Annotated in this window: 47 protein-coding genes and 1 pseudogene (1 of these 48 cut by a window edge); 16 read left to right on the top strand and 32 right to left on the bottom strand. The window is 59.5% G+C overall.

From position 1 onward, the window contains the following. The 5 genes and pseudogenes from ACFY9W_RS14980 to ACFY9W_RS14960 form a co-directional block, all read right to left on the bottom strand. Positions 1–120 carry the beginning of a hypothetical protein gene (locus ACFY9W_RS14980; protein WP_391131504.1) on the bottom strand. 618 nt of this gene lie to the left of the window's left edge, so the window shows 120 of its 738 coding nt (coding positions 1–120); the start codon lies at positions 118–120; the stop codon falls past the left edge of the window. Further along, positions 104–1,246 carry a hypothetical protein gene (locus tag ACFY9W_RS14975; protein ID WP_391131502.1) on the bottom strand — a complete coding sequence of 381 codons (1,143 nt, stop codon included), beginning with the start codon at positions 1,244–1,246 and terminating at the stop codon, positions 104–106. Before ACFY9W_RS14975 ends, ACFY9W_RS14980 begins: the two co-directional genes overlap by 17 nt. Further along, positions 1,233–3,527, bottom strand: coding sequence for an ATP-binding protein (locus tag ACFY9W_RS14970; protein ID WP_391131500.1), 2,295 nt, complete (start codon positions 3,525–3,527; stop codon positions 1,233–1,235). The genes ACFY9W_RS14975 and ACFY9W_RS14970 overlap by 14 nt, the downstream gene beginning before the upstream one ends. A gap of 13 nt (positions 3,528–3,540) precedes the next feature. Further along, on the bottom strand, positions 3,541–5,238 hold the full coding sequence (locus ACFY9W_RS14965; RefSeq protein ID WP_391131498.1) for an Eco57I restriction-modification methylase domain-containing protein: 1,698 nt from the start codon (positions 5,236–5,238) through the stop codon (positions 3,541–3,543). A gap of 437 nt (positions 5,239–5,675) precedes the next feature. Beyond that, positions 5,676–5,968 (bottom strand): annotated as a pseudogene (locus ACFY9W_RS14960) (integrase); the annotation flags it as partial. Between the two features lie 1,133 nt (positions 5,969–7,101). On the opposite strand from ACFY9W_RS14960, the gene ACFY9W_RS14955 reads away from it, so the two are divergent. Next, entirely contained in the window at positions 7,102–7,908 is an 807-nt protein-coding gene (locus ACFY9W_RS14955) for an HNH endonuclease (RefSeq protein WP_391131496.1), read from the top strand. A 180-nt stretch (positions 7,909–8,088) separates the two neighbouring features. Here ACFY9W_RS14955 and ACFY9W_RS14950 read toward each other — a convergent pair whose 3' ends face one another. Together ACFY9W_RS14950 and ACFY9W_RS14945 are read right to left on the bottom strand one after the other, a co-directional pair. Continuing rightward, the gene (locus tag ACFY9W_RS14950; RefSeq protein WP_003250694.1) at positions 8,089–8,352 is read right to left on the bottom strand and encodes a DUF3077 domain-containing protein; all 264 of its coding nucleotides are present in this window, start codon (positions 8,350–8,352) and stop codon (positions 8,089–8,091) included. Positions 8,353–8,514: 162 nt separating this feature from the next. Next, complete coding sequence (locus ACFY9W_RS14945) at positions 8,515–8,757, bottom strand: hypothetical protein (protein ID WP_391131494.1); 243 nt, start codon at positions 8,755–8,757, stop codon at positions 8,515–8,517. 485 nt (positions 8,758–9,242) lie between these two features. Between ACFY9W_RS14945 and ACFY9W_RS14940 the strand changes: the two genes are divergently transcribed. After that, positions 9,243–9,959, top strand: coding sequence for a hypothetical protein (locus ACFY9W_RS14940; protein WP_391131492.1), 717 nt, complete (start codon positions 9,243–9,245; stop codon positions 9,957–9,959). A gap of 31 nt (positions 9,960–9,990) precedes the next feature. Here the strand turns inward: ACFY9W_RS14940 and ACFY9W_RS14935 are convergent, their stop codons facing one another. Beyond that, positions 9,991–10,197 (bottom strand): hypothetical protein, encoded by a 207-nt coding sequence (locus ACFY9W_RS14935; RefSeq protein WP_391131490.1) that lies wholly within the window; start codon positions 10,195–10,197, stop codon positions 9,991–9,993. Positions 10,198–10,498: 301 nt separating this feature from the next. Between ACFY9W_RS14935 and ACFY9W_RS14930 the strand changes: the two genes are divergently transcribed. Continuing rightward, positions 10,499–11,212 (top strand): DUF4225 domain-containing protein, encoded by a 714-nt coding sequence (locus ACFY9W_RS14930; RefSeq protein WP_391131488.1) that lies wholly within the window; start codon positions 10,499–10,501, stop codon positions 11,210–11,212. Positions 11,213–11,530: 318 nt separating this feature from the next. On the opposite strand, the gene ACFY9W_RS14925 is transcribed toward ACFY9W_RS14930, so the two are convergent. Next, positions 11,531–12,358 (bottom strand): LuxR C-terminal-related transcriptional regulator, encoded by an 828-nt coding sequence (locus ACFY9W_RS14925; protein ID WP_391131485.1) that lies wholly within the window; start codon positions 12,356–12,358, stop codon positions 11,531–11,533. Between the two features lie 603 nt (positions 12,359–12,961). On the opposite strand from ACFY9W_RS14925, the gene ACFY9W_RS14920 reads away from it, so the two are divergent. Beyond that, positions 12,962–13,159 (top strand): DUF1737 domain-containing protein, encoded by a 198-nt coding sequence (locus ACFY9W_RS14920; RefSeq protein ID WP_391131483.1) that lies wholly within the window; start codon positions 12,962–12,964, stop codon positions 13,157–13,159. 245 nt (positions 13,160–13,404) lie between these two features. On the opposite strand, the gene ACFY9W_RS14915 is transcribed toward ACFY9W_RS14920, so the two are convergent. Then, positions 13,405–13,548, bottom strand: a complete 144-nt coding sequence (locus ACFY9W_RS14915; RefSeq protein WP_391131481.1) for a hypothetical protein — start codon at positions 13,546–13,548, stop codon at positions 13,405–13,407. 172 nt (positions 13,549–13,720) lie between these two features. Here ACFY9W_RS14915 and ACFY9W_RS14910 point away from each other — a divergent pair, with 172 nt between their 5' ends. Continuing rightward, complete coding sequence (locus tag ACFY9W_RS14910; RefSeq protein ID WP_391131479.1) at positions 13,721–13,936, top strand: hypothetical protein; 216 nt, start codon at positions 13,721–13,723, stop codon at positions 13,934–13,936. A 169-nt stretch (positions 13,937–14,105) separates the two neighbouring features. Here the strand turns inward: ACFY9W_RS14910 and ACFY9W_RS14905 are convergent, their stop codons facing one another. Further along, positions 14,106–17,129, bottom strand: a complete 3,024-nt coding sequence (locus ACFY9W_RS14905) for an autotransporter domain-containing protein (protein ID WP_391131640.1) — start codon at positions 17,127–17,129, stop codon at positions 14,106–14,108. A 362-nt stretch (positions 17,130–17,491) separates the two neighbouring features. Between ACFY9W_RS14905 and glsB the strand changes: the two genes are divergently transcribed. The 3 genes from glsB (at position 17,492) to ACFY9W_RS14890 (ending at position 19,722) form a co-directional block, all read left to right on the top strand. After that, positions 17,492–18,400: a glutaminase B gene (gene glsB / locus ACFY9W_RS14900; RefSeq protein WP_391131477.1), complete on the top strand. Its 909-nt coding sequence runs from the start codon at positions 17,492–17,494 to the stop codon at positions 18,398–18,400. Positions 18,401–18,610: 210 nt separating this feature from the next. After that, a complete protein-coding gene (locus tag ACFY9W_RS14895; RefSeq protein WP_391131474.1) occupies positions 18,611–19,069 on the top strand; it encodes a hypothetical protein in 459 nt (152 codons plus the stop codon). Positions 19,070–19,209: 140 nt separating this feature from the next. Beyond that, a complete protein-coding gene (locus ACFY9W_RS14890; RefSeq protein WP_391131472.1) occupies positions 19,210–19,722 on the top strand; it encodes a GNAT family N-acetyltransferase in 513 nt (170 codons plus the stop codon). Between the two features lie 206 nt (positions 19,723–19,928). Here ACFY9W_RS14890 and ACFY9W_RS14885 read toward each other — a convergent pair whose 3' ends face one another. The 5 genes from ACFY9W_RS14885 to ACFY9W_RS14865 all read right to left on the bottom strand — a co-directional run bounded on the left by ACFY9W_RS14885 (position 19,929) and on the right by ACFY9W_RS14865 (position 27,481). After that, positions 19,929–20,735 carry a DUF6708 domain-containing protein gene (locus ACFY9W_RS14885; protein WP_391131470.1) on the bottom strand — a complete coding sequence of 269 codons (807 nt, stop codon included), beginning with the start codon at positions 20,733–20,735 and terminating at the stop codon, positions 19,929–19,931. An 8-nt stretch (positions 20,736–20,743) separates the two neighbouring features. Next, positions 20,744–23,992, bottom strand: a complete 3,249-nt coding sequence (locus tag ACFY9W_RS14880) for a T6SS effector BTH_I2691 family protein (protein WP_391131468.1) — start codon at positions 23,990–23,992, stop codon at positions 20,744–20,746. 184 nt (positions 23,993–24,176) lie between these two features. Next, a complete protein-coding gene (locus tag ACFY9W_RS14875) occupies positions 24,177–25,523 on the bottom strand; it encodes an MFS transporter (RefSeq protein WP_391131466.1) in 1,347 nt (448 codons plus the stop codon). Between the two features lie 63 nt (positions 25,524–25,586). Further along, entirely contained in the window at positions 25,587–25,769 is a 183-nt protein-coding gene (locus ACFY9W_RS14870; protein ID WP_391131464.1) for a DUF2783 domain-containing protein, read from the bottom strand. An 11-nt stretch (positions 25,770–25,780) separates the two neighbouring features. Continuing rightward, positions 25,781–27,481, bottom strand: a complete 1,701-nt coding sequence (locus ACFY9W_RS14865) for an FAD-dependent monooxygenase (protein WP_391131462.1) — start codon at positions 27,479–27,481, stop codon at positions 25,781–25,783. 235 nt (positions 27,482–27,716) lie between these two features. On the opposite strand from ACFY9W_RS14865, the gene ACFY9W_RS14860 reads away from it, so the two are divergent. After that, on the top strand, positions 27,717–27,968 hold the full coding sequence (locus ACFY9W_RS14860) for a helix-turn-helix domain-containing protein (protein ID WP_391131459.1): 252 nt from the start codon (positions 27,717–27,719) through the stop codon (positions 27,966–27,968). A gap of 196 nt (positions 27,969–28,164) precedes the next feature. Here the strand turns inward: ACFY9W_RS14860 and ACFY9W_RS14855 are convergent, their stop codons facing one another. Beyond that, a complete protein-coding gene (locus ACFY9W_RS14855) occupies positions 28,165–28,623 on the bottom strand; it encodes a GNAT family N-acetyltransferase (protein WP_391131457.1) in 459 nt (152 codons plus the stop codon). Positions 28,624–28,858: 235 nt separating this feature from the next. Continuing rightward, on the bottom strand, positions 28,859–29,629 hold the full coding sequence (locus tag ACFY9W_RS14850; RefSeq protein ID WP_391131455.1) for a hypothetical protein: 771 nt from the start codon (positions 29,627–29,629) through the stop codon (positions 28,859–28,861). 180 nt (positions 29,630–29,809) lie between these two features. On the opposite strand from ACFY9W_RS14850, the gene ACFY9W_RS14845 reads away from it, so the two are divergent. Then, on the top strand, positions 29,810–29,974 hold the full coding sequence (locus ACFY9W_RS14845; RefSeq protein ID WP_391131453.1) for a hypothetical protein: 165 nt from the start codon (positions 29,810–29,812) through the stop codon (positions 29,972–29,974). A gap of 79 nt (positions 29,975–30,053) precedes the next feature. Here ACFY9W_RS14845 and ACFY9W_RS14840 read toward each other — a convergent pair whose 3' ends face one another. Then, positions 30,054–31,025, bottom strand: a complete 972-nt coding sequence (locus ACFY9W_RS14840; RefSeq protein WP_391131450.1) for a helix-turn-helix domain-containing protein — start codon at positions 31,023–31,025, stop codon at positions 30,054–30,056. Between the two features lie 130 nt (positions 31,026–31,155). Between ACFY9W_RS14840 and ACFY9W_RS14835 the strand changes: the two genes are divergently transcribed. After that, the gene (locus ACFY9W_RS14835) at positions 31,156–31,797 is read left to right on the top strand and encodes an HD domain-containing protein (protein WP_391131448.1); all 642 of its coding nucleotides are present in this window, start codon (positions 31,156–31,158) and stop codon (positions 31,795–31,797) included. 181 nt (positions 31,798–31,978) lie between these two features. On the opposite strand, the gene ACFY9W_RS14830 is transcribed toward ACFY9W_RS14835, so the two are convergent. Next, the gene (locus tag ACFY9W_RS14830) at positions 31,979–32,749 is read right to left on the bottom strand and encodes an SDR family NAD(P)-dependent oxidoreductase (protein WP_391131638.1); all 771 of its coding nucleotides are present in this window, start codon (positions 32,747–32,749) and stop codon (positions 31,979–31,981) included. 117 nt (positions 32,750–32,866) lie between these two features. Between ACFY9W_RS14830 and ACFY9W_RS14825 the strand changes: the two genes are divergently transcribed. Together ACFY9W_RS14825 and ACFY9W_RS14820 are read left to right on the top strand one after the other, a co-directional pair. After that, on the top strand, positions 32,867–33,352 hold the full coding sequence (locus ACFY9W_RS14825) for a type VI secretion system tube protein TssD (RefSeq protein WP_391131446.1): 486 nt from the start codon (positions 32,867–32,869) through the stop codon (positions 33,350–33,352). Continuing rightward, the gene (locus tag ACFY9W_RS14820; RefSeq protein ID WP_391131444.1) at positions 33,349–34,065 is read left to right on the top strand and encodes a DUF4225 domain-containing protein; all 717 of its coding nucleotides are present in this window, start codon (positions 33,349–33,351) and stop codon (positions 34,063–34,065) included. The genes ACFY9W_RS14825 and ACFY9W_RS14820 overlap by 4 nt, the downstream gene beginning before the upstream one ends. Before the next feature lie 421 nt (positions 34,066–34,486). On the opposite strand, the gene ACFY9W_RS14815 is transcribed toward ACFY9W_RS14820, so the two are convergent. The 6 genes from ACFY9W_RS14815 to ACFY9W_RS14790 form a co-directional block, all read right to left on the bottom strand. After that, positions 34,487–36,877, bottom strand: coding sequence for a TonB-dependent receptor domain-containing protein (locus ACFY9W_RS14815; RefSeq protein WP_391131636.1), 2,391 nt, complete (start codon positions 36,875–36,877; stop codon positions 34,487–34,489). 154 nt (positions 36,878–37,031) lie between these two features. Next, on the bottom strand, positions 37,032–37,529 hold the full coding sequence (locus tag ACFY9W_RS14810; RefSeq protein WP_391131442.1) for a Rid family hydrolase: 498 nt from the start codon (positions 37,527–37,529) through the stop codon (positions 37,032–37,034). Positions 37,530–37,545: 16 nt separating this feature from the next. After that, positions 37,546–39,126, bottom strand: a complete 1,581-nt coding sequence (locus tag ACFY9W_RS14805; RefSeq protein WP_391131440.1) for an FAD-dependent oxidoreductase — start codon at positions 39,124–39,126, stop codon at positions 37,546–37,548. Between the two features lie 46 nt (positions 39,127–39,172). After that, positions 39,173–41,332, bottom strand: a complete 2,160-nt coding sequence (locus ACFY9W_RS14800; RefSeq protein ID WP_391131438.1) for a TonB-dependent receptor domain-containing protein — start codon at positions 41,330–41,332, stop codon at positions 39,173–39,175. A gap of 320 nt (positions 41,333–41,652) precedes the next feature. After that, positions 41,653–43,065: a cytosine permease gene (locus ACFY9W_RS14795; protein ID WP_391131436.1), complete on the bottom strand. Its 1,413-nt coding sequence runs from the start codon at positions 43,063–43,065 to the stop codon at positions 41,653–41,655. A 410-nt stretch (positions 43,066–43,475) separates the two neighbouring features. After that, the gene (locus ACFY9W_RS14790) at positions 43,476–43,928 is read right to left on the bottom strand and encodes an Lrp/AsnC family transcriptional regulator (protein WP_012271902.1); all 453 of its coding nucleotides are present in this window, start codon (positions 43,926–43,928) and stop codon (positions 43,476–43,478) included. Positions 43,929–44,039: 111 nt separating this feature from the next. Between ACFY9W_RS14790 and ACFY9W_RS14785 the strand changes: the two genes are divergently transcribed. Continuing rightward, entirely contained in the window at positions 44,040–44,654 is a 615-nt protein-coding gene (locus ACFY9W_RS14785; protein WP_391131434.1) for a LysE family transporter, read from the top strand. Positions 44,655–44,721: 67 nt separating this feature from the next. After that, complete coding sequence (locus ACFY9W_RS14780) at positions 44,722–45,354, top strand: LysE family transporter (RefSeq protein ID WP_391131432.1); 633 nt, start codon at positions 44,722–44,724, stop codon at positions 45,352–45,354. Between the two features lie 22 nt (positions 45,355–45,376). On the opposite strand, the gene ACFY9W_RS14775 is transcribed toward ACFY9W_RS14780, so the two are convergent. From ACFY9W_RS14775 to ACFY9W_RS14750, 6 genes are all read right to left on the bottom strand, one after another. Beyond that, positions 45,377–47,560: an ATP-binding protein gene (locus ACFY9W_RS14775; RefSeq protein WP_391131430.1), complete on the bottom strand. Its 2,184-nt coding sequence runs from the start codon at positions 47,558–47,560 to the stop codon at positions 45,377–45,379. 107 nt (positions 47,561–47,667) lie between these two features. Beyond that, complete coding sequence (locus ACFY9W_RS14770; protein ID WP_391131428.1) at positions 47,668–50,244, bottom strand: TonB-dependent receptor plug domain-containing protein; 2,577 nt, start codon at positions 50,242–50,244, stop codon at positions 47,668–47,670. Between the two features lie 207 nt (positions 50,245–50,451). Further along, positions 50,452–52,005 carry an ABC transporter substrate-binding protein gene (locus ACFY9W_RS14765; protein ID WP_391131426.1) on the bottom strand — a complete coding sequence of 518 codons (1,554 nt, stop codon included), beginning with the start codon at positions 52,003–52,005 and terminating at the stop codon, positions 50,452–50,454. A 4-nt stretch (positions 52,006–52,009) separates the two neighbouring features. Then, a complete protein-coding gene (locus ACFY9W_RS14760) occupies positions 52,010–53,209 on the bottom strand; it encodes an LLM class flavin-dependent oxidoreductase (protein WP_391131424.1) in 1,200 nt (399 codons plus the stop codon). A gap of 12 nt (positions 53,210–53,221) precedes the next feature. After that, entirely contained in the window at positions 53,222–54,445 is a 1,224-nt protein-coding gene (locus tag ACFY9W_RS14755; protein WP_391131422.1) for a lipase family protein, read from the bottom strand. An 11-nt stretch (positions 54,446–54,456) separates the two neighbouring features. Continuing rightward, positions 54,457–55,530 (bottom strand): ABC transporter substrate-binding protein, encoded by a 1,074-nt coding sequence (locus ACFY9W_RS14750; RefSeq protein ID WP_391131420.1) that lies wholly within the window; start codon positions 55,528–55,530, stop codon positions 54,457–54,459. A 294-nt stretch (positions 55,531–55,824) separates the two neighbouring features. Between ACFY9W_RS14750 and ACFY9W_RS14745 the strand changes: the two genes are divergently transcribed. Then, the gene (locus tag ACFY9W_RS14745; protein ID WP_391131418.1) at positions 55,825–56,883 is read left to right on the top strand and encodes a sigma 54-interacting transcriptional regulator; all 1,059 of its coding nucleotides are present in this window, start codon (positions 55,825–55,827) and stop codon (positions 56,881–56,883) included. Positions 56,884–57,442 lie beyond the last annotated feature (559 nt).

Genomic DNA, 57,442 nt, shown 5'->3' with positions numbered 1-57,442 from the left:
AGTTATGGGGCCTGTGTCAAAGCAAACGTCGCTTACGTTGCGATTAAGAACAATGCCTAGTTGCCGAAGCTCAGATGCAATTTGTTTACGAAAGGAGTCAGGTTTAATCTTTTTTGACATTTTTTAGCCTTTCCGTAAGCTGTTTAAAACGCTCCACTTCCAGTGGGTCGAGAATCCATTCGCTTTTTTTAATCCTATTAAGTACGGCGTGAGCTGACACATACTTACTATCTTGCCATGCATCTTGTCGGGAATTATAGACTTTGAAGCCATCAACTGGGTCGAGCGCTTTTTCAGTGGCGACACACACAGTAGAATATCTTAAGCTATAATTTTCCTGAATCGGGTTTGCGGACACCAATGTTAGCCCAAGCCTTTCATTGATAGTGGCTACGCGCTCTGGGGCCGTAAATTTTCGCAAAGATCCTTTGTAAGAGGCAAGCTCTGACCACCAGTTCTCTATACGATGTACCCACCATCTTGGCCAAGCTTGACGGAACACGCCAGAATATCTGCAGTTCATCAGGCTTTCTAGCAAGTTGCTCCAGCTATCACCAGATTTGTCGATATCAATCCCCAAGCGCGCTGCAAGCATCGCTGGGCTGGCTAATACACCCTCTGATCGAAGCAGCGTGTTTAAAACTTTGCCCGCTATCTCAAATGCTACATTGCCCTTTAGATAAGAGAGGAGGCGTGGGTCTAAACTATCCCGATCTCCTTCAATAAGTCCGATCACATGTTCTAGAGAGTAGCTCGAATGACGTTCATAGATTCCAGAAAGCTCGCGATAACCAGCAGCAAGCCAATAAATTTCGGAGGCTACGTTATCACCGAGTGGATGCTTCCCATCGTCTTTTGCATAAACTGCATCAAATAAGTCATGTGATGAGCTGTCTGGTGCATAAGAATGTACGATATTATCGTTCATTGACCAAAGGATGATAGGGAAATTTGGAAGCTCCTTCTCCGCCATCCGCGTACGTAGCTCTTGTGCGAGCGTTGGGCCGCGATAATAAACTTTATTGCCTTCTGCATCTGCGTCCTGGTCAAGACGAAGGTCAACCAGTAAGCCAAAATAATCCTCTTCACTAGCTAAGCTGTGGATTTTTTCAAACTGACTTGCAAACTCTTCGGGGTGCATTCCTTTGAATTGTAGATTTTGATTGTGAGTGCTTAGCTGGTCTAGCAGTGGCTCAATATATTCTTCTGGCTGATCGTCAATGCACAAGTATTTAACGCAGATCATCTGGTATCTCCTCATCTTCGGCTCTTGGGAACTCAATTCGGATGCACGTTGAGTAGCCTTCAGGTGGTTCAGATATATAAATTTCACCACCCCCGTTCTCAATGATATCCCGAATTATCTTCAGGCCCAGGCCAGACCCAGTAATGTGAACCTCGTCATCTGCCAATGCATCCGCGGGAGTGCTTGTGGTGAAGAATGCATCAAATACTTTCGATTTGTTCTCTTCGGCAATCCCATCACCGTTATCCGAAAACTCGATAAATAGTTTGGTCTCATCAACCTCGCCAGCAACTATCCTTATGTCCCCAATAACCTTGGCACGATTGATTGCTTTTAAAGAGTTGGTGAATAGATTGAAAAATATTGAAGCCCACTCTGATTTATGACTTGGCTTTACAAAAAGCTCATATCCGCTTATGTCTACAGTCAAACTGACGAACTGACGTTTTATGGCTGACTCAACAACCTGCTGGAAGTCACCGATCAAATCTCGAAGCTCGTGTACCTCGAGATTCCTTTGCGAGTTCTGAGTCACTGCCTTGTCAAAATATCTCATGTAAGCTTGTAGTGATTCTATATTGGCTTGCAATGTCCTGATTTTTTCTGCTTCGGGATGAGATTTAGTTAATCGAAAAATGCCCGCTGACAATGCTGACAATACGTGTCTTGTTTCGTGCGTGAATTCACCGATTGTAAGGCCCAGACTTGCCAGGACGCGCAACATCCCGAGTTCTTCGAGTAAAATCTTGGTGTCCTGCTCTAAAAGCTCAATGTTTTCAAAAATTTCTGTGACATCATCATCAAGTTTGGCTTGTTCGGCTGCAGGGCGAGGTAATCCATTATTGCTACTATTGTTGTTGATTTTTTCAACGTATGTAGAAATTTTTGATGTGATTTCGTCTACACGTTCAATAGTGGTTTTCTTGGCGCTTGGATCAGTGGCGAAGATCTTTTTCCCACGCGCATGGGCTATTTTTATAATCCCGTGCATCAGCGACTTATAAATATAGTCTTGAAGCTGTGAGAACGACTGATTTTCAATGAGGCCTTCTCGGCTTGCTGTCTCTTCGAAATGCTCACCAGCTAGATCTGTAAGTTGAACAAAACCTATGAAGTTTGAATTCGCGTGTGGTGGCAGCAATTGTCTGAGTGCCGAAGAGCGCTGTAGGCCCAGCCAGTCATCTTGAGGTTCACCATACGGTAAGACACGGAAGCCATTTCGATAAATCCGGACGCCACTATTCTTTCGAAGGACGTTTCGTACTATGTTTCTTGACCCTGGGGGAAGATCATCTTCGATGAAATAGAACGCTTGAAAACTGACACCCGCTAGGTGGGAGTAATCCTTTATCTCAGCTTCGAAAACTGTTTTGACTCTAGCGTCGGAAATGAGCTTTTCAGGACCGTCGTCAATCTTGTATCGCTTCGAATGGATGGAGAAATATGGTACTCCATCGTCGTCGACGTAACCTGAGATCAATGCGTGTGCATTGTTAAGAATATTCTGGCGTTCACTTGCGATAAGGATTTCTTGTCCGTCAACTTCTTCAAAAAACTCAACAGTAAAACCAGGATCGCCTTCCCCCCTTTTAGGAGCGAATTGAAGCGGGGTTGGTTGTAGGAGGTCAGAAATGAAGCGGTACGCACGTTGGATTTGTGCATTGCTCCATGAGTCTTTCAGTTTGCTGATTCGGAGAGTTGTACCGATTTCAGCTGTGGGGTCGTTAGTGATATCGTTGGAGACAAGAATGAGGTCGCCAACTTCCTCAAACTTGTTCCAATCTATGTCAATGCAAATGCCGTGGGGATCTTCTGATCTTCTAGTTGTCAGTTGCAGACGCATTCCGAGTCGCTGAGCTGAAAATCTACCGATACCTTTACGGCCAGCTCTTTGGCGGGTGTACTTTGGAGAGCGGGGATTTTGACTCTTGCTACGGGTTGATATTCGCATGAAGCCATTTATGAGTTCATCGCGACTCATTCCCAACCCGTTGTCGGTTATTTTTAACTCGCCGCCAGCTTTAGAAGTTTGCTTGAAGACCGCTTTGACATACTCAGCGTCGGCGTCGTAAGCATTTTTTATCAGCTCTGCCACCGCAGTCTCTTGCTTAGAAACTAGTTCGTGCCCTAGCCTAGAAATATGGCTTGCATCGACCGAGAATCGCACGCTTTCAGTGTCATGCTTCGAGATCTCGTTGGCGAGGCTGAGAATCTTTTTGAAATCAACATCGTTCTCGCTTAGCGCTAACGCTAAGCTCTTTTTCAAATCAACGATATCCATTAACCAGCTCCATCTAAGCTACATTTCCCTTACGATGCTCTCGGGCGGAATGCAATGCGCCCTCAAGCTCCATTAACTGGCGTCTAAAGTCCTCCCCAAGCATACCTGCAAGGGCATCATCAGCTATCTTACGCGCGGCTTCTTCATTGGGTGGGTTCTTGGACAATTCTTTATGAGCCGCTTTAAAGGATGTCTCTACTAAATTACTGTCGATAACCTCTGGGTACAAGATTCTTAGCTTCAGCGAGTCTTTGGGTTCCAGCTTTAGAGCACCAGACCCACACGGCCTACCAATAATTTCAGCATGTATCTGTGTAAATGTAGACAAAAAAGAAAGAGTAATGAATTTTTTTCGGTTTGCGCTTGTACGCTCTTTCAAAAATATCCGATACACTGAATTAGTGCAGTTGGCTTTAGCGCTGTTTATAAGTAGTCTTGGGCCGTTGTGTGTTAGAAAGGTAAGAAAGCCGTCAGGGGTCTTATGGTCGTTAGGCTGATGCCAAACCGGCCGCTTCTTATATGTTGCCAAGTCTAATTTTTCAGTGGGGTAGCTACTGAGATAGGCCAAAGCCTGAGGCGAAAGCAGTTTTGTCTTAGTGTTTAGAATTAGGCAGCGAGCATCGGAGTCGATCAAGGTTTGTACTTGGCTATTGGTTAGGTTTATCCCGTTAATGTCTTTAATCTTAGGTACAATAAACTCGTAGTGCTCTCTGTCGATTCCGAGGTTTTTCCAGGCGCTTAATTGTTTGATGAAAAATTTAGTGTCGCCTGTCACGATGCCGATATTAATTCTTGCGATACTTTCTAGTTCGATGTTGGTGGTGCTCTTCGAAAGTTCAGTGAATTTCTGCTGAGCGTTTCTTTCTAGAAAAGAGCCTGCGCCTACGCTTTCAAAGTCGTGGAGTTCGCTTTTGTTCTTCATCCATTTGACAAACAGCTCAGGCAGCTTTGAAAGCGTAGCTGTGTGCGCTATTTTTACTGTGCCTGGATTTTGGCTTGAGTGTTTAAATCCATCGGCAAGCAAAATTACGGTTCGCTCCTCAGCGCCTTCAGATATGAAAATTCTTTCCGCAATAGGCGCTATTAGGCAATTATCGAATTTGTCGCGGAGCAGAGAATGTATTTTCTTCGAGTAATCTGCGGACAGAAAACTTCCTGGAAGGACGAAGGCTAGTCGTCCTCCATCTTTAAGGAAATTTAATGAATGGATCAAAAAATAAACCCATAGGCTCGATCTTGCGTCAATGGTTAAGCCGTAGGTGGTTTTCCATTTTTCCACGGATTGTCGCTGCGAGGATCCTATTTGGGAGTGCCCGATATAGGGAGGATTCCCAATGACAATGTCTGCCTTTCCGCTGCAGAAATTATCATCGTCAAGTAATAAGAAATCTTTCTTGATAAAGTTTTCTTTAAATTTCCCTATGTTTAATGTGTCAAGTTTCAAGAAGGCGTTAGTGTCAATGTCGCATCCAAAAACATTTTGTAAAGGTGTGCTTGACCCCAAATGAGAAAAGCGGGACGCGATTTCCTCAAGGAATGTGCAGCCCCCAAAGCTCGGCTCTAGTACGACTTCATCTTTGCATTCAATTGCCCAGAGGCATAATAGTTTACTTAGAAAGCTTGGGGTGTAAAATGCGCCGAGACTTCGTCGCCGCTCTTCATGCGTCAAAGTGCATATTTCTTCAAGTTGAAGAGTTTCTTCGACTAGCACAGATATCACCCAGTAACAAATAAATGCGCGGGATTATACCACTGGATCGAAAGCTAGTAAATATGGATAAATCTTTGTTTGTTGTGGTTCTTTTGAGGGTTGTAATTTTTGCACTTGGCGTCTTTGTGTTGAGGGCGCGTCTAGTGGATTTTTGTGCAGTCTCCGGTTAACGCGTTTGAAGGTGGATATCTGTTAATTCTTCGTCATATCATTTTGGAGTCAGGTAATATTGTTATCTTGTAGTGGGGTGCTTTAGAGGTGATGTGTCAAGAGCCAGTGGTGTTGCTATTGATAAGCCCGCGAATTTCTTCTGTGCCAGTGTTGGCTAATAGAGGTCTACATTAACTGAATCTGTTTCATATGGCTTTTTCGGGTGGTCTTTGATTAACTAAGCACGCCAGTTATAGAAAGCGTAATATCAAAGGGTTCTCTCATTATCAACCTTCGATGTAGGCAGAGACCACATCAAAGCTGAAGTGCCCGAGTTCGATGCTAATTTTCTGGCGGGCTTGCTGAGCGAGATGGCCGTCAATGCCATAGCCCCTGCCGGCATGCACTGGTGCCGCTTGACAAGTGAGTTGCTCGTAGCGTTCGCAGGTATAGACCGCTCGCAACTCATGAAAACCTTTCATCCCGTGTTCATGCAAAACTTCGCAGGAAGGAGGCCCGGTCTGATCAAGAAAACAGCGTAGCTTTCGCCTCGGGCCAGCAGGTTGCGGCTGCCGGCCGGAAGGTCCGGCCGTCGAGGTGGATATTGGCGTGCCCCTGGCTCGCCAGTGTTTGCGGTTGCCTGAACGGATTGCGCGGCCCTAGGGCAGGGCACGCTGATCACGCCGGCTATGCGTTTCACGGTAGGCTCCATTAGATCGCCCTGCGCCGCGATCGGCTAGGGTAAGGGCGTAATCTGTCTAGTAACGTACGTGGTCCGCAGTTGCGTAGCCTTCCTCCAAAAGTAACCGATCTCTCCCTCACGTCATCTCGACAAGAATGCTGAGTGTTATCAGGGGTCAAGGCCCCTGCGAGCTGCAAGGATGTCCACTGACGCGGGACTGACGGCTCATTGCGACCAGGAGCGAAGGCATCTCGTGATCTGACCTCCTGAGCACCGTTACCGGTGGGCGGGTGGATGCAGCACTGGCTAACGAGCCCAGTACCGCGAGATCCTGAGTCGGGTCCAATTAGCACTGCGATGGCACGGGCATGCTTGACTGTTAGTCAGGTGCATTCCATTCCCTGGCCTGCAGCACCATCATTTACCGCGCCGTTGCTGGTGACGTCGGCGTTTGTTACGCCAATTGTCACGAGGGGAATTGCTGCAAAGCCATTTGTGATGAGGGCTGCAGCAACGGTAGGAGCGTCAGTCTCATTTCTGGAAAAAGAGAGGGGCGAACGGTTGGCGGCGAACGTTGAACAAGCAGGTTCGTTCCTGCAGGGCTAATAGGGTTGTGGGCTGCCGCACTAGGCGGATTGTTTAGAGGGCGTCCATCATTCTGGCGAATGACCGTGCGATGCTTCGGGCGCGAATCGCACTGTGGGATGAACCATCGGGTTAGCGGCATGAGCTTGAAGGCTCTGCTCATCCGGGGTGCTACCAAAGACACCGCTTTGAGCCTTCGTTCTATCGGCCGCTGCGGCATGGGTTAATTGGTGAAGGGCACATGGAAATGCGCCAGATTCATCCTCGTCAGAAGGCACGAGATGTGGAGGCGACATCCGCTGAGTGCACCGACTTACCGAAATCACCCATCGTCACTAAGGCCATAGCGAGCAACTTAACGTTTGGGAATTCAGCTCATTCTCACAATGCCGTAGGAAACTTCCTCTTTTTTGGTAGGCTTCTGTAACCATGAGAGAGGAACTCAAATGCCCGTCGTCATCGTTGAAAACGACACATCGCAATGGGAAGACGAGACAGGCGCTGTCTATCACTTTCCCAAACGCTACAAAACCTGGCTCGTCCAGGGAACGGAAGTGATCTACTACAAAGGGCGTATCAAGGACAAAACCTTCACTCCCTCGCGCCTTAGCGATGCGCCACATTATTTTGGCAAGGCACGCATCGGCAAGGTTTACGCCGACCCAAAGAGCGGCAAGGGTGATCTATTCGCGTTCATCGAGAATTTCACTCCGTTTGAAAGCGCCATTCTGTCCAAAAATGACGGAGCGTACCTGGAGACTATCCCTGCAAACCGCGCAAAGAACTATTGGCGTGACGGGGTGCGACCCATCTCCCAGACCGATTACGATGCCATCTTGAGCTGTGCGAAACTCCTGGCTTCGCAAGCTGAGGCAGTCGTGTCGAATACGGAAGACAATGCTTTCGACCTTGAGTCGTTCAGTGAAGGCAACAAGACAAGCTTCTTCGGTACCCGCTACGAGCGCCGCAAAGATCTGAGGATGAAGGCGATCGCCTTTCATGGGCTTGACTGCAAGGCATGTGGATTTGATTTCGAGCAGGCTTACGGTGAGCACGCGAAGGGTTTCATTCACGTTCACCACGTAGTACCCATCTCGAAATTTGGTGGAGAGCAGGCTGTGAACCCTGAGACGGATCTAGTGACCTTGTGCGCCAATTGTCATGCGGTAGTCCACCGCAAGCGCGACGAGACTCTGAGCGTTGATGAACTGAAAGGCATGTTACGTGGGCGATGGGTTAACGATTGTGCGTAGGCACCTAAGCGCACCCTGACGATGTAGTCGAATCAGTTTTTGCAGAGCTTGGTGCCTGCCGTTGACGTCTTTGGGGTAGGCCTTCGGTACGAGATTGGGTGAGCCTGCCACGTAGACAGATCGCCTTCAAAACCGGAATTGGAATTTAGTCTTGAAGGCATCCGATGAGTAATTGGGAATTCAGCGCATCATGCCAAGCTCAGCATCATCCATAAGCGCCTTGGCCAAAGCGCAGAGGTAGTGCGAAGCCCAGATCAGCTGCGGCTTGTCTTCCATCAATCCGTCCAACGTCATATCCCGCGCATAACCCATCAGCTCTGAGGCTTGTTCGCGGGCGCTCTGGCAAGGAATGCCGGCTTCGATGCGGAAGAGGGGATGGGTCTGGTTTTCACCTTGGTAGAAGGTGGTTTTGCCAACGGTGAATTTGGTTTCTTCTGTAGACATTGTTCAATCTCCCCGAAATCTCTAGGACCTGGGCTGGCGTTATCGCTAGCAATCCCCCACAACTGCTGCACAAGTGCCAAGATCTGCGGCGTTGCACAGAGCGTTGTGAGGGCCTGGCTTGCCAGTGAAACGCCGAGCCCAGGCGACACAGTCAGTTAGGCTTCAGTGCGATGTGCTGGGCTCACTGGGCGTCTGTAGCTGAACCAGCGCGGTTTCAAGCAAAACTCGCAGCGTTTCGAGTTCATGCATCGAGGTCATCATCAGGATCGACGCAGGCGATTTGGGCTGCAGAAGCATTGCCTGATGCACGACGGTCGCTGCGCATAGCGCATAGTCCGTGGCTTGGATCAGGGTGTCTTCAAGGCAGAGAGTCTTGTGGGGTGGATCTGGGACGATCTTTAGCATCGTGTAACTCCAACGTAAGAAAGTGGAGCTACCTCGCCCTTGCTGTCAAACAAGAAGGTGGCAGCTGTACGCGGGTTGACAGACCGAGACGTTGGCACTCGGCGCACCAGAAGGTGCCCGCACGTACAGCCGCCATGAAAGCGAGCACATGAGGACAACGTCAGCGGTCTGTCAAAACCGGTCGCTGAATTGGCAGCGACCAGCCGAGACTAGAACCCACGTTGGCCATGCGCAACGGAAATCAGGCGCAGGGAGTATCTTTGGGAAATGCCCTACAAGGAAGCTCTTTTTTCTGATTCCTTCCCCGCGTTTGCCCTCAAATTCTGCAGCGCTCGCCGCTCAGCCAACGATCCAAATCTCTCAAAAAGCTAACCACCCACCCATCCCTGTATCCAGCCATGACCCGATGATGTCAAACAGTCACCATGGACTTCCGCCCCCCAGCCCCCGAAACTGCCCCAATCGCACCCAGACCAAGGCAGGTCATGATCAACCTAAAACGCGCCACCGCCCTCCTGCTCCTGCTGGCCACAGCTTCACTAACCGCCTGTCTCCCCTGGAAACGCGAACGCGCCGCCTACGCGGACCTCTGCGATTCCGAATTCCAGTTCAAAGTCCCAGGCCCAAAAGGCGAAACCACCCTCTACCTGGAAACCTACCTCTACGACCACGCCGCCCAATGGGGCGAAAAGCGCTACGAGCAAGGTCTGCACGTGCAATACCCGGGCGAGAAATACCCACGACCAGAATTCTTCGTGCAGATGATCGCCTACAACAAGGACCGCCAGCGCCCGTCGACCGATTCCAAACGTGGCGAACCGCCGATCCCGGTGCTCTACGACAGCCGCCAGGCCTACATCACCTTTGAAGACGGCTCGCGCCTGAATGCCCGGCCCGAGGTGTACGTGGGCCTCAACGATATCTACGACTTTCCGTCTGTGAATGAGCGGGCTGCCAGGCCATCGCCGTACGATATCAACAGCGATGAAGTGCACCGCCACATTCCCAAGCTCACCAACAACAAACGCTACAGCTCGGCTTATGTAATCTTCCAGACAGACAAGCTGAACGCCGATTCCAAGTGGACCATTCACCTGGGCAGCCTGCAAGTAGAGGGGCGGAAGGTGGAGATTCCGCCGTTGCAGTTGTGTTATCACCCGGTGAAGAAGTGGATCGGCATCGAGCCTCTGATGCGGCCGTGATCGCATTACTTGGAAGGCAGCGAGTACCTTCTCAGTTCTGCTGCGGCAGCCCGGCCCACCCATCCCGCATGCCCGCGAACACGTTCAAGCTTGGGCATACCAGGCGCACCATGCGGTCCGCTTTGCGGCGGTATTGCACGCTTGGTGGCAAACTCAAGCCGTTGCCATTGCTCAGGCACATCATCACCAGGTTCGCGAGGTCGCTGCCGCGAACATCGAGTCGTTCATCTGCGGCCAAGTAGATGGCGTCATGGTTTTCCAGGAAGGCCGCTCCAGCATTGAGGCCAGCCTGAGCTCACCTGGCGCTCAAGTCAGTGATGGCAGCCGGTCAACCACGTTTATCTACCCCGGACATGCCGGGCTGATGAAACATCCCCCAACGATTTGAAGCGTGTTTTTAGGAACGGTCCTACATACAAAAATTTTTATTGCTCATAGCTTTCTGGCCTTCACCTACAGGGAGTTGGCGGAATGACTTACCACGGTCTGCACCATTTGATGGCTAGCAAAAGCCCTCATAAAAGCTGGAGCGCCCATCTATGAAGGATGATGACAAAAAAACCGGTATGGACTTCGAATTTTGGGAGGTGAGCAGCCTGGCCGCTCAGCTTACCCAGTATGCCTGCGAGGTTGGCGCGCGGCATTTGGAAGATGATGTCCTCAGAGCTCAATTCGTTCAGGAAATAGCCTACGTTGGGCGAGCGATCGTTGATGATGTACGCGAGGGAAACATCACTGCTGATGAAGGGCGGGAAGCACTTGAGCATGAGTATCGTGAGCTCCTTTCCCAAGTATGGGAGTACACCAAGCTTGTAGCGGGTGTGACAGCGGGTGTTTTGCAAATAAGCACGGGTGTTGCGGTCTGCAAATTGTCTTTCGGCGCTGGTTGCATGATTGGCGGCTTGCCATTGATTTTGCACGGTGCTAACAACGTCTACGAAAATGGCGCGAACCTCATCGGGCGGCGAACTGGCACCGTGGGGCCAGTGCGCAAGGTTTACCAGAGGGCTGCCATAGCGGCAGGTGGGGTAGCGTCTCACGGAAATGTAGCCTATGGCGTTTCAGATCTGGGGCTGTCGGCATTCAGTCTTGGGCGGATGGCGTTAAAGCCTGGAGTGTGGCGGTTGTTCCGTTACATTGAAGCGGATAAAACTCGGGCGATAAAGACCATGAGTACTCATTCGATAGCATTCGAGGTGGGTATTGACATGTTGACCGGTGATCAGGTCAGGGTTGAGCTGAGGGACGAGTAATGGCTTGGTTTTTCGTCTTGTTCGTAGTGCTTGGCGTTTGTTTTGCGTTCATCTTGCGTGCCAAGTGTTCAGGGCCGCGTCTGGGTTACGGGCTGTTCTGCCTTTGCTTGATCTTCAATCTTTTCTTTATTACCACCTATATGAGAATTCTGGAGTTTGACAAGATTATATTTTTCGGGTATCAGCCGGAATTTATCAGGAGGAATATCATAGTGGGTTGGGCAGCCTTGGTCGGCGTGCTCCTGCACTGTGGTGCGATACCCGTGCGAACCAGTGAGTAGCAAGTAGGCGGTGCACAGTCCTTGTTCCCAGCAACCATCAGTGCACCTGCCCCGACCCCTTACGCTGCGTAGCCAACGCCAACAACTCCCGCTGCCCAGAAACCCCCAGCTTGCGATACAGCCGCTTGATATACGTAGCCGCACTCGAAAGCTGAATACCCATGCTCACGCTAATACCCTCCACCTCACACCCGCCCAGCATCAATTGCAGCAGTTCCTGGTCACGCCGGGTAAGTTCAGGGTACAGGCTGACCACCCGTTCACTCAGCAGTGCGGGCATTTCATTGGCTTCGAGATAGGCCCGGTAATGCAGGCGCGAGATTTGTACGATCAGCGGGGCAACTGTTTCGATGACGTTAATCTCGTTAGGTGAGAAGCGGCCATGTTCACGCCCCCGGTAGAAATTCACCGACAGCCAGCGGTTGCCCTCGCACTGGGCCAGCAGTGCAACGCGTTCGGAGATTTGCGGCAGCTCGTAGCAGATGCGCCGGTAGTCGCGGTGGGTGATGTCTTCGATGCCTTGGCGTTGCACCATGATGCGGCCGGTGGTGGATGGGGCAGGGCGTGTGGTCATCGCCTGTTGGTTGCCGTCCATGCTGTAGAAGCGTTCGGCGTAGTTGCTGGAGATTCGGGGCAGCTCGAGCATGCGGGCGCGGTCGGCGAAGGAGATGACTTGCGGGCTGCGGTTGGGGCTGTAGGCGAAGAGGGTGCATTGGGCCAGCGGCATCTGGGCGCTGACCAGTTTCAGCATGTCGGCGGCCAGCAGCTTGCCGTGGCTTTCGGTGGTGCGGGAGAGCAGGGTGGCGGTTTGCTCGATGCTCAGGGGCAAGTCGGTGGTGGAGGGGCGTAATGGCCAGAATTCCATACGGTTACTCCCGGGGGGCAAGGCAGGATTTATTGTTGTTGGCGGCCGCTGGGGCTGGGCTTTTGGGCAGGATAACCAATTTGGGGGTGGCTGGCTTGCATCCGCAGTGGATGGCACCGGCTTTGCCGGTGTTCGCGGGTGAACCCGCTCCCACAGGTGGACTGTGCAGGCTTCGGGTTTGCGGTGGACTTGTAAGGGCGGCCACGGTTGTGAACACCGGCGCAGCCGGTGCCACGCACCGAGTCGCCTGCTTCGCGGGCATGCCCGCTCCCACAGGGGTACTGTGCAGGCTTCGGGTTTGCGGTGTGATTGTGAGGGCGGCTACTGCTGCGAACACCGGCGCAGCCGGTGCCATGCATCGAGTCGCCTGCTTCGCGGGTATGCCCGCTCCCACAGGGGTACTGTGCAGGCATCGGGTTTGCGGTGTGATTGTGAGGGCGGCTATTGCTGTGTACACCGGCGCAGCCGGTGCCATGCACCGAGTCGCCTGCTTCGCGGGCATGCCCGCTCCCACATGGAATTGCGGCGCTCCGGCGGCTGGCTGTGGCTTGGTCGTTCAGAGTACCCTTGGCGCTCTCACCGCCTTGTGCCAGGACCAAACAGATGACGCTACCACCGGATGGGCTACCGATTTACCGGGTGCTGACGGGCCCCGATGATGCTTCCTTTTGCCATAGGGTCAGTGAAACCTTGAAGCTGGGGTATCAACTCCATGGCGGCCCTGCGCTTACGTTCAATGGCAAGGATGTGATCGTGGCGCAAGCTGTTACCTGGCCTGGAGCGCAGGTAGCTTCGTCTTGATGCAGGTGTGGTCAACTGCCCGCATTGCATCAAGGGCACATCGCGCGCAAAAGAAAGCCCGCCGAGGCGGGCAAGGTCTATCACGTAGGGATGGTTGTAGCGTGCCTGAACGCATGTGAAAACTACGTGAAGAAACCCTCGCCGCGCGCACGGCAACGTTCACCTGAAGCTTTTCGACCAAACCCAGGTCATGCCGCTGAACCGCCCGCGCCCTTTGCGCGGGCGTTTTGCATCTGCGCCAAGGCTCAGCCGTCAGACTGTTCTTCCGGCGGCACCTGGCCGTCTGGCCGATCAGGTGCTTCCTGCTCCGGCTCGGGCTTGGGCACCGGTTCGCCAGGGTTGTGGGGTATCTCGTCAACGTAGGGGTCGGGGTGGTTGGGGTCGATCATGGTCTGGCTCCTCGCAAGTGGGCTCCAAACCATTAGGCCGTGCGGGCTGTTCAATTCGGTTGCTATCGCGGGGGTAACCCGGCCTGCCTGTTTCAGATTTTTCGAACCATGGCGCTTGAGGGTGTTCTATGCAGAAGGACTAATACTTAGGTACTGCGGGAGAGAAGCAACCATGCAGCGACGCTTTGTTGTGGTTCCGGCGCTTCCCATCGATAAAGAAATCTTCCCACGTCGCGTTGGCATCCTTTGCGCTAGTGGCTCTGGCTTCGACCTTTACGACACGCATGACAAGACCCGCTTGGTGCTCAACATTTCGACGCGCGCCGAGGCGGAGTGCGAATGCGCCTATCGCAACCACCTGCATGGTCCGGCGCTCGAATCAACCTAGATGAGTCCTCGGCAGCGGCTGCCTGAGGTAGCGATGGGGGTGGGCTGCATGCCTGCGGCCCAGGTGAGAGCAACTGTCTTATTCAATATTCCTAAGCTCGCGCAATCTCTGTGGGAGCGGCGGTCCGGTTTACCCGCGAACAACGGCGTAGCTGGTGCCATACCGCAGCTTAGAACCGAACCGTCACCCCCGCATTCACCGAATGGAACCGGGCATCCGAACCAAACTGCCCCTGATACGACAGCCCCACCTCGGTCTGGCGGTTCAGTTGCACTTTCGCGCCCACTTCAGTCATGGCCACGTTGCGCGTCTGGGCAATGCCCTGCACCGCAAAGTCCGGGCCACCGGCAAAGGCCTGGGTGCTGCGCGGGTCCAGGTCGCCGTAGGCGCGGCGCCAGCCCAGCGAGCCGTACAGCTCGGTAGCATGGTCGGCCACGCGGGTCTGGGTGGAGGCGCGCATGCCCACGGTCGAGAACCAGGTGTCCTGCTTTTCACTGGACACGCTCAGGGCCGCGGCACCGCCTTTTTCACGGAAGCTGTCAGCGTCGTACTTCACGTACGACACGCCCACGAACGGCTCCAGCGCCACCGCGCCCAGGCCAATGCGGTAAGCCGCTTCACCACTGGCCTGCAACGTGTTGGCGTCGCGCTTGCCCTTCAGGTGGTCGTTGAACCCGGCAAAGGCTACGTTGCGTTTGCTGTCCAGCTTGTGCCAGGTGTAGCCAACATCTGCGCTCAGGCGCAGGGCATCCAGCTGGGCGCCGGTGTACAGGCCCAGGTGGTAGTTGTCGCTGTGGCCTTTGGCATCGCGGTCGTCGGCATCGAACTTGGTGCGGCTGTAGCCGCCGTACACGCCGGCGCGCCAGTCCGGGTTGATGCTGCCATCGGCACCAATCAGCACGCCACCGGTTCTTTGGCGCAGGCCGCTGGCGCCGTTGTTGCCGTCCAGCTTCGACCAGTTGCCGAACACTTGCGCCCAGGCGCCACCTTGCGCTTCCGGGGTGGTGGGCATGAGGTTGGACGCACCCAGCGGCATGCGTACGCTCGTGCTGTCGAACAGGCTGCGCAGGCGGGTGCCCAGCACGCCGGAGACCACTTGGCTGTTGGCGATCAGCGCGGTGCCGGTGCTGCCGTGGTAGTCGCCGGCGAGTTGGTCGATGGCATCGCGTGCGCTGTCGGCATCCAGCACCAGCAGGTTGTTGTACAGGCGCAGCGGGTCGCCGCTCTGTTCCAGCTCGCTCAGTGCGCCTGCGGTATTCCACTGGTTTTCGGTAAGCGCCACGGTCTGGAAGATGCCGGGGGTGCCAGGCCCGCCTGTTTCTGGCGGCTGGACCGGTGGTTGTACCGGGGGCTGCACAGGCGGCTCGACCGGGGGCTGCACTGGTGGTTCAACAGGCGGCTCGACCGGGGGCTGTACTGGTGGTTCAACAGGCGGCTCGACCGGGGGCTGTACTGGTGGTTCAACAGGCGGCTCGACCGGGGGCTGCACCGGTGGCTCAACAGGTGGCTCCACTGGCGGTTCAACAGGTGGTTCAACCGGTGGCTCGGGCGTGGTGGTTTTCTGCGCGATGGTCAGGTTCAGTTCATTGGCCGTGCGCTGCAAGCTCACGTTGAGGAACGCCGAGTTGGTGAATGCCTCTGCATAGGCAGTGCCAGCGGCAGCACCGTCCACCACGCCGCCCTGGGCGGCCAGCAGGGTGTAGGTTTGCCCGGTCTGGTAGCTTTGCGCGTCGTTGAGCGTGGTGACATCGACCCGTGTGCCGCGCAGGGTCGCGGCGCCGCTCACGTTGACCCGGTCAGACCCGCCATCACCGGCGATATCGGCGGCGTAGCGCGAGCCGGCCGCCATGTCCAGGTCGCCATTGATCGACAGGGTGCCCAGCGCGCCTTCCCCCGGCGACAGGGTACCGCCCGAGGCAACCTGGGTGCTGCCGACCTGGCCGACACCGGCCAGTACACCGCCGTCCAGCACCTGGGCACGGTTGCTGTAATTGCCGGCACTGTCGGTATGGCCCACGGTGCCGTTGACCACCAGGGTGCCGTTGCCGATGCTCAGCAGCGAGGTGCCGCGCGGGTTGGTCTGGTCGACATCGCCGGCCAGCACCAGGCGCCCGCCGCGCACCACCGTGCTGCCAGACATCCCGCTCAGGTCGCCGCTCAGGGTGGTATTGCCGCTGAAGGCATACACCCGGCCGGCACCGCTGATGCTGTTGCTCAGTTGCAGGTCGCTGTCGGTGTGGTTGAACGCCAGCGCACCGCTGCCAGCGCCAAAGCGGATCGCCGTTTGTGGGTCCAGGTGGCCGGCGGCTTGTGCAGCGCTGGCGGTAATGGCATCGATATCGGTGCGGCTATCGTCCCTCACCACTGCGCCACCGATGCTGAGGGTGCCGCGTGCGGCCGAGTTGATGCTGGTCAGTTCGCTGATGTCGATGCCGTCGGTGCTGCTCAGCTCGGCGCCGTTGGCCAGCACCAGGATGGTGCTGGAGGTGGTGGTGCCCAGGGTCAGCGCACGCGTGGCCAGGCGTGTGCCTTCGCCGGTCACGCTCACCACGGTGTTGCGGCTGAGGTTGGCCGAGCCCAGCGTCATCGAGTCGCTGGTCAGCACCGCGCCATCGCTCAGGCTAAGGTCGTTACGGTTGCGGAAGGTGCCGGTGTTGTCCCAGCGCGTGTTGGCGCCAGACAGCTCGCTGATCGAGTTGATGGCCACACGTTCGCTGGCAAGCTGCCCGCCTTCCTTCAGCGTGATGCGCGAGTCATACAGGAATACGCCACCGGACGTCACCTCAACGGCATCCACCTTCGACCCTGCACCGCTGACCACCAGGTTGGCCCGGGACAAGCCATTGCCGGCATTGCCGTTGTCGCTCAGTTGCAGGTCGCGCACAAATACTTGCCCGCCATCAAACACGTTCAGCGTGCCCTGGCCGGCGCCGCCGACGACGATGGTGTTACCCAGCACGGCCGTGGTGCGCGGCACCACCCAGCGGGCGCCGGGGCCCTGGACCGTGACAGTGGCCATTGCCGTGCTGGCTTCATCGTTGCTGAACGAGCCACCAATGCGCCCACCTTTGCTGGTGAGTTCGGCGCCATTGTTGATGGTAAGGCTGGCGGGCACACCGTTGCCGGGGCGCAGTGACACCGTGCCATCGTAGGCGCGGTCGCTGCTGAAGGTGTCCTCGCCGCTGTCTAGGATGTAGTCCGCAGCGTGGGCGGTCGGCAGCATGGCAAGGGTGATGGCGAACGTGAGCGGGGATAGGCTGAACAGGGGCTTCATGGCGACTCCGGATAGTCCATTAAAGGCCACGCAAGTGGCGGCCAGCGCAGAGGGCGTTGGCGGTCCTCAGGTGCAACGGATGAAGGCAGGGAGTATCGGCAGTGCTCACCGGATCGCAAATAGTACGAATGTGCTAACCAGTGCCGGAACGTGACGCCGCGCACACTGTGGGCTGCCAGGCGCAAGCGCATTTGTTGCCGAATGTGTGATCTCTGCCGCTCGGTCTTCGTCAAGAATGCGACCCCTTGCCGTCGCCTGGGGGGATTGAGCCAGGGCCTTTCATGCAAACGCTGTTGAACGAGATTCTTGAAGAAGTACGTCCCTTGATCGGCAAGGGCAAAGTGGCGGACTACATCCCGGCGCTGGCCGATGTGCCGGCGCAGCAGTTGGGCATTGCGGTGTACAGCAACGATGGCAGCCATTACTGCGCAGGCGACGCGTTGGTGCCGTTTTCGGTGCAGAGTATTTCCAAGGTGTTCAGCCTGGTGCAGGCGATTGGCCACTCGGGTGAAGCCATTTGGCAGCGGCTTGGCCATGAGCCCTCAGGCCAGCCGTTCAACTCGCTGGTACAGCTGGAGTTCGAGCGCGGGCGCCCGCGCAATCCGTTCATCAATGCGGGGGCGCTGGTGATCTGCGACATCAACCAGTCGCGCTTCGCTGCACCCACGTTGTCGATGCGCGATTTCGTGCGGCGGCTATCGGGCAACCCGTACATCTCGATGGATACCCGCGTCGCGGACTCGGAATACCAGTTCCGCGCGCGCAACGCGGCCATGGCGTACCTGATGCAGTCCTTTGGCAACTTCCATAACGAAGTCGAGCAGGTGTTGCGCAGTTACTTCAGTTACTGCGCGCTGCAAATGAACTGCCTGGACCTGGCCCGGGCGTTCTGCTTTTTGGCCAACGATGGGTTCTGCAAGCACAGCGAGGAGCAGATTCTCACCCGTCGCCAGGCCCAGCAGGTGAACTCGATCATGGCCACCAGCGGGCTGTATGACGAAGCCGGCAATTTCGCCTACCGGGTGGGGTTGCCTGGCAAGAGTGGTGTGGGTGGGGGGATTGTGGCGATCGTACCGGGGCAGTTTACTGTTTGCGTGTGGTCGCCGGAGTTGAATGCGGCGGGCAACTCACTGGCCGGGATGGCGGCGCTGGAGTTGCTGAGTTCGCGGATTGGCTGGTCGGTGTTTTGAATCGCGGGAAGGCCTGCCGGTAGGCGCTGAATCGCCGTCACAAGGCGACTGTGCATAGAATAAGAGAGTGTTTGACAGAGGTCTTCAGCGTTACAAATATAACGATTTAGGATGTGTTAACTTTGGCCATAGGGCATTTCTGAAGTTTGATCGAGCTGCACTTTAGCTAGGATTGATCGCTTAGTATGGAATCTTTTCGGGGAGATGACCATGCAAAGGAGGACGGAAGAGTGCCTGATAGGGCAGGTAGATTTGAAGCTGGCTGAGCAGAGCTACAATGTCCCCGGTTTTTCCGAGGCTTACGTGCATCATCTTGAGGGGCGAGCTGGGGATCAAGTGTTTTATGGTAGGTTGCTCATATTTATTGGTTCTGTAGTTGCGGCGCTGGGTATGGGTATCGCCTTATTCGGTCCTGAGGTTATCTATTATGACCGGTTCTCAGGCCTTACCCTGATCCAGCACATACAATTGAACCCTGGGCTAGTTTCAATTACCGGCGGGCTGATGATCGCTTGGGGCGGAAAACAGCGTAATGAAGGCATTGTTCATCGTGAGGATTTCCTATTGTCCCATTACAGATTTGTAACGGATGATGGTCGAGATGTCAGCAATCAGGTGAACGTTCGGCACTTGGGAGGTGATGATTTTAGCGTCTCCGTAGGCTTGTAGTCTGGTCGCGTAGGGTTGAGCGTTAACATTACGATTTTCGCGCCCGGCAAAGGGCTCTCGAGAGAGTGCTCCATTTTCTTCGCAAGTTTGGTAGGCTAATGTTTTTAGTCTCTCGCTGAGACAATGCAAATGGAAGTGCCATGGCGATTGTTCATTCTGTAACAGAAAGTGATTGGCGAGCTTACAGGGAGATACGGCTCAGGGCCCTGCGTGAGTCGGAGGATGCCTTCGCAAGTACCTATGAGCATGAGTCAACCAGGGAAGAGGGCGAGTGGCAGGCCCGCGTCTCAGCTATGGTTTCGTCCAGCAGTGCCCAAGCATTCTTTGCGTCGCAGCACAATGAGGTTTGCGGCCTGGTGTGGTGCAAGTCGTCGGGCATTGAAGTGGACGTGGTCGAGCTTTTCCAGATGTGGGTAGCGCCTGATGCACGTGGCTTCGGAGTAGGGCGGGCCTTGCTTGAGCATGCAATCACTTGGGCATTAGACCGCGGGGCGCAGCGAGTCCGTTTGGGCGTGACGATTGCAGAAAGCCCAGCGATGCACTTGTACAGGGCGAGTGGTTTCCACGCCGTTGGCTTACCCGAGCCTTTGCGCGAGGGTTCAGCGTTGATGTCGCAATCGCTGGAGTTGAATCTGGGCGCACTTCGAGACTGATGTTTTTCAAGGTTGTCCCGTAGCTTGAATCAGCCAGTCAGTTAAGGAATTGGGGCCGCTTTGCGGCCCTTCGCGGGCTTGCCCGCTCCCACAGGTTCCGCGTTGAGCGCAGGACTACTGTATCCCTGTGGGAGCGGGCGAGCCCGCGAACACCGGCAAAGCCGGTGCCATCCAGCGCAGTATGGTTGCAGCCAGCGTCCAGCACTTCAGAAGACCTCGTCCGTTGCCCGTGCACTGCGAGACTCAATATCGATCTCAGTTGGCCACTGGACCTTGGGTGCAAGGTAGTTCATGGGGTTCAGCCCATTGCCAACCTTCTGACCCTGAACAGGGCGCATCGCATCAGGGATCGCGTCATAGCCACTTTGCATGTACAACCGCGCCAGTGCCCAATACTGCTTGCCTTGTTCTATGTTGTCACACAGAAACAGGCGATCGATCACTTCGTCAGTGCCTGGTTTACGAACCGAGATCATCACATTTTCAATAAGCCCGCCGTAGCCCATTGGGGCGTATACCTTGTAGACCTCGGCGGTGAGGTCGGCCCAGTCATAGGCCACCGGCTTCACCCCCCAGCCCTTGCTGCCGAAGGGGTACAGGCGATCAAAACGGTATTGATAGAAATAAACTTTTTGGCGTGCTCTATTGAAGCGTATGGGTTCGTTGCGCGGTAGCCGTAAATCCATTCTGAGTAGAGGGAAGAAGGCCCAGACTGCAGCACAGATGATAACGACTCCAAAGATTGTTATTTCTATCCCTGAGTGCCAGCCGCGAGCTATGGAATTAAGAGTAATAGGTAAGACCTCTAAAAAAATGTACAAAAAAATAGCTGCTCCTCCCGTTACGGATACGCCTCGCACTTTTATGGATTTTCTGGGTATTTCGAAATGAATCCGGCCTATACTGCTCGGCAGGGCGCTCGATGAAGCTGTCAAGTCTTGTGCTTCAGGTATTACGTCACTAGTGGGTAGGTCGTATTTCCAGCCAAAGTCTCGATGAGCGTACAATTTCACTCTCTGACTCATTCGTTGTTCGCCTTTAAAGTTATTTGAGCATACGCGCTGGCGATGTTTTTGTCGGGCCAGAAAACAAGGGAAATCGATACAGCCAAAACTTTAGGGAAGCCTGTTTGCGGGGTAAGATCAAACTCACCGAAGACTCTTTTTATATGTGCAACCCCGTCGGGGGTTGTGACTTCATGATTGCTTTCATTTTGTGTAATGCTGCTCGTGTCTACATCAGGATTTCTCGAAGGTGTAGGTTCTGTCGACTGTTTTTTTGCACGGGTTCTGAATTCGGGTGGCGCGTTATGCGTACCACCCACAACGACTTGCCCGCTTGCGGCGTCGGAAAGATTTTCGTCTTCATGTCGGTGGATCTTTAGCTCCCACTGATAACCTGAAAGGCCCTCTGCATACCCGGGAATAATTAGCTGATACTTGACGCGCTGTTCGATGGGGAAACCAATAGAGCCTACCAGTCTTGAACCCAGTAAAGAATCTAATGCGTTAGTTTCAATGTTCAGGCTGGCAATCATGCCCATTACGGCGGCATTAAGCTCCGCGATCGCCAAATCCGCTTGCTCAGGAGAATTCCAGTGAGTCGCCGGTATCTCATTCGCTTTGCCAAAATAACACCGCCGCGCCCAACGCTCTAAAGGCTTGGATTCTTTAGTTTCCGCCCACTGTGACAGCGCATAAGCGCTTAAGCCAAAAACTATGGCGAGTCCAAGTGCCCCTAGTATGAGCGGTTTGAAAATAGCGGTGACAGCCGCAGCAATACCGAATACGGCGAATGATCCTGCATAGACATAAATCTCAGAGGCTCTATCATCACCGGCAGCGGTAGCTCTTCCTGAAGCCGTCTTCGCGTGTGCCACATCGAAAATTCCGGCGCCGGCACTTATAACTGCGCCGACTCGAACGGCAACGTGGCCGATTTTAGCCAAATTTGCCATTTTACTTTCAGTTGCAGGTGAAAAATTTCGCATCCGCTGGATGTGTTCTGCGCTGGAACGCAAAGTCAGTCCAAGTAACTCAATGCCTCCACCCAGTATGCCTAGCTTGACACCATTCAAGGTTATCATCGCTTCTTTGGCTTTGGGCCCAACTTCCGTTTCAGCTTTATCCGTATTCTTGGCCAGACTGTCATGTTGCAAATACAGGCCACCTATCGCCAACAGCAACTCCCAGCTACCTGCCATTCCTCGCAATCCGCTAAAGCCAGCCCGCACCAACTGCGCCGCCTGCTGCGAAGTAATGCGCATGCCCTGCAACACCCTGCGCGCATTCGCCTCCAGCGTCCCCGCCGCCACCGAGATATCCACCAAGGCAATCTGTGCCGCACTGCTCGCCTGGGTCACCTTCATGTTGGCTTCCTCAAGCAACCGGCCACGCACCTCTTCAGCCGTACCCTCCACCCACACCGTCACGCTGATCATGGTGTGGGCAAAACGCGAGTCGAGCACGGCCAGGCTCATCAGCCCGTGCTGCATGATCGGCCGTACCTTGTTCCAGGCCTTGGTTGAATGAATGTCGATGTCATCGATATTGCGATGCATCCGGTCCCTGGCTTCCGCAATCGACGCATTGGCCTTGTGCTGCAACTCGCGCAAGTGCGCACTTTGCAGGGCGTAGTACTCGCCCAGCTTCATCTTCACTTCCAGTTCGATCAGGTGCACGCCGTTGTAGAGATACTGCGTCGCGCTGTTCAGCTGTCGCACGGCGTTCTGAATGCCTGACGGCAAGCGGGGTGCCAAGCGCTGGCTGGCGGCATTGAGGGCGCCCTGGGTTTCAGCGATGGCCTGCTTGAGCGTGTTGCGCATGCGCAAGCCGGCGTCGTCGCTGGCGATGATCTTGCTCAGCATGGCGTAGAGTTTGTCGCTGTCGTTCCAGTTGATCGCGTCGACAGCAGAGAAGCTGGGGAGTAGCCCAGCCAGCAACGCCCGGTCGCGCATCAGCAACGCGCGATAAGGGGGGCTATCGGGGTCTTGCAGCCATTTCAGCCAGAGCGTTTCGCTGGTACCGGCTGCTGGAGCCGCATCCGGTACCACGGCTTCGGTTATACCGCCGCCCAGGCACAGCGCCATGGTCTTGGCATACGCCACGCCAGACTCGCGATGATCGCCGTCATAGTCGTACTGCTCGGCCACCTTGAACATGGGCGTGTCGAACATCGCAGCATACGCACGGGCGTTCCTGTCGATGTAACCCTGAAACTCGGCTTCCTGTTGCTCGTATTCGGCCTGGAACGCGGCCCGTTTCGGTTCGTCGTAACGTTCCTCCAGCCGCTCATCACTCTCCAGTTGCGCCCGCTCTACCAACCACTGGCGCTCCACCGCCGGGTCGGTGAACACCGGAGGCCCGTCGCCGGTCATGGGCTCCAGCGACGGCACCTTCTGCGCCGCCCACTCCCGGTGCGTGGCGCGGATGACTTGCAGGATCTGCGAGGTCTGTAACTGATAGGCCCGCATTGGGTCTTCCCGCCAGACCTGGCGCTTCACCACCCAGTTCAAACGCTGGTGGTTGAACTCCTGAATCAAACCAACGGTGTCATCGAGCACCACCGCCAGCACGCCATTCTCCAGCTTGTGCCGGTTCATCGCATTGACCAGATACCCCTTCAGGGCAAACCGGCGCAGCCAGCGGGTGTGAAAGCCATGCGCGCTGTCGAACGGCGAACACCCGCGCTGCGCGTACTCGAACACCTCTTTGTCGACCTGCAAATTGTCAGGCGTCATGGCGATGCCTATCAACTCAGGAGTGTTGCGTGCCTGGGTCAGGTCCACCCCTTCGAAGCGGTGCGCAGGCGCCTGGCCCTTCTTGTAGGCATTCAGCACACTTGCAGGCCAAGGGTCGCTGGAGAAAGCCAGCCAGGCGCTGCCATAGCGGTCGGTGTCGATGTTCAGGAAGGACGAGGGAATGTCGTGGTTTTCATTCGTACACTTTTCGGGCAACGATGCGGGCAGGCCATCTGACGGCTCGTAGGGATTGAAGCGGCGCAGGTGGCCCTGCTCACTCACTTCGTAGGCATGCCAGACCTGCTGGTCGAGCAGCACATACAAATACCCCATGCGCAACGTGCGCACGCCCAGTTTGACCGAGATATGCAGGCTGCCGGCCACAGTGGTGAGGCATTGCGGCCGGGTGTCCGGCACCAGGGCGCGGCGCAGGGGCAGGATCGGCAGGCTTTGCCTTTCGCAGGCCATGCACTGGTCGTGCGGCAGCGCAGCTTCGGCAAGCGCAATGGCGATGGTTTGGCTGATTGTCAAAAGCAACCTCGCTTGGAAAGGGACCGTGATGGTCCCTGAACACTAACGAGGAATCGCTTGCCGGAGGTTCATGGGGCGTCCTAAAACCTTGTAGGAAACGTCTGTGAATGAGGCGTTGGGGTGATGACCAATACAGCGTTGTGGATGGCACCGGCTTTGCCGGTGTTCGCGGGCAAGCCCGTTCCTACAGGGGGTGTGCAGGCTTTGAAGTCGATGTGGGCAGGGGCAGCAGGAAGGTCAGCAGCGCGCCAATCACCAGCAGCACCGTGGCATACACGATCCCGGCGGTGAAGCTGTGGGTCAGGTCCTTCAGCCAGCCAACCACCAGCGGGTTCAGCGCCGAGCCGATGTTGCCGAACGCGTTGATCACTGCAATGCCAATGGCCCGCGACTTGAACGTCAATGCCTGGTCCGGCGTGGTCCAGAAAATCGACATGGCCGTGTAAGACCCGGTGGCTGCCATGCAGATACCGCACAGTTGCACCAGCGGGTTACCCGCGTAAGCGGTAAACATCCAGCCCGCAGCAGCCATCAGCATGGGCAGTACCAGGTGCCATTTGCGCTCCTGGCTGCGGTCGGAATGCAGCCCCCACAGCAGCATGCCGATGATGGTGCACACCTGCGGGATCATTGCCAGAAAGCCGATGGTGCTGTTGCTGCTGTCGGCGGCGCTGATGCTCTTTATGATCAGCGGCGTCCATACGGCAATCATCGCCAGTGTGTTCACCAGGCAGAAGTACACCAGGCTGAACATCAACACGTTGGGCGAAAGCATTTCGCGCAGCAGGCTGGCGGGTTCATCAGTTGCAGGGCGGGTTGAAGGTGGGTGATCGGCGGCCAGGGCCTGCTGCAAGTGGTGTTTGTCTTCGGCGCTCAGCCAGTGGGCCTGGTGCGGTGTGTCGTTCAGGTAACCGAACACCACAAAGCCCATGATCACCGAAGGCATGCCCTCAAGCAGGAACAGCCACTGCCAGCCGTGCAAGCCCCACAGCCCGTCCAGGCTCAGTATCAGCCCCGAGAGCGCCGAGCCGAAGCCCGCGGTAAAGGGCATCGCGATCATGAACAGGGCGTTGGCGCGTGCCCGGTAGGCCGCCGGGAACCAGAATGTGAGGTACAACAGCACCCCGGGCAAGAAGCCGGCTTCGGTGATGCCGACCAGTATCCGCAGCAGGTAAAGGCTGCCTGCATCGGTCGCGAACAGTGTTGCCGTCGAGGCCAGCCCCCAGGCGATCATCAGGCTGCCAATCCATCTGCGTGCGCCGACCTTGGCCAGGGCCATGTTGCTGGGGATGCCGCAGGCGATATAGGCGATGTAGAACAGTGTGGTGGCCAGGCCGAACTGGGTGCTGCTCAGGCCCAGGTCGCCCATCATGGTCAGGCCGGCAAAGCCGATGTTGATGCGGTCGAGAAACGACAGCACAAAGCACAGGAACAGAAAGCCGAGCAGGCGCCTGGAGACTTTGCGCATCACGGCGTGTCGGGGGCTGCTGGTGGTCGTTATCGTTGCAAGCGGGGCAGTGTGCTGATGCATGGGGGCGCCTGATTATTATTGGTTTGAGCGGCACCGGCTGCGGTGCTTTGGCGATGGCAGGCGCTACAGGTCTTGCAGCGCCGACTGGGTAAGCTCGGTGAAGGCCTGGGCATCGCCCAGGGCCTGGGCGCTGAGCAGTGCCAGTTTGGCCAGGAACAGTTCGGCCTTGGCCGGTGTGGCCTGGTCCAGGGCATCTGCCAATACGTCGTAAACCACTTCCAGGTCTGTTGCGGTAAGGGTGTGCATGGCGGTTCCTCTCAGTGCTTGCCCAGGGCGGTGTCGACGGCGGTGCGCAGTTGTGTGGCACCCAGCTGCAGCCAGCGGGCGCAGATGTGCTGGTCTGGGCGCACCAGGTAAGCACCCGTGCGGGTGATGCCATAGCGGGTGGCGATATGGCCGGTGGCGTCGTCGATCAGCTGGTCGGCACCGGTGATGGCAGGCTGGGCGTGTTGTGCAATCGCAATGATCTGCAACGGCACACCGCTGCTGCGGATCGCATTTGCCTGCTCGAGCACGTCGCTTGGGATGCAATCACTGTCGGTGAAGTAGAGCAGGTAGAAGCTGGCATCCAGGTGGTCGAACAGGTAGTCGTTTTCGGCCAGTCGAATGTTCAGCAGCGGGGCGCCATTGCGCGGCCCGGCCGTGAAGCGCGCGTTGTCGTCAGCCGCGCAGTTGAGTACCGAATCGGCGTAGTCGTGTGGCCGCGAAGTGCGCCAGTGGTACAACGGGCGGACGAACCCTTGGGTCAGTGACAACGACAACACGGCATCGCGCACCAGGCGGTAGCCCGCAGTAGGGGGCGCCATGAACCGGGTGCTCTTGCCGGCTTCGCTGATGATTTCGCGTGCGGCACCGACGCGTTCGGTTGAGTACGACGGTAGCAGCTTGGGGCCTGCCAGGCCTTTGATAGTGAGGGCCAGTTTCCAGACCAGGTCATGGCAATCCTGGAACCCTGTGTTGGCGCCGCGCACGCCAAAAATCGGCAACAGGTGTGCCGCGTCCCCTACAAACACCACGCGCTTGTGCAGGTAATCAGGCAGGGTCAGGGCGCGGGCGGAGTAGACCGAACTCCAGTCCATTTCCCACTCAGGGTTTTCCACCCCCAGCATGTGCAACTGGGCATTGATGCGTTCGCGCAGTGATTCCGGTCGCAGCGCCTGTTCCGGGGTTTCGTTTTCGGGCAGTTGATAGTCGATGCGCCAGATGTCGCCAGGCTCGCGGTGCATCAATACGGTGTTGCTCGGGTTCCAGGCCGGGTCGAAGTAGGCCAGGCGCTCGGTAGGCAGGCCCAGGTCTATCTTGATGTCGGCGATCACGAAGCGGCCTTCGTAGGCGGTACCCTCAAGCTTGAGGTCCAGCAGCGTGCGCAGTGTCGAACGGGCGCCGTCAGCGGCGATCACCCAGTCGGCGTCCAGCTCATAGCTGCCGGCGGGGGTATCAATACTCAGCCGGGCAAAGTCGTCATGTTGCAGCAGACCGGTAACGCGGTTGCCCCAGCGCAGTTCCACCAACGGGTTGGCCTCGGCGGCCTCGACCATAAACTGCTCCAGGCAGGGCTGTTGCAGGTTGGTCATGGGGGCGTAGCGGTCGTCCGGGTCGTGCGGGTTTTCCATACGGAACACCAGCTGGTTGCGGTAGTACGAATTGCCACAGCGCCACGGCAGGCCCAGCTCACAGACCCGGTCGGCGACACCCACCTGCTGCAAGATCTCCATCGAGCGGCGGGTGAACACAATGGCCCGGCTGCCTTCGCTCACTTGCCGGTCCGCAGCCAGCACCACGCAGGCGATGCCATGCCGGGCGAGGTCCAGGGCGGTGGTCAGGCCGATCGGGCCGGCGCCTACCACCACGACGGGTTTGCGGGCCGGGTGGGTAGCGCCGACACTGGCGGTGTGGGCAGGGTAGACCTGGTAGTTGAAATAGAGGGAGCGGCGCGGCTCGCTGTGGGGCTGATGCATGGCGGTGCACATCCATATTCTTGTAGGTATTCAGGTGTGCGGATGACTGTACTTGAGGTGGCGGCGGGCGATGTCCCCTGGAGGGGACAACTGAATGTTGAGTGGACTAACCCACAGTTCTGGCATTTTTGCATCTAGAAGCATGCATTCTGTCGGTTACAGGCACTTTAGGCTTTGATTTCGCTTTGGGTTGCGTATACGTTACATTTACTAATGTTTGTTACGTATACGGAACATGGACTATTCACTGATCATTAGCCGTCTTGGCGAGCAGCTACGCACCCGCCGCCTGCATCGCGGGCTTACCCAAGCCAGGCTCGCTGAGTTGGCCGGTATCACGCGGCAGAAGGTCATTGCCATCGAAAAAGGCGACCCCACGGTGGGTATGACAGCCTATGCAAGGGTGGTTGGCGCCTTGGACTGTGAATTTGCGCTAATGACAGCTGCCATGCCTACGTTGGATGAGATCCAGGGGGTGTTCGACTGATGACAACCTTTTTGCATGTGGCGACGCCAGAGGGTGCGAGCGGGAAGATTCTTAGCGCTGGTGCAGACTATCTGTTTCGCTACCGTGAGGAGGCTAAGGCGTCTTCTGCGATTAGCCTGCTGACAGCCTCGGTCAACCCATTACCTGGGCTCACCTGACAACTCGCTGCCACCAGCACAGCGTCCAGGCTCGGCCATCATGGCCGGATCAGCCGTTTCTCCATGATGATCGTGCGTTCATTTCCATGGAACTCATCCCGCACCTTGCGATACCCCAAACGTGTATAGAAACCCTGTGCCGTAATCGAAGAGGGCACTCGCAACCACTTCGAGCCACGCACCACCGCCTCGTTTTCGACTGCAATCATCAACCGCTCGCCGATACCTGCCCGCTGATATTCGGGGGCGACGAACACGCTTCGGACTACATCATCTTCAAGGCTGGCAGTCGCCACGACATCATCATGATCAGCTGCAACGTAGATCAGGCGTTTTCCCAGCAGACCAACAATGCCCGCTTCGCTGAACGACTGCTCAACCCTGACAATGGTCGCGGCATCGTAGTCCGCTGCATTTGTCTGCCGCAGGGCGGCAATGATCACTCGGCTGATGCACGCAGCATCTTCCGGTAGCGCCTTGCGAATCTGATACTCCATGGGTTACCTCAATTGATCGATCTGGCACGGCCACTGCGGAAGCGGGTTTACCCGCGAAGCATCCTGCGCGGAGTATGGCACCGGCTTTGCCGGTGTTCGCGGGCACGCCCGCTCCCACAGGGTACGCGGTGCGCCCGGCATCAGTCCTCTGCGCGACAGCGCAGCCCAATGGGCTGGGCAATCTCCCACAGGTATGACGCTGAGTTCAGGGACTGCCAGCAGCCCCACTGGCGCATCAACGCCGCCGTAATACAGTGGCCAGCCCGACAGTCAATACCACAGCGCAGGCCATTGCCAAGCTGATGGTAACGCCAACGCCCAGCGCTTCGAGCAGCCCCGCCAGCACAAGATAAAACGCGATCACCCCCACCGCCCCGATCGCATTACCCCGTACCATCGCCGCCATCCCGGCCCGCCCGCCTTGCACATGGGCGAACACCACCAGCGGCCAGGCAATCACCGGGATCGGTGCCAGCATCCCGCTGGTTGCCGGGCCCAGCCAGCTGGCCAGGCTGGTGGTGATCATCAGCAGGGAAGTGGCCGACACCATGCGCAGGGGGATCTCCCAGAGCCGGTGCCGGTGCCGGGGGCGGGCCAGGGTATCGGGTCTTGGCTCGCGGCCGCTGGCGCGTATCAGCACACCAATCAATATCAACGCCACGGCAATCGAAAGGTACAGGCTGCCCCAGTGGGTAAACGCATAAGCCGCCAGGCCGTAGAACAGTAACGCCAGCAGCACGGCCGCGGCGACGCCGAGCCTGCGCGTGGCGAACAGGTAGAAGGTGTAGGTGGCCTGCACTGCCGCCAGGCCGCCCAGTGCGCCGGGCACTGCGCCCATGGCGAAGGCCGTGCCCTGTTCCAGGCACAGGAAGGTCATGACCAGCGCCGAAGTGATCGGCAGGCCCGACAGCAGCCCACCGAGCAGGCCGCCCCAGCGTCGCGAGGCGAGGGAGATTGCCCACATCAGCAGGGGCGTGACGATGAGTTTCAGGTAGAACAGGGTCATTGCCGGGCGATCCATGCGTGAAGAGATGAAGGTGCGAACTGTAGGCTGGCTGCTGGCAAGCCTGCACCAACTGTAAAGATATGCAAAGTTTCCCTATGCCATCACCCCGCAGCTCTAGAATCCGCCCGCTGCCGAACCGGCTACTGGCAGGCAGCTGATCTAACCCTGTGGAGCGTTCCAATGAAGTCGAAACACCTTTTGCGCGCAGCCCTGGTTGCGGCGCTGGTATCCGCCTTGTCCGGTTGCTGGATGTTCATGCCCCCGGGCGGTGGCGGTGGTCATGGTGGTGGTGGCCACGGTGGTGGCGGTGGCTTTGGTGGCCATCAGGGCGGCGGCCCTCGCTAAGCCGACCCGCGATGGAACGCACTGCCTCGGCCGGGCTGCAACAGTGCACCCGGCGCGGGAGCACGCCAACTACTTGAGCTCATCCCGATCGCCCAAAGCGCTTGCGATACTCTGCCGGCGTCACCCCCACATGCTTCACAAACGCCCGCCGCAATGTATCGGCATTGGCAAACCCGCACAGCGCAGCCACTTGTTTTGGCGCCTCTTGCCCAGCCTCCAGCCGCGCGCGCGCCGCGTTCACCCGTGCCAGTTCTACCCAGGCCGCCGGGGTCATGCCCACATCGTGCTGGAACACGCGGGCAAAATGCCTGGGGCTAAGCCCCACCCGTGCCGCCAGGCTGGCCACGCCGTGCTCAAGCGCAGGGTTGGCAGCCACATAGCGTTGCAACCCCTGTAACGCCGAGCGCCCGACCGGTGATGTGCCGCCTTGGCGGCTGAATTGCAATTGCCCGCCCGGCCGCTTGAAGTACATCACCAAATGGCCCGCCACCTGCCTGGCAATGTCCCGCCCCAGGTCCTCTTCCACCAAAGCCAGTGCCAGGTCCAGCCCCGCTGTCACCCCGGCAGCGGTTCGCAATTTGCCGTCGTGCACCTGGATGGCGTCGGCATCCACGTGCACCTGTGGGTAACGCTCGGCCAGCGTTTCGGCCACAGCCCAATGTGTGGTGACGCGCCGGTTATCCAACAGCCCGGCGGCTGCCAGGGCAAAGGCCCCGGTGCACACGGAGCCATAACGGCGGCAAGCGCTTGCGCGCTGCTGCAGCCAGTCGAGAATGCCGGGGCGCAGGTACTGGTCGGCGGCTTGCGGCGTACCCGCGATCAGCAGGGTATCGATGGCTGGCAGGTCCTCCCCGATCCAGCCATCGGCATACAGCCGCGTGCCGGATGAACTCACCAACGGCCCCGGTTCGCAAGCCAGCAGTACCAGGCGATAGGCGTCGCGGCCAAGTTGGCGGTTGGCCTCGGCAAACACATCCAGCGGGCCGCAGGCATCCAGCATTTGCACGCCGGGCATGGCCAGGATGGCGATCGTAAGGGGGGAAGGGGGCATGGTGGCTCCGGGCATTTTGCGGCAAGTCTGTAATCCAATGACAATGGCAGTATATGGCGTTACAAGTCAATTGAGGACGTTGGGGTGTGGCTGCAGACTGAACGCGTCACCAACCCACCAAGGAGCGACCATGTCCTCATCCATTGCCGGTATCCAGCTGCCAGACAGCGCCATGGCTCGGGAAATCACCGAGCTTGTCCGCGACACGGCTTCCCCTTTGCTGTTCCACCATTCCAGCCGGGTGTTCTACTTCGCGGCGCTAGCCGGGCAGCGGCTGGGGCTGCGCTACGACACTGAACTGTTGTACGCGGGCTCCATGTTCCACGACATGGGGCTGACCCATGAGCACAGCAGCGAGTGCTGCCGCTTTGAAGTGGATGGCGCCAACGTGGCGCGTGATTTTCTCCAGCGTCATGGTGTGGATGAGCGTGATGTCGAGCGTGTATGGACGGCGATTGCACTGCACACCACACCGGGCATTCCGGAACATATGCACCCGTTGATTGCCTTGGTCACAGCGGGTGTGGAGACCGATGTGCTGGGCTTGCATCACGAGGGGTTGGGTATTGCTGCGCGGGATGCCGTGGTCCAGGCGCACCCGCGCGGGGACCACTTCAAGGAGGCGATTATCCAGGCGTTCTATAACGGCATTCGGCACAAGCCGCAAACCACGTTTGGCAATGTGAAGGCGGATGTGATTGCCGACAAGGAGCCGGCATTCCGGCCCGGGAACTTCTGCAGCGTCATTCGCCAGTCTTGCTGGGCCAGTTGAGTGGTGATGTACCTGTCAGCCCTGATGCGGTCTCTGTGGGAGCGGGCGTGTCGAGGCGTCGAACCGCCGCGAACACCGGCGCAGCCGGTGCTATGCACCGCGTTGGAGCTTTCGCGGGCGCGCCCGCTCCCACAGGGATCGCGCCAACGTTTAAATTTTGTACATGGCTCGCGGTGTTCATTTACCAGCCTATCCGCTCGCCATCCCAACCCCAGAAGCTGCCACTCTCAGCAGGCCCAAGCCGTTCCAGCAACTCGATAACACACTGCGCAGCAAACGCCGGCTCAAACAGTTTCCCCTCCGGCACATTCCCCTGAAACGGCCGCGACAACGCGGTATCGGTGGTACCCGGGTGCAGTGCCAACACCGTCGCTGCCGGGTTCAGCCGTTTCAGCTCGATACTTGCCGTGTGCAGCAACTGGTTCAACGCTGCCTTGCTCGCACGGTAGCTGTACCAGCCACCCAGTCGATTGTCACTGATCGAGCCAACCCTGGCTGACAGTGCTGCAAAGGTGGCGGGCTGTTTGCGCAGCAGCGGCAGCAGGTGCTTGAGCAACAGGATTGGGGCAAATGCATTGGTGGCGAAGCTGGCCTGCAGACCGGAGAGGTCCAGCTGGGCCAGCGGCTTCTCTGCTTTGCTACCCTCCTGATGGAGAATACCGAGTGTGCTGATGACCAGGTGCAGGTGCGTGCAGGCAAGGCCAACCTCGCTTGCAAGCGCAGTCAGCGACACCTCGTCGCGAGCATCGCAGTCCATGAGTAGCAAGCGTTCGCCATATGCCCTGGCAAGCGCAAGCAGCGCGCCCGCGGTGCTGGTGTGTCGCGACACTGCCCAGACTCGGCTCACATCTTCGCGGGCCAGCAACGCCGTACACAGTGCCAGGCCGATGCCTTGGCTCGCACCGCAGATCAGGACATCGGCCTTGCCCGTCAACCCCGGGATCAGGGGCATCGGATGCGTTTGGCGACACATTTTTAATCACCTCCGCATGTTCACTTCAGAAGCGTCCTACATACGCCGCGCTTACGAATGTGCAGCCTTGTGCCTTCGCATACAAGGAGTTTGCAGATGGCTATTCATGGCTACATGTCTATTCGAGGCAGGTTCAGAGGGCTGATCTCGGCGGGATGCTCGACTCAAGACTCGATCGGTAACCGGTGCCAGGCAGGGCACACTGACGAGATCATGGTGCTTTCGTTCTCGCACAACCTCTCCAATGTGCACAATACCGACCGGGTTACGCATCGTCCCATTCTCATTACTAAACACCTGGATAAATCGACCCCTATACTGGCGGAGGCTTTGGCCAGCCGTGAGATCGTTGATTGCAAGATCAATTTCTATCGGGTCAATGATAGGGGCCAGCAAGAGCGTTACTTTAATATCGAGTTGACTGGTGGGCTGATTGTTGACCAGCGCATAGAGGTGCCGCATTCCGTCCTGCTAAATCAGCAAGATCCTCAGGAGTATCTTGCCATTCGCTACGACGCCATCAGTTGGCAGCATTTGATTGCGGGTACGAGTGGGTTTGCGAACTGGGGCGGTGGGTCGTGAGTAGGTATGGAAATGGCACTAACCCTGACGCTCAAGCGCTTTGGGAGGTTAGCTATACGGCGACGAGGCTAACGAGTTATGCATGTGAAATAGGTGCTCGCTTTATCGGTGATGGTGCTTTGCGAACTCAGTTTGTCCAAGAGATTGCTTTTGACTCCAGAGGTGTTGTTGAGGGCTTTCGTGGAGGAAGAATTTCTCTCTCCGATGCGCTGGCAGAGTTAAAGTCGCAGTATGAAGACTTATATCAGCAGGTTTTAGAGTATTCAAAGCTGGTGGCAGGTTTGACTGCTGGAGTGTTGCAGGTCGGTGCAGGCGTTGCGGTCTGCAAAACTACTGTAGGATTGGGCTGTATTGCTGGCGGCATTCCACTTATTTTGCATGGAATAAATAACATTTATGAGAATGGTGGTAATCTTGTCGGAAAGCGCAAGGACACCATTGGCCCAGTCCGAAAAGGCTACCAGCGACTGTCTGAACTGGCGGGTGGGCGGCCCTCGCACGGGAACATAGCCTACGGAGTTACGGACATAGGGCTGTCAGGGTATGGTCTGGCTCGGATGGTCCTCAAAACGGGCACTTGGCGGCTGTTCAGATATATTGAAGCCGACAAGGTAAGGGCTTATAAGGAAATGGGTAAGGGCTCGATAATGTTTGAGGTCGGCATAGACATGCTGACCGGCGAGCAGGTATTGGTCGAGTGGGATAATTTATGATGGCTGGGGTGTTTGTCGCAGCTGTAGTCGTCAGTGTGTATTGTGCCTATGCGTTACGCTTCAAATGTTCGGGTGCGCATTTAGGGCTGGGATTGCTCTTGCTGTGCTTCGTGTATAATATATTTTTCGTAACTTATTATATGCGCGTCATTGAGCGATCCTATTTTCTATTCGTGGGGAGTTGTCCGCAGTTTCTAATTGAAAACCCGATTGTTGGCTGGGTGTCTCTAATCGGGATTTTTATGCATTGCTGCGCATTGCCCTCCAAGGAAAAGCCTAAAAAAAAGCGAAGAAAATATTTTTTCTTCTAGGCGCACCTCACCTGTCTTAGAGTTTAGCCGCGAACAGTGCGCGGGCGGTGCCATACACCACGGCGCATTGTTCGCAGCTAAACCCGCTCCCGCAGGCCTTGCGTTGCACATCAGAAGTTATAGGTCAACCGAGTAAAGTAATACCCCCCCGTAAACCCAAAAGGCGAGTAAGCCCCATACCCCTTGGTCATGGTCTTGCTGGAAGGGTTTTGCCGTTCCGGGTACACATCAAACAGGTTCTGCGCCCCTACGGCCAGGTTCAGGTCCTTGGTCAGCTGATACCCCACGTCGATGTCGGTAATCCAGCGCGCCTTGTACTCACGGTCCAGGCTGCGGTCGGTGGCCGAGTTCACTTCGCGCCAGGACCCATACCGGGTCAGGGTCAGGTTGCTGGTCCAGCGGTCACGCTGCCAGTTGGCGCCCAGAATCAGCTTGGTGTGCGGCTGCACTTCTGTCAGGAAGTTACGCGCCTGGCGGTCCATCAGGTTGTAGTCCGTACCCTGGATGTTGACGTTCTGCTTGTAGCTGAGGATTTGCGTCTGGTTCCAGTTGAAGGCAGCGGTCCACTTCATTTGCCCCCAGTTGCCCAGGTCCTGGTCGAAGTTGCCGACCAGGTCCAGGCCCTTGGTGCGGGTGTTGGCGCCGTTGGTGAAATAGCGCCCGCCAGCGGTGGAGTCGATGCCGTTGGCCAGCAGCGCCTGGGTCACCTCGTCACCCAGCAGGGTGCCGGTGAGGGTGATGCGGTCACGCACGTTGATCACGTAGGCATCTGCGGTAAACGACAGCTGCGCGGCCGGCTGGTAGGTCAGGCCCAGGCTGTAGTTGGTCGAGCGCTCCGGCTTGAGAGCCTGCGCGCCCAAGGCCTTGGCTGCCGCCGAGTCCACCGGCAGTACGCCGTAGTTGATCGACTGGTACACGCCATTGACCACACCGTAGGTGGTGGAGCGGGCGCTGAACAGGCTGTTGGCCAGCGAGGGTGCGCGAAAGCCGTTGCTGACCGTGGCCCGCACGGCCAGCTCGGGGGTGAACTCATAGCGGGTGGTCAGCTTGCCGCTGCGGGTGGCGCCCACGCCACGGTTGTAGTGCTCATAGCGCAGTGCGGTGCCCAGGTACCACTGCGGCAGCGGGTTGAAGCCGACGTCAACGTAGCTGGCCACGCTGTTGCGGCTGGTGCTGGTGGCTTCGTCGGGCGAGATACCGTTGGTGACTTGTGCACCAGAGGCGGCGCAGTCGCCCGGGGCGCGGCAGTAACCGCCGTTGGCCCACGAAGCCCAGTCGCCTTCGCGCACCTGATAGGTTTCGCGGCGATGCTCCAGGCCCCAGGACACATCAAGCGGCTTGTCCAGGCCGATGTCGAAGCTGCGCTGCAAGTCCAGGTTGCTGGTCAGTTGGGTTGCAACCCAGGTGCCGGATTCGAAGTGGTTGGGCGTGGCCTCGCCCAGCGAAGGGTTCTGGTTGTGCGTGGTGCCTTGCAGCGCCTCGTTGCGCCCGTAAGTGCTGGACAAGTCCCAGGCCCATTCCCCGGCATTGCCCTTGGCGCCGAACGCCCCTTGCACATCGTCTTCCTCGATGTACCAGGTGGGCGTGTAGCCGCCCGGGTAGCCGTTGGGGCCGGTGGTGATGGTGTTGGTGATGGTCGGCAGGCGGAAGTTCTGGCCCTGCTCGGCCTTGCGGTGCGAGTAGGTGGTGAACGAATAGAGGGTCAGGTCGTCGCTCAGCGGCAACTCGGCGTTGTAGCCCAGGGTCAGCAGGTTGATCTTCGGCGTGCCATAGCCGCCGTACGTTGACTTGCCAGCCTTGTCGAAGGCCTCGGCATAGCTGTAGCCGTTGGCGCTGGCCTTGTTGTCGTCGTTCTGGCTGCGCGCATCCAGGGCCAGCTGGAGGATGCCGCCGTTACCGACCTCGAAGCCCTTGTTCAGCCCCTGTTGCACGGTCTGCTTCTTGCCGTCGTAACCCTGGCCGGCATTGGTTACCGAGGTGCCCGAGTCATCGGCCTTGAGGATGATGTTGATCACCCCGGCGATGGCGTCGGAGCCGTATTGGGCGGCCGCGCCATCGCGCAGCACCTCCACGTGATCGATGAGGCTGATGGGGATCAGGTCAAGGTCGGTAGGCGCAGCGCCGGCATGGATACCGCTGATGTTCAGGGTGGCGCTGGTGTGGCGGCGCTTGCCGTTCACCAGCACCAGTACCTGCGCCGCGTTCAGCCCACGCAGGCTGGGTGCACGGGCCATGCCGCTGGCATCCCAGCCGGTTTTTTCCGGCAGGGTGAAGGACGGCACGGTGGCGCTGAGGGCCTCCATCAAACCGGGTTTGCCGGTTTGCTGCAGTTGCTTGGCGCTGATCACATCGATCGGCACCGGGCTGGTGGTGACGGTGCGTTTTTCCGAGCCGCGGTTGCCGGTGACGATCACCGTGCCCAGTTGGGCCGAGTCAGCGGCTTGGGCGTTGTTTTCGGCATAGGCGGCAGGTGTGAGCAGGCCGGTAGTGCCGAGGGCCATGGTCAGCAGTGCAGGTTGCAGGCGCGGGCTGGGCAGTTTCAAGGTGTGAAGCATGTTCGCTCTCCATGAGCGCTGTCGAACAGCGGGTGCACAGGGGCCGCCCGCCAGGTGGCCCTGGCAGGCAAGCAAGAGGGGGACGGGGGTTAGCGGCGTATCACGGTGCTTTGGCAGCGACCGCTTCGATTTCGACCAAGGCGCCCGGCAGCGGCAGGGCTACCACCTGCAAGGCAGTGCGGGTTGGTTTGCGGGGTTGTTCGGCGGTGGCGAAGAATTCGGTGTAGGCCGCTTGCAGCCCGGCAAAGTCCAGCTTGCCATCGTTGGCCGGGTCGCCTACCAGAAACACCCTCAACTGCACGATGTCGCCCAAGCCCAGGCCCTGGCTTTGCAGCGCGGTCTGGATTTTGTTCAGCACCGAGCGGGTCTGGGTTTCGGTGTTGCCATAGGCGGCAATGGTTTGCGCTGGCGCCTTGGGGTCGGCGACGTCGGGCAGGGTGCCGCTGACGAACGTCAGCGCGGCCCCGGCCGGTACCGTGACCAGTTGCGAAATGGGGAACTTCGAGCCGGGCGGGTCGACACGCTTGATGGTGTCGGCCTGGGCGGTGAGTGCGGACAGTGACATGAAGGCTCCAAGCAGCAGGGCAGTTGTGTTCATCAAAGGGCTTCCTTGTTCAGGCGGCGACGCCGCGTTGCTGTTGCAGGGCATGCCGGGCGATCTGCCCGACCACATGGCGGGCCGAGTCCGCGGCACTGTTCTGCCAGATGCCCACGCCCCCATGGGCCAGTGCATCGCTGGCCAGCCAGGTGCGGCCTTGGGGCTGGTTGAGGTGCGAATAGCCAGGCTCGGCCAGTACGTCATGGACGATCCACGGGCTTTCGCTGAACGGTACCTTGGACCAGTTCACCGCCACCCCGCGTTGCAGCTTGCCGGCATGGCCCGGGTGCAACGACTCCACCGCCTGGCGCGACGATGCCAGTTGCTGCTCTACCGAGCGCGTGGCGAATGTGCGCGCCACGTCTCCGGTGTTGTAGGTGCCCACCAGGATGCCCTGGGCACTGTTCAGGTGGTCGCTGGGGTACCACAGCAACCGCGCTTCGTGGTTGATGTACGAGAGCCCGCCGTAAATCTGGAACTCGCTTTCCCAGAAGCGCGGCGCCTGCCACGCCACCTTGTTGGCCAGGTCCGGTTTGGCCTGGGCAATGGCCGCCTGGGTGGTGTTGCCAAAGTTGTGGTCGACCCGCGCCAGCAGGGGCAGGGGGATGGTGACGATGGCGTAGTCGGCGGTTTCCACCTGGGTGTTGCCAGTGCTCCGGTCGCGCCAGGTCACCTGGCTACCGCTGTCCCCGGTGCGTATGGCCTGCACTTCGGCGTGCAATTGCACCTTGCCCTGCACCTTGGCGTACAGCGCCTTGGCAATCTGGTCCATGCCGCCCACCGGCTGGAACATGGTGGCGGAAAACTCCGGGATTTCGTCGAACACCAGCGGCAGCATCAGGTTAGGGTTGAGCAGTTGCTTGAGTGCTACTGGCTGGCGCTGGATGGGGGTTTGGTCGCCGGCCCCGGCGAAGCGCGTGTAGCCGGCGCGTACCGAGCCCTTGTAATGGCGTTTCTCGTCGAGGTCGCCGTACACCTTCAGAAAATCCAGCAGGGCTTTCTGGTCGCCGCTATCCAGTTCCTTGTCCAGTGCTTTGCCGCTGATGCTGCGCGACAGCAGTTCGCTAAGGTGCCCGCGGGTGTCGTTCACTGCCTGGCGCAACAGCAGCGGCGGCTGTGCAAGGTCTGGTTGGGCGAGGGCGTTGCGGCTGCTGTTGACCAGCACTTCCAGCGGCACGCCCAGCTCGCGGCAGTAGCCGAGGATGGTCAGGTGGTGGCTGGGCAGCCGGGCGGGGCCTGCGTTGAAGTAGTAGCCGTTGTCGAAGCGCACCTGCTGGCGGCTGCCGTCGTTGTGCAGCACCTCGTCGCCGTTGCGCAGCGTCCAGGCTCGCCCGCCGATTCGCTCGCGAGCCTCCAGCACGCGCACATCAAAACCGGCTTTGCCAAGTTCATAGGCCGCCACCAGGCCGCTGATGCCAGCGCCCACTACCAGCACGCGCTTGCCATTGCCGGACGTGGCTGGCAGCCCCAGCGGCTGGAAGGTGCTGGCCGTGGCTGCGCTGGGCAAAAGGCCAAGGGCAGACAGGCTGCCAAGCGCGGCGCCGTAGCTGCCAGCGGCCATCAAGTGGGCAATAAGGTCTCTGCGGGTCAAACCCATGGTATGTACTCCTTGCAAGTGGAAAAGTGAGTCCGTTCAGGGGGCGCTACAGCTCGTAGCGCACGCTCAGCAGTACGGTGCGTGGGTCGTTGACCGAGTAGTAGGCGGTGCGGCTGGCAGCCGAGTAGGCGGTGCTTTGCGGGTAGGCGCGATCGAGCAGGTTCTTCACCGACAAGGTGGTGGTCCAGTGGCCATCCGCGCTGGCATAGCTGGTGCTGGCATTCCAGAAGCCCTGGGCGGGTATTTCGTAGATGTCGGCGTTCAGCGGGTTGGCGTAGGAACGGGTCTGGTACTGGTAGTCGGTGTTGGCCACCAGCTCACCCGGCAGGTTCACCGGCACTGTCCAGTTCAGGCCAAGGCTGGCGTTCCATTCCGGCGCAAAGATCATTTTCTTGCCATCGGCGCTCACGCCCGGGCCGCTGGCGTTCTGGAAGTCGTCATACTGGCTTTTCAGGTAGCCCAGGTTGGCGGTCAGGCGCAGGTCACGGGTGAGCAGCGCGGTGTTTTCCAGCTCCACGCCGTAGGTATGGGCACTGCCTACGTTGGTACGCAGGTTGGCGCTGATGGCCGGGTCCCAGGCATTGGTCTGCAAGTCTTCGTAGTCGTTGTAGAAGAAGGCGATGTTGCTGCGCAGGCGGCCATCGGCAAAGTCACCCTTGAAACCGATTTCGTAGGTCGTGACGTTTTCCGGGTCGAAGCCCTGCTCGGCGGCGGCGCGGGTTGGCGCACGGTTGTCGAAGCCACCGGCCTTGAAACCCCGGGCCACATAGCCGTACTGGATCAGGTCGTCGCTCCAGGCGTATTCCAGGCCTACCTTGGGGCTCAGAGAGGCCCAGGAATCGCTGGTCTGGGCAGCGAAGTTGGTGCCGGTAATGGCGCGATCGGTGGTAATCGCATAGTTGGTGTAATCGAAGTTCTTGTGCTCGTGCGTGAAGCGCAGGCCCGTGGTCAGCGACAGGCGAGGCGTGAGCTTGTAATTGCTCTGGCCATACAGCGCGTAGCTCTCGGTATCGGTGGTGCTGTACTGGCCGCTGGCATTGACCCGATTTTGCGCGACAGAAAAGGTCAGGCTGTCGCGCTCTGCACGAAAGCGTTCCTTGTACAGATACGCCCCGAGGGTGTAGCTGAACCGGTCGTATTCACCGTTCAGCTGGAACTCCTGGGTGGCGTAGCGCTGCTTGTAGGTGATCAGGTTGTTCTGGATTGGCGATGCGGTACCGCTGTTGGCCTGGCCAGAGTTGTCGTAGTCCACCGGCTGGTCAAACTCGGACCAGGCAGTGACCGACTTGAAATTCAGGTGGTCATCGATGGTGTAGAGGGCGCGCAGCACCGCGCTGCCTTGGTCCAGCTTGTTCTTGGGGTCAAGGCTGCTGTAGGTCTTGAACTTGTCGAAATGGCCGTTGGCCGGGTTGAAGGGGGTGTAACTGGTGGTATCGCCACGGTCGAAGGTACCGGCGAGGGTGAGTTGCACGTCCCATGGCGAGTCCTGCGGCGCCAGGCGCAACTTGCCACGGTAGGACTGTATGTCGATGTTGTTGACGTCCTTGTGGCGGGTGCGGTTGTACACGGTGCCATCGCGGGTCAGGCGGATTGCCGAAAAGCTGCCGAACAGGGTGTTGTCCACCAACGGCCCGCTGACCAGCAACCGGCCGTTCTGGGCGTTGTAGTTGCCAGCGCCCAACTCGACGAAGCCACGGGTCTGCTGCGTGGGGTCGCGCGTGATGACACGCACCGCGCCTGCTGCACTGTTACGCCCGTACAGGGTGCCTTGCGGGCCACGCAATACCTCGACACGCTCCACATCGTTGAAGTCCAGCATCGAGGAAATCGCCCGCGGGATATACAGGTCGTCGGCATACACCGCGACCGCCGCTTCCTGGATCGGGTCGGTCTCGCCAATGCCGCGTATGCCGTAGGTTTGCGCGCTGTAGGAAATGGACTGGCGGTTCAGGGTGAGGTTGGGTACCCGCCCGGACAGGTCGCGCACGTTGTTGATTTGCGCATCCTGCAGCGTGCGCTCGTCGAAGGCACTGATCGCCAGCGGGGTTTTCTGCAGGTTTTCTTCGCGGTGTTCGGCCGTGACGGTGACGGTGGGCAGCTTGCCGCTCTGGTCCTCGGCAGGCTCGGCGAAGGTGACAGGGGTGAAGAGGGCGAGGGCAACGGCAGCCGACAGGTGATTGAGCGCAGGGGTGGGCAAATGTCTCATGCAGAAGCTTCCAGGTAACCATGATCGAGTGGGTTTTCGGATACCTGGATACCGGAGCCGGGTGACGGGGCCCGAGGCTGAAGGAGGTATTAGGTTCCTTTGCCTCCGCCAGTCAGGGGTCGGTCTGGTGAGAACATATCTCTATGAAAAATGCTTTTGAAATACTTTTTGCATCTAAGCTAATATTGCTAGCTCGAATTTATTTGATTTTATTAAATGCAAGAAATGCATTTTGAGGGTGGGGTGAAGTTGGCCTGTATTGTGCTGCTTGTATCGGCCTCTTCGCGGGCGTGCCCACGAAGAGGTCGATACCGGCTGAATCAGTGCCCCATGGCCAACTTGGCGCTCATCTGCCGACGGCGGTAGGCACTGTCACGCGAAGCCAGCCACCAGTACAGCGGCGAAGTCACCGCCAACCCCACCAGCCACGACAAGTCAGCACCGTTGATGTGCTCGGAAATCGGCCCGACATACAGCGGCGTGTTCATGAACGGGATCTGCACCACGATACCCACTGCATAAGCGATCAGCGCCTGCGGGTTGTAGCGCCCGTAGATACCGCCATCCACCTGGAAGATCGACTGGATGTCATAGTCGCCTTTGTGAATGGCGTAGAAGTCGATCAGGTTGATCGCCGTCCATGGCACCAGCACCACCAGCAGTACCAGCACCATGTCGACGAAGTGGCCGATGAAGTCTGCCGAAGCGAACACCGCCACTACGCAGCAGGCCGACAGTACGATCAGCGACAGCACCGCACGGCTCTTGGCGGTCGGGATCCAGCGGTAGGCGAAAGTTTGTACCAGGGTGATGATCGACAATACCGCGCCATACAGGTTGAGGGCGTTGTGGCTGATCACGCTGAGCAGGAACAGCACCAGCATGACCGGGCCGAGGGTGCCGGTGGCCAGCTTGACGGCGTCCATGGTGTCCATGCCGGCCGGAATGGCCAGCACCGCCACGGCGCCGAAGATGAACGACAGGCTCGAACCCAGGGCTGAGCCCAGGTAGGTGGTCCAGAAGGTCGAGCTGACTTTGACATCTGCCGGCAGGTAGCGCGAGTAGTCCGACACATAGGGCGCAAAGGCGATCTGCCACAGCGCAGCCAGCGATAAGGTGGCCAGCCAGCCGGCCAGGTTGAAGCCGCCGCGGGTCAGGAAGTCGTCGCTTTGCACATGGGTGAAGATGTAGCCGAAACCGACCACGATGCCGATGCCCAGCACCCAGGTGCCGATGCGGTTGAGCACGTGGATGAAGCGGTAGCCGATGATGCCGATGATGCCCGAGCCCAGTGCACCGATGACGATGCCCACCGGTACTGGCACAGCGTCGACCACGCCGTGCAGCGACTTGCCGGCGAGCACGATGTTGGAGGCGAAGAAGCCGATGTACATGACGCCGGCGATCACCACCACCAGCAACGCGCCAAGGGTGCCGAACTGGGCGCGGCTCTGGATCATCTGCGGGATGCCCATCTGCGGGCCCTGGGCCGAGTGCAGCGCCATCAGCACACCACCGACCAGGTGGCCCACCAGGATGGCGACGATGCCCCACACCAGGTTCAGGTGGAACAGCTGCACGCCCAGCGCGCCGGTAACGATGGGCAGCGGCGCGATGTTGCCGCCGAACCACAGTGTGAACAGATCCCTTACCTTTCCATGGCGGTCTTGCGGGGGCACGTAGCCGATCGTGTGTTTTTCTATGAGGGGTGCCGAATTGGCTGCACTGGTCATGACTGACTCCAAGGCAAGGTAGGGCATCGGGAACTGCCCGGGGGCGTGCCGGCGAAGGGCGACGCGTTCTTGTTGGAGCGATGATGCGGGGCGCGGGGATAACGAGAAATTAGTAAATATGTACCCATAAACCTTAAAAAACCTAAGGCTGACAAAAGCTTAAGCGGGTGACGGTAGCAAGGAGGGTGCCAGCTGGCGGGAGGGCTTGAAGTAGAGGGGTTTGGCTTCGGCTTGGCGTGAAGGGGTGTGCATGCGTGGTGCGTCGTGCGCGTTTGCAGGGCAGATTGAAGGCTGCCTGTTCTGGCCCTTTCGCGGGCTTGCCCGCTCCCACAGGTACGGCGCAGCTTCAGAAACTGTGGTGAACCTGTGGGAGCGGGCAAGCCCGCGAAAGGGCCGGTGCAGGAAAACCGCTACATCGGCAACAACCGGTCCTGAATCACCTCTTTCATCACCAAGGTCGAGCTCAAGCGCTTCACATTGGGAATGCTGGTCAGCTTCTCGTCATACAGCTTCTGAAACGCCGGCAGGTCCTTGGCCACCACATGCAGTAGGTAGTCCGGGTCACCAAACAGCCGCTGCGCCTCGACAATCTGTGGGATCTCGGCCAGTGCCGCTTCAAAGTCCGCCACCGGCTGGCGGGTGACCTCGCGCAGGGTCACGAACACCAGCGCGGCAAAGTTGAGCCCCAGGGCGCTCGGCGCCAGGCGTGCGTGATACCCCAGGATCGCCCCGGACTCCTCCAGCGCCTTCAGGCGCCGATGGCAAGGCGACAGGCTGAGCCCCACGCGGTCAGCCAACTCGGTCACCGACAGGCGACCGTCTTTTTGTAGTTCGGCAAGAATCTTTCGATCAGTCCTGTCCATTGAGAAGGATCTTCCAGTAATTGAACCCTGACGGGGAATATACGAAAGAAAATCCCCGGACGGAATCCGTAATCTTTCGACATCCCAAAGCAGTGGAAAAGGAAGATTCAAGTGGCTATCAGTGTTCTGACGGCGTTCTGGGCCGTGTCGATGCTGTTCGTGATGACCCCAGGGGCAGACTGGGCCTACGCCATTTCGGCGGGCATGCGGGGGCGCTGGGTGATGCCGGCAGTGGCAGGGATGTTGTCGGGGCATTTTCTGGCGACCTTGGTCGTGGCGGCCGGGGTCGGCAGCCTGCTGGCCGGCCACCCGCTGGCGCTTACCCTGTTGACGCTGGCAGGCTGCAGCTACTTGCTGTGGCTGGGCGGTAACCTGTTGCTCAGCCCGGCATTGCCGGAGGCCGGGCAGGGCGGGGTGGGGGAGTCGGGCTCGCGCTGGGCGTTGAAAGGGTTTTGCGTGAGCGGGCTGAACCCGAAAGTGTTCCTGCTGTTCCTGGCCCTGTTGCCGCAGTTCACCGACCCGCAGTCAAGCTGGCCGGTGCCGTTGCAGATCCTGTTGCTGGGCCTGGTGCACTTGTGCAGCTCGCTGGTGATCTATTCGCTGGTCGGCTATGGCGCCAAGGCCGTGCTGAGCACCCGGCCGGGGGCGGCCAGGCTGGTCGGGCGGGTATCCGGGGTGGCGATGATCGCGGTGGCACTGGGTTTGATTGCGGGGCAAATCAACTGAGTTGACCGGTATCGAACGGCTTCAGATAAACTCGCCGGCACCCCACCGCACAATCAGGATGTGCCCCATGCCCGAAACCACGCAACTGCTCACCTTTGCCCTGATCTGCCTCGGCATGGTCCTGACCCCCGGGCCGAACATGATCTACCTGATTTCCCGCTCGATCTGCCAGGGGCGCAAGGCTGGCTTGATTTCCCTTGGCGGGGTAGCGCTGGGCTTCGTCATCTACATGTTCTCCGCCGCACTGGGCATTACCGCCCTGGTGATGGCTGTGCCTTTCGCCTACGACGCGCTGCGCATCGGTGGCGCGCTGTACCTGCTGTACCTGGCCTGGCAGGCCCTGCGCCCGGGCGGTCGCTCACCGTTCCAGGTCAAGGAGCTGCCGGCAGACAGCCCGCGCCGGCTGTTCACCATGGGGTTCGCCACCAGCCTGTTGAACCCCAAGATCGCCGTCATGTACCTGTCGCTGATGCCGCAGTTCATCGAGCCCGGTCACGGCAGTGTACTGGTGCAGTCACTGGTGCTGGGCTCGACGCAAATCGCCATCAGCGTCTCGGTCAATGCATTGATCGCGATCATGGCCGGCTCCATTGCCGTGTTCCTGGCCGGTCGGCCGCTGTGGCAGCAGGTTCAGCGCTGGTTGATGGGCACGGTGCTCGCCGGGCTGGCGGTACGTATGCTGGCTGAAGGGCGCCGTTGAGCTCGCAGGCGCGCCGCTGGGCTTAGCTGCCCAGCACCTTCCCGAGTATCTGACACACCTGTTCTGCCGAATAGGGCTTTGCCAGAAATGCAAAGCCTTGGTGCCCGCCCTCGGCAATCGCATCGCTGTAGCCCGAGGTGAGCACGACCGGCAACTGCGGCCGCTGACGCCGCAGTTCACGGGCCAGTGCCAGGCCGCCCATGCCCGGCATCACCACGTCGGAAAACACCGCATCGAAATCACCTGCTGGCCCTGCCAATTGGGCCAGGGCGTCTTCGGCTGAGCGCGCATAGCTGATCCGGTAACCATGGTCTTCAAGGATTTGCGCAGTGAAGTTGCCAAGGTCGGGGTTGTCTTCCACTACCAGTATTCGCCGCTGCTCACCTTGCGCCTGTGCCAGGGTGCTGGCCGGGGTGTCGGCGGTGGGGGCCGCAGAGGCTACTTCCTGGGGCAGGTACAGGGTAAAGGTGGTGCCTTGGCCGGGGGTGCTCTGCACCTGAACATCGCCGCCGGACTGCTTGGCGAACCCGAACACCTGTGACAGCCCAAGCCCGGTGCCTTCGCCCGGTGCCTTGGTGGTGAAGAACGGGTCGAAGATACGTTCCAGCAGTTCAGCAGCAATGCCGACCCCGCTGTCACTTACCGAAATCGCCGCGAACGGGCCGGCCTGCGCAGGCTGGCCACGCAGGGTGGGCAGGCGTTGGTCAGCCTGCAAGCGCAGCTTCAAGGTGCCTTCACCCGCCATGGCGTCACGGCCATTGAGCATCAGGTTGATCACTGCGGTTTCCAGCTGACTGAGGTCGGCGCGGATGTAGCAGGGTGCGTGTGGCAGCTGCAACTCGACCTGGATACGCGCACCGGTGGCGGTGTCGAGCATGTCGGCCATGGCTTCCAGCCGTGGCCCGGCTTCGAACACGTGCGGGCTCAGGGCCTGGCGGCGGGCGAAGGCCAGCAACTGGCCGGTCAGCTTGGCGCCGCGGTCGACCGTGTCGGACATGGTCTTGAGGTAGCGCTCGCGGCGCTTCTCATCCAGGCTGGGCCGCTGCAGAAAGTGCAATGACGAGCGAATGATGGTCAGCAGGTTGTTGAAGTCGTGGGCTACCCCGCCAGTCAGCTGGCCGATGGCTTCGAGCTTTTGCGTCTGGCGCAGTACGGCCTCAGTGTGCAGCAACTGGGCAGTGCGCTCTTCGACGCGGTGTTCGAGGGTGGCATTGAGTGCTTCCAGCGCCGCCATGGCTTCGCGCACCTCGGCGTTGGCCTGCACCCGCTGGATATGGGCCCAGGAGCGCTCGGTGACTTCGCTGAGCAGGGCTTGGTCGTAATCGGTCCATTCGCGCGGTACGCAGTCATGGATCGCCATCAATGCGGTCAGGCGGCCGCCTTTGATCAGCGGCATGCAGATGGTCGCGGTGATGCCGATGGCCTGAAAGGTAGCTGCCTCGTCGGCGGCCAGTTCGCGGAGGTTGTTGTTGATCACCAAGGGCAGGCCGCTGCGTAAACGGCTGAGCGCCAGTTGGCCGAAGTCATGCAGTTGATACTGCCCGACCAGCCGAGGCGAGCCTTCGACCACTGCGTCGCCGCAGATGGTGAAGCCGTCCTCGTCCGGGTCCATCACTGCATACGCGCAGCTGGAGAGGCCCAGGTGCTCCACCAGCATGCGCGTGGTGGTGGCCAGGATCTGGTCCGGGGCGGTAGCTTCGGCCACGGCACGGCCGAGTTGGTCAAGAAAGTTCAGGCGCTGGTTGGTTATCACGCTGGCCGTGGTTTCGGTAACGGTGTCGAGCATGCCAAGCACCTGGCCATCATGGTCGCGGATGGGGCTGTAGCAGAACGTGAAGTAGGCCCTTTCCGGGCCGCCGTTGCGGTCAATGGTCAGCGGGAAGTCTTCGATGTACACCGCCTCGCCGGCCAGCGCGCGGTCGGCCATGCTGCCGATGTCGGCCCAGGCTTCCTGCCACACGTCGCGAAAGGGGATGCCCAGTGCCAGGGGCTTGCGCCCGAGAATTTCGGTGAAGGCATCGTTGTTCAAGGTGAGCAGGTCCGGGCCCCAGAGCACGGCCTGGGGAAAGCGCGAAGCCAGGCACAGGGCCAGGGTGGTTTTCAGGGCGTCTGGCCAGTGTTCGAGCGGGCCCAGGGGCGTTGCGGCCCAGTCGTGGGTGCGGATGCGTTCGGCCATCTGTCCGCCGCCGTCTAGCCATTTTGCCATGTGCTCTGCCGGTCCGTTTGCGTAAGGCTCTCAGGGTGCACCGAGAATAGGCGATTGGCGAGGGGTTTGTGCACGCCTGTGCTGACCTCCGGGCGGGTGGCAACGTTTCAGAACTGGTAATCAACCTGGGCCAGCAGCGTTCGCCCTGGCATCGGCTGCAGGAAGGTGTTGGTGGCGCCGGCCAGGCCACTGACGAAATTCAGCTCGTCGGTGACATTGAGCATGCGCACCGTCACCCCCCACTGCGGCTGGCGGTAGTACACGGCGAGGTCAAGGTTGTACTCATCGGGCACTTTCACCGTCTTGCTCAGGTTCAGGTACCAGCTGCTGGTCCACCACCCCGACAGCTCCACGCCAAAGCCTGAATCGAAGCGGTAGTCCACATAGCCACCGGCGTTGTATTCAGGAATCTGCACTGCATCGAACTTGCCGGACGGCCGCTGGTTCAGGGTGTTGTTGTCGCCGAACACCGTACCGTTGTCGGGGATGAAACCGGCTGAGGCAAACCCGGCCTGGCTGGTGAACTCGTTGTAGGCACTGATGCGGCTGAGGTTGAGGCCACCGCGCAGGTGCTGGTCCTGGTAGCGCAGGGTAGCCTCCCAGCCTTTGACGATCAGCCGGGCGATGTTGTTGTTGCTGTCCGGCGACTGGTCGCGGGCTTGCTTGTAGGCGGCCAGGGTAAGGAATAGCTGGTCAGGCACGGCCTCCACCTTCAAGCCCACCTCGTGCAACACGCTCAGGCTCTCGAAGGCCAGCGGGTTGAGCTGGTTGGCGCCGGCACCGCTGCCCCAGCCCAGGCCATTGGTGAAGAAGCCGGTGTTCACTGCCAGCGAACGGTCGAAGGTGTAGTAAAGGGTGCTGTTTTCCGTGGGTTTGACGTAGGGGCTGACCTGCACCGAGAACAGCCGGTAGTTGCCCGAGTCCTTGCGTGGGTTGCCACCGGGCAACACCAACGGGTTTTCGATGCGGGCATCGATCCAGCTGCGGCTGGCGCCCACGTTCAGGCCCACGCGCTCGCCCAGGCGCAGGTTGTGCTGGCTGAACAGGGTCTTGGTGGTCCAGGTGCTGTCGGCGGTGTAGGGCGCCACCGACTCGGCATACAGGCCATGCCCGGCGGGGTACATGGCCGGTAGGTTGAGCCAGCCGTAGTAGCTGGAAAACTGCGGCACGCCGGGCTGGCCGATCCACGCAGCGTTACCGCCAGCGGGGTTGCGGCCGGCCAGCCCAAGCAGGTCGCCGGGGTTTTTCAAGGTTGGGTCCAGGGTCAGGTCGTAGGCGTTGATGGTGCTGCCAAAGTTGTTGTTGGCGGCGATCGACTCGTTACGCTCGCGGCGGTAGATCAGCCCGGTATTACTGTCGTCAACCAACGTCAGGTCGCCCAGTTGCAGTTGACCACGGGCGCGGAACTCGAAGCGGTTGTCGAAGATATCGTCCTTGCCCTGTACCTGGAATGCGCCCACCGCGTCGGTGGTGTCGGTGGAGTGCTGATAGAAGGTGCTGTTGGCCAGGGTAATCGCCGGTGTCAGGTCGCCTTCGACACGCAGTTGCGTGGTAAAGCGCCGCGAGCGGTTCTCGTCTTGCGAGCGCTGGCCGGTCTGTGACGATAACGAGGTAAGGCCGTTGCCTGCCAGTGACGGGTCGTAGACCCAGCCGCGCAGGCTGCCAGGGTTGGCCTGTGTGTTGGGCGAGGCGCCTTGGAAACTGCCGTTTACTACCTGATATTGGCCCTGGGCGTTGCGCTGGCGCTGCACCCACCCCAGCACCTGGGCATCGGCGGCGCCGGAAGACAGCACCGGCGACCACAAGGTGTTGCCGTTCTGGATAACCGGCGTGGCGCGGCCGGCGTAGTACTTGCCGTGGTCGACCAGGTCCTGCGTGGCGCGGTTCCAGCCGTGGGTGATGTTGTAGTCGTAGTAGTCGTCGTAGGCGGCGTTCCAGTCCACCCGCAGGTTGTCGTTGCGCCAGGCCAGCGCGCTGTAAAAGGCGTCGAAGTTGTTCTCGACGTTGTCGTAGAAGTCCTCCTGGCGCTGGCGGGTGATGCTCACCCGGTAGGCCAGGTTGTCGGTCAGCGGGCCGGTGTTGTCGATACTGAACTTGGTGGCGTCGCGCGATTCGCCATCGGGGATCCAGCTGCCGATTTCACCGCTGAGTTTCGTGCGGAAACGGTTGAAGTCGGGCTTCTTGCTCAGGTAGTTGACGTAGCCGCCACTGCCGCTGACCGAACCGTACGTTACCGAGGACGGCCCGGCAACGATGTCTGCGCCCTCGTAGGCGTTGAAGTTGGCCGGGTGGCGCACGCCATAGGCGCGCTGGCCGTCCTGGAACACTTCGGTGTTCTGCCCGCGCATCTGCGGGGCGATGCCGGCGTTCTGGCCGCCACCACGGGTGATGCCGGGGGCGTATTTGACCAGGTCGTCGGAACTGCGGATCGGGTCGTTGGCCAATTGTTCTGCGTTGATCTGGGTAACCGAACGCGGGGTATCGAGCACCTTGGCTTCCAGGCCACCGTAGATCGAGGCTGGCGGGCGGGTGGGCAGGGCGTCGTCGTCAGGCTGCTCGGCCTGTACGGTGACGGTTTGCAGCTGGGTGTCTTCGGCGTAGGCCAATGACGCGCTGGTGGCCAGGATGGCCAGTGCCAGGGCGCTGGGCTGGAATTTTGGGTGCAGCAAGGTGACGCGGGGCATTGGCTGGGCCTCGTTGGATAAAAGGGGGATGAGAAACGAGGGCGCAGCCGCGCCTGCGGTTGGTTTGGTTGTTGTGCTGCCTGTCCCGGCCCTATCGCCGGCAAGCCAGCTCCCACAGGGATAGCGCAAGCCTTCAGTCCTGTGCAGGCCCTGTGGGAGCTGGCTTGCCGGCGATAGGGCCGGGACAGGCGATTGAGGGCTTGAAAGTCAACTTCTGAGCCACAGGCTCTCGAACCGCCAGGTGCTGAACAGTGACTGCTCGGCCTGCGCGCCACCCACGCGGGTGCTGACGCTGTCGAGCAAATCGGCAAAGCCCCAGATCAACATGCCACCGCGTTCGTACTGGATACGCTGCGCCTGGTGCACCAGCGCCTTGCGCTTTTCCAGGTCTGGCTGGGCCATGGCGGCGAGAAAGGCCTCGCTGAATTCGGGGTCGTGGAAGTGGGTCTTGTTGGCCACGGCAAACGGCGCATCGGTGTGAATGGCGCTGGCCAGGAACGGCGCGCCGATGCTGCCACCGGTACTCAACGTCCAGTCGTCGCGCTGCGGCCCCTGGAACGTGGCCAGGTCGACCTGGCGTACGTTGATCGTCACACCGATGCGTCGGGCCTGTTCGGCCAGCACCAGTGCCGAGGCCAACCCCGGCCCTGGCGTAGTCACCAGTTCCACCTGCAACTGCTCATGGCCGGCCTCGCGCAGCAACTGCGCCGCCCGCTGCGGGTCGTGTCGGCGCGGGCCGAGGCTGTGGTCGAAGGTAGGGTCGAATGGCGCATACAAATCGTTGGCTACCCGGCCTTGGCCATTCAACGCACGGCGCACCAGCTCGTCGCGGTCGGCCAGCAGGCGGAACGCCTGCCGTACCCGCGGGTCGTTGAATGGCGCCCTGGCAGTGTTCATGTCGAACGACAACCAGTTGCCACTCACCGACTTCAACAGCCGCAACCGTGGGTCAGCCTGGAGTACTTGCAGGTGCTCGGTGGACATGACATTGGCCATGTCGATCTGCCCCGCACGCAGTGCCGCCAGGCGGCCTGTCTGGTCTTTGAAGTCGATGATCTCCAGCTCATCGGCATAGGGTTTGTCGGGTTTGTAGTAGTTGTCGAAACGGGTAAAGAGCGAACGCTGGCCCGGCGTGAAGCTTTTCAGCTTGTAAGGCCCGGCACCGACCGGGTTGGTGACCGGGTGATAGTCCACCGGCACGATGCCGCCGAAGTTGACCCAGGTTTCCGGCAGCGGCAGGTAACTTCGCCCGTTGCGAAAGCCCAGGCGCACGGTGCGGTCATCCAGCCTGTGCAGGTTGTCGCGGTCCACCCAGTGCAGCAGCGCTGCGTAAGGCGAGGCCAGCTGCGGGTCGGTGAGGCGGCGGATGGAGAAAATCAGGTCGTCGGCGTCGATGGTCTTGCCGTGGTGGAATTCCAGCCCGGGCTTCAGGCGCAGGGTCCAGCTGCTTGCATCGGCATTGGGCTCGGCAAACTCGGCCAGGGCCAGGCGTGGCTGCATCTGCTCGTCCCATTCCCATAGCTTGCTGTACAACGCGAAGCCACGGACGATACCGCTGCCAACAGGTTTGTGGGCGTCGAGGTTGCCGCTTTGGTTGCCGTCGATGATGCCTAACCGCAGCCGCCCGCCATGGCGCGGCTGGTCGGCTGCGCCATGGCTTGGGCTGTCGGTGGGGCCGCAGCCGGCCAGCAACCCGCCGGCCAGCACGCCAGCGTGGCCAAGAAAGCTGCGCCGGCTGAGTGGGTAACCGTCCCTGGCCATGGCGTCAGGCCCCGTTGCTGGCGTGCAGTTGCACGGGTTCGGTTGCCGGGCGGGCAAGGGCTGCGCGCTGCCCACGGAAGTGCGGCAGGATGTGCTCGCCGATGCGGTAGGCCTCTTCCAGGTGCGGGTAGCCAGCCAGGAAGAACAGGTCGATGCCGATGCCGTGGTACTCACGGATGCGCGCCACCACGTTGGCGTAGCTGCCTACCAGCGCGCAGCCCGGCGGGATACCGATGTAGCCGAAGCCGGTCCACACATTGGGGTGGATGAAGAAGTCGTCGAAGGCCTGTTGCTCGTCCTTGTCGTTGTAGCCTTCTTCGTAGCTCAGCTTGCGTGCCGTGCGCAGGCCGGCGTGGGCGGCACGGGCCTTGACCGTGCCTTTGGCCACGCCTTCGTCGAAGAAGCGTTTGGCTTCGGCCAGCGCGGCCTCTTCAGTGTCGCGGGCAATGACGTCGATGGACAGGCCAAAGCGGATATCGGTGCGCCCCCATTTCAACGCACGGGCGCGGATGTCGGCGATCAGCGCGGCAATCTCGTCCGGGTGCTCGGCACGCATCAGATAGAAGTCGGCGTGCTTGGCGGCAAACTCCCGTGCGGCCACCGACGAACCGGCGGTGCAGATCAGCGGTAGCTCGGCCTTTTTCAGCGGGCCGCGCAGGCCACCGCCTTCGGCACGGTAATACGTACCTTCATAGTGGAACTGCTCGTTGTGCCAGTAGCCGCGCACCACGTCCATGAATTCGGTGGCACGGGCGTAGCGTTCGTCGTGGCCTTCAAAGTCGCCGACCTGGCGCTGGATGGCATCCGAGCCGCCGTTGATGATGTTCCAGACCAGGCGGTTGCCGGTGGCGCGCTGGTAGGTCGCAGCCTGCTGCACGGCCACCCAAGGGGTGTAGTGGTAGGGCTGGAACGCGGTCACGAACTTCAGCGTGCGGGTTTCCCGGGCCAGCAGCGAGCACACCGTCCATGGCTCTTCGCCGGTAGGCGCATTGACCATCAGCGCCCCGCCGAAGCCGTTGATTTCCGCTGCGCGGGCGATCTGGCCGAGGTAGTCGATGTAGGTGAAGTGATCACCTACGGCAAACCCCGACACCGCACCGCTGCTGGGCCCGCCCGCGTGCCAGTCGCCGCGGTTGCGCGGGTCGCCGGGCAGGAACTGGGTTTCGCCGTGCAAGGGCAGGCGGGTGAAGAACTCGATGCTCATGGGGCGGCCTCCTTACTGGACGCTTGGGCTGCAATTTGGGGTGACCGGCTGGCCACTGATGACCTGGCGGGCGAAAGGGATCGAGTCTTTCAGCGAGGCATTTACCGTTTCGCTGTGGCCCAGGCCCTTGTACAGGTGGCCCTGTACCACGGAGCCGGCCTTGCAGGCGTCCTGCATCAGTGCCACCTGTGTGGCGGCAGCGGGGGTCTTGTCCTCGGCGCCGGTACCGATGAAGATCGGCTGGGCCAGTTTCAGGGTCGGGTACGACACCTGCGCCAGCCATGGCTTCAGCTTGTCGCCCTTGTAGTCTTTCTTGGCATTTGCCGGGGTCAGGCCGGTGCCAACCACGTCGCTGACCAGTGAAGACAGGCAGCTGGTGCGTGCCTGCTCGAACAGCGGCAAGGCCTTGTCGGTGTAGAAGTCGCGCGGGTCGATGCTTGGGTCGTACTGCTGCGCTGCAAGCAGGGTGTAAAAGCCGTAGGCCAGGGCCGGGTCGACCTTGTCCTGGTCCTGCTCGCCAACGTTTTTTGCGCCGATGGTATAGATGACGCCAGTGCCGATGCTGCCCTTGACCCCCAGTTTGGGCGCATAGGTGGCGGCGTAGGCACCCGCGGCAAACGCCCCGGCACCGCCCTGCGACTGGCCGATGATCAGCACCTTGTCGGCCAGCCCTGGTACGGCGGCCACCACGGCTTTGGCTGCATCGAGAATGCCGTAGGCGGCCATGCGGTTGTTCAGCAGCGGGTGGCCACCGGGTACGCCCAGGCCCTGGTAGTCGGTTGCAACAATGGCGTAACCCTCATCAAGCCAGCGGTTGAGGTACTGCACGTCACGGTAGCTGCGCCCGGCCCAGGACGGCGCGCAGATATCGGCCACGCCGACCGTGCCATGGCCCCAGCTGGCAACCGGCCAGCCGCCTGCCGGTGCCTTGCCTTTGGGAATGAACAGCGCGCCGGAAACCACCACCGGGGTCTTGCCGTCGATGCCGTCCAGCGAGGTGTAGAGGATGCGTTGTGCACTGGCTGCGTTGGGCAGGCTCAGCGCTTGTTCCAACGGTTCGCTACGCAGCAGTTTGCCGGGTGTGGCGGGGATGGCTTTGGTCCAGGTGTAGAAGGCCGACACGCGGCCATCGCCCTGTTGCGGGTCGGGCTTGGGCGCATAGGTTTCGGCGGCCATGGCGCCAATCGACAGGGCCAGGGCGCTGAGGCCGAAAATGACGGAAGCAGGCAGTTTCATGGTGCTGGGTCTCAAGGTTGATGGCTGATTTGCGCGTCTGACGACGGCCAGTAGTGGGTCAGTTGCAAGTCGATCAGGGCCTGGCGGGTAAAGCCTGTGGCCAGGTCGTGGGTGATGTCGTAAGGCGTGCGGATCAGGCGGTTGGCCAGGGCGTACTGGCCCAGCGCGTCGTAGTGGGCCTTGAGCTGGGCATCGCTTTTTGGCGCCCAGCGCGCCTTCCACGCCACCGGGTCGTCCTGGTCGTCGCGGCGCAGCACGCTTTCGCTGACGCCTGCGCGGGAAGACAGCGCGTAGTAGGCGTCGCGGTTCTGCTCCTGGGAGATCCACCAGGCCGCACGCACCCAGGCGGTGGCCACCAGTTGCGTCAGGTCGGCGTGCTGCTGCACGAAGCGGTCGGTGCCCCACAGGTCCGACACCAGCCGCCAGTCATTGGCGCCTTGCTTGGTCGACCAGAGGATGCGCGCAACGCCTTTGTCTTCCAGGGCATAGGCCTCGTTGAGCAGCACGGCGGCGTCCACCTTGCCGGCAGACACAGCAGCAGCGCCCACTTGCGGGTTGAGGTTGGCGATCTTGAAGTCGCTCAGCTGCAGGCCCTGGCTTTGCAGGAAATTGCTGAAGGCGAACTCCCACGGCCGACCGCGGTGCAGGGCCAGGCGTTTGCCCTTGAGGTCCTGGATGCTGCGAACCGGTGAATCGCTCGGCACCACCAGGTAGATGTTGTTGCCGCTGCCGCCCGGTACCACCAGTTTGCCCGGCACCTGGCCGGCCCCGGCGATGACCGAGGGCAGGTCGCCGCGTACGGCGAAGTCCAGGCTGTCGTTGCTGAAACCTTCGTTGATCTGCGGCCCGGCGCCGGCATGGGGCAGGGCGGTCCATTGCAGTTTCACGCCGCGGGCGGCCAGTTGCTGCTCCAGCCAGCCTTCCTCGATCACGCGGCCGGGGATACCGCCGAATACAGGCGCACCGCCTTGGGTGAAGGCAACAATCGCAATGCGCACGGCCGCCGGTGGTTCAGCTGCCAGTGCAGTCAGGCTGATGAACAGGCCAAGCAGCAGGGTAAGGGCATGACGCCAGGGATTGTTCATGTGCAGCTCCAGGCAAAGGTTCAACAGGCCAAGAGCGAAATGCATGCCAGCCACTTGAAAATGCTCTGGAAGCCTTGAGTTATGGGGCTTTCACTCAAACAGAACTGACCGGTGGCGGGGCTGGCCTGCTGAACGGCAGGCAGGGGAGTGCTGGCGGGTTGCTGCTGTAGCAGCAATGGATTGCTGGAAAATCGAATATTCCTTATTCGAATATCTAAATATTAATTAATAATTTTTTGATCTAATTTGTTTCATGCACTATTGGCTGGCGCGTCAACTGCCAGGAATGCCCCCATGTCGCTGATCACCCACCCCAATGCCCGCGAGCTGACCAAGTCGGTACGTGCCACCGTGCTCGTGTTCAAGGACCCGCGCTCCCAGGAACTGCTCAGCCGGATCGAGCGCCTGGCGCCCAGCGAGGCCAATACCCTGATCATCGGCGAAACCGGCACCGGCAAAGAGCTGGTCGCCCGTCATATCCATCACCTAAGCCGCCGTGGGCGTGAGCCCTTCGTGGCGGTGAACTGCGGTGCCTTTGCCGAAACCCTGGTGGAGAGCGAGCTGTTCGGCCATGAGAAAGGCGCGTTTACAGGCGCCACCAGCAACAAGGCCGGCTGGTTCGAAGCGGCCAATGGCGGCACGCTGTTCCTCGACGAAATCGGCGACTTGCCGCTGAACATGCAGGTGAAGTTGCTGCGTGTGTTGCAGGAGCGTGAAGTGGTGCGGCTGGGGTCACGCACGCCTGTTCCGATCAACGTGCGGCTGGTGGCGGCGACCAACGTCAACCTGGCAGATGCGGTGGTGGCGGGGCATTTTCGCGAAGACCTGTTCTACCGCCTGCATGTCGCGACGATCCGCCTGCCGCCGCTGCGCGAGCGGCCGGGGGATATCCTGCCGTTGGCGGAGTTCTTCATCGAGGAGCATTGCAGGCGCCTGGGCTATGAGCGTGCCTCGCTAAGCCCGGATGCCGAGCGCAAATTGCTGGCGCATAGCTGGCCGGGCAATATCCGCGAGCTGGAGAATGCCATTCACCATGCCCTGTTGGTGTGCCGCTACCAGGTAGTGGCGCCTGCGGACTTGCATCTGGTCGACATGCGGCAACCGCTAGCGGCACCGGCGGCGCATGCCCACTTGCCTGCGGCCGGTGTGGCGCCGCCTGACCTGGAAAGCGCGTTGCTGGCGTTGTTCGAGCAGAATGTGCCCAACCTGTATGAGCATATCGAGGAAACGGTGTTCCGGGCGGCGTACCGTTATTGCCATGGCAACCAGTTACAGACGGGGCGCTTGCTGAACATCAGCCGCAATATCGTGCGGGCGCGGCTGGAGAAGATAGGTGAACTGACAAAAGCGTAGTGGGCGCAGTGCGCGGTCCCACAGGTACTGCATAAACCTGAAGCCTGCGCAGTCCCTGTGGGAGCGGGTTCACCCGCGAAGAACCCAGCGCGTTGGATGGCACCGGCTTCGCCGGTATTCGCGGCCACGGCCGCTCCCACAGGTACTGCATGAGCCTGAGGCCAGCGCGGTTCCTGTGGGAGCGGGCTTGCCCGCGAAGAACCCAGCGCGGTGGATGGCACCGGCTTCGCCGGTGTTCGCGGCCACGGCCGCTCCCACAGGTACTGCATGAGCCTGAGGCCTGCGCGGTTCCTGTGGGAGCGGGCTTGCCCGCGAAGAATCCAGCGCGGTGGATGGCACCGGCTTCGCCGGTGTTCGCGGCTAAAGCCGCTCCCACAGGTACTGCATAAGCCTGAGGCCTGCGCGGTTCCTGTGGGAGCGGGCTTGCCCGCGAAGAATCCAGCGCGGTGGATGGCACCGGCTTTGCCGGTGTTCGCGGCCAAGGCCGCTCCCACAGGTACTGCATAAGCCTGAGGCCTGCGCGGTTCCTGTGGGAGGGGGTTCACCCGCGAAAAATCCA

Origin of the sequence: Pseudomonas sp. NPDC008258 (assembly GCF_042956345.1) — a bacterium.
In the GTDB taxonomy this organism is placed as follows: domain Bacteria; phylum Pseudomonadota; class Gammaproteobacteria; order Pseudomonadales; family Pseudomonadaceae; genus Aquipseudomonas.
Note: the sequence above shows the minus strand (reverse complement) of the source record. Positions and strands in the feature narration are given on the sequence as shown.

Excerpts from the sequence above, each read along its gene's own strand:
- ACFY9W_RS14770 (WP_391131428.1), bottom strand. The coding sequence starts at position 50,244 with ATGCCCCGCGTCACCTTGCTGCACCCAAAATTCCAGCCCAGCGCCCTG.
- ACFY9W_RS14750 (WP_391131420.1), bottom strand. The coding sequence starts at position 55,530 with ATGAACAATCCCTGGCGTCATGCCCTTACCCTGCTGCTTGGCCTGTTC.
- ACFY9W_RS14895 (WP_391131474.1), top strand. The coding sequence starts at position 18,611 with ATGCAAAGGAGGACGGAAGAGTGCCTGATAGGGCAGGTAGATTTGAAG.
- ACFY9W_RS14755 (WP_391131422.1), bottom strand. The coding sequence starts at position 54,445 with ATGAAACTGCCTGCTTCCGTCATTTTCGGCCTCAGCGCCCTGGCCCTG.
- ACFY9W_RS14835 (WP_391131448.1), top strand. The coding sequence starts at position 31,156 with ATGTCCTCATCCATTGCCGGTATCCAGCTGCCAGACAGCGCCATGGCT.
- ACFY9W_RS14765 (WP_391131426.1), bottom strand. The coding sequence starts at position 52,005 with ATGGCCAGGGACGGTTACCCACTCAGCCGGCGCAGCTTTCTTGGCCAC.
- ACFY9W_RS14840 (WP_391131450.1), bottom strand. The coding sequence starts at position 31,025 with ATGCCCCCTTCCCCCCTTACGATCGCCATCCTGGCCATGCCCGGCGTG.
- ACFY9W_RS14780 (WP_391131432.1), top strand. The coding sequence starts at position 44,722 with ATGCCCGAAACCACGCAACTGCTCACCTTTGCCCTGATCTGCCTCGGC.
- ACFY9W_RS14760 (WP_391131424.1), bottom strand. The coding sequence starts at position 53,209 with ATGAGCATCGAGTTCTTCACCCGCCTGCCCTTGCACGGCGAAACCCAG.
- ACFY9W_RS14850 (WP_391131455.1), bottom strand. The coding sequence starts at position 29,629 with ATGACCCTGTTCTACCTGAAACTCATCGTCACGCCCCTGCTGATGTGG.
- ACFY9W_RS14855 (WP_391131457.1), bottom strand. The coding sequence starts at position 28,623 with ATGGAGTATCAGATTCGCAAGGCGCTACCGGAAGATGCTGCGTGCATC.
- ACFY9W_RS14815 (WP_391131636.1), bottom strand. The coding sequence starts at position 36,877 with ATGGCCCTCGGCACTACCGGCCTGCTCACACCTGCCGCCTATGCCGAA.
- ACFY9W_RS14875 (WP_391131466.1), bottom strand. The coding sequence starts at position 25,523 with ATGCATCAGCACACTGCCCCGCTTGCAACGATAACGACCACCAGCAGC.
- ACFY9W_RS14790 (WP_012271902.1), bottom strand. The coding sequence starts at position 43,928 with ATGGACAGGACTGATCGAAAGATTCTTGCCGAACTACAAAAAGACGGT.
- ACFY9W_RS14910 (WP_391131479.1), top strand. The coding sequence starts at position 13,721 with ATGCAGCGACGCTTTGTTGTGGTTCCGGCGCTTCCCATCGATAAAGAA.
- glsB (WP_391131477.1), top strand. The coding sequence starts at position 17,492 with ATGCAAACGCTGTTGAACGAGATTCTTGAAGAAGTACGTCCCTTGATC.
- ACFY9W_RS14775 (WP_391131430.1), bottom strand. The coding sequence starts at position 47,560 with ATGGCAAAATGGCTAGACGGCGGCGGACAGATGGCCGAACGCATCCGC.
- ACFY9W_RS14890 (WP_391131472.1), top strand. The coding sequence starts at position 19,210 with ATGGCGATTGTTCATTCTGTAACAGAAAGTGATTGGCGAGCTTACAGG.
- ACFY9W_RS14810 (WP_391131442.1), bottom strand. The coding sequence starts at position 37,529 with ATGAACACAACTGCCCTGCTGCTTGGAGCCTTCATGTCACTGTCCGCA.
- ACFY9W_RS14955 (WP_391131496.1), top strand. The coding sequence starts at position 7,102 with ATGCCCGTCGTCATCGTTGAAAACGACACATCGCAATGGGAAGACGAG.
- ACFY9W_RS14925 (WP_391131485.1), bottom strand. The coding sequence starts at position 12,358 with ATGGAATTCTGGCCATTACGCCCCTCCACCACCGACTTGCCCCTGAGC.
- ACFY9W_RS14970 (WP_391131500.1), bottom strand. The coding sequence starts at position 3,527 with ATGGATATCGTTGATTTGAAAAAGAGCTTAGCGTTAGCGCTAAGCGAG.
- ACFY9W_RS14920 (WP_391131483.1), top strand. The coding sequence starts at position 12,962 with ATGACGCTACCACCGGATGGGCTACCGATTTACCGGGTGCTGACGGGC.
- ACFY9W_RS14930 (WP_391131488.1), top strand. The coding sequence starts at position 10,499 with ATGAAGGATGATGACAAAAAAACCGGTATGGACTTCGAATTTTGGGAG.
- ACFY9W_RS14975 (WP_391131502.1), bottom strand. The coding sequence starts at position 1,246 with ATGATCTGCGTTAAATACTTGTGCATTGACGATCAGCCAGAAGAATAT.
- ACFY9W_RS14805 (WP_391131440.1), bottom strand. The coding sequence starts at position 39,126 with ATGGGTTTGACCCGCAGAGACCTTATTGCCCACTTGATGGCCGCTGGC.
- ACFY9W_RS14950 (WP_003250694.1), bottom strand. The coding sequence starts at position 8,352 with ATGTCTACAGAAGAAACCAAATTCACCGTTGGCAAAACCACCTTCTAC.
- ACFY9W_RS14870 (WP_391131464.1), bottom strand. The coding sequence starts at position 25,769 with ATGCACACCCTTACCGCAACAGACCTGGAAGTGGTTTACGACGTATTG.
- ACFY9W_RS14940 (WP_391131492.1), top strand. The coding sequence starts at position 9,243 with ATGATCAACCTAAAACGCGCCACCGCCCTCCTGCTCCTGCTGGCCACA.
- ACFY9W_RS14915 (WP_391131481.1), bottom strand. The coding sequence starts at position 13,548 with ATGATCGACCCCAACCACCCCGACCCCTACGTTGACGAGATACCCCAC.
- ACFY9W_RS14825 (WP_391131446.1), top strand. The coding sequence starts at position 32,867 with ATGGCTATTCATGGCTACATGTCTATTCGAGGCAGGTTCAGAGGGCTG.
- ACFY9W_RS14945 (WP_391131494.1), bottom strand. The coding sequence starts at position 8,757 with ATGCTAAAGATCGTCCCAGATCCACCCCACAAGACTCTCTGCCTTGAA.
- ACFY9W_RS14800 (WP_391131438.1), bottom strand. The coding sequence starts at position 41,332 with ATGAGACATTTGCCCACCCCTGCGCTCAATCACCTGTCGGCTGCCGTT.
- ACFY9W_RS14860 (WP_391131459.1), top strand. The coding sequence starts at position 27,717 with ATGGACTATTCACTGATCATTAGCCGTCTTGGCGAGCAGCTACGCACC.
- ACFY9W_RS14830 (WP_391131638.1), bottom strand. The coding sequence starts at position 32,749 with ATGCCCCTGATCCCGGGGTTGACGGGCAAGGCCGATGTCCTGATCTGC.
- ACFY9W_RS14845 (WP_391131453.1), top strand. The coding sequence starts at position 29,810 with ATGAAGTCGAAACACCTTTTGCGCGCAGCCCTGGTTGCGGCGCTGGTA.
- ACFY9W_RS14865 (WP_391131462.1), bottom strand. The coding sequence starts at position 27,481 with ATGCATCAGCCCCACAGCGAGCCGCGCCGCTCCCTCTATTTCAACTAC.
- ACFY9W_RS14745 (WP_391131418.1), top strand. The coding sequence starts at position 55,825 with ATGTCGCTGATCACCCACCCCAATGCCCGCGAGCTGACCAAGTCGGTA.
- ACFY9W_RS14795 (WP_391131436.1), bottom strand. The coding sequence starts at position 43,065 with ATGACCAGTGCAGCCAATTCGGCACCCCTCATAGAAAAACACACGATC.